This is a genomic window from Limnohabitans sp. Rim28 (assembly GCF_000293865.2).
GTDB lineage: Bacteria > Pseudomonadota > Gammaproteobacteria > Burkholderiales > Burkholderiaceae_C > Limnohabitans_A.
Genome location: NZ_ALKN02000003.1, coordinates 1 through 55,548, shown reverse-complemented (window position 1 = coordinate 55,548; position 55,548 = coordinate 1). Strand labels below are relative to the sequence as shown.

58 protein-coding genes and 1 pseudogene (1 of these 59 only partly in view) are annotated in these 55,548 nt (G+C 58.3%); 11 read left to right on the top strand and 48 right to left on the bottom strand.

Annotated elements, in window-relative coordinates; translation table 11 throughout:
* The 6 genes and pseudogenes from B472_RS04600 to B472_RS04575 form a co-directional block, all read right to left on the bottom strand.
* Positions 1–301 (bottom strand): annotated as a pseudogene (locus B472_RS04600) (tripartite tricarboxylate transporter permease); it reaches 1,211 nt to the left of the window's first position.
* Positions 302–314: 13 nt separating this feature from the next.
* Positions 315–803, bottom strand: coding sequence for a tripartite tricarboxylate transporter TctB family protein (locus tag B472_RS04595; protein WP_019425786.1), 489 nt, complete (start codon positions 801–803; stop codon positions 315–317).
* Between the two features lie 141 nt (positions 804–944).
* On the bottom strand, positions 945–1,715 hold the full coding sequence (locus B472_RS04590) for a hypothetical protein (protein WP_019425785.1): 771 nt from the start codon (positions 1,713–1,715) through the stop codon (positions 945–947).
* An 11-nt stretch (positions 1,716–1,726) separates the two neighbouring features.
* Complete coding sequence (locus tag B472_RS04585) at positions 1,727–2,551, bottom strand: TatD family hydrolase (protein WP_019425784.1); 825 nt, start codon at positions 2,549–2,551, stop codon at positions 1,727–1,729.
* A gap of 15 nt (positions 2,552–2,566) precedes the next feature.
* A complete protein-coding gene (gene lolD / locus B472_RS04580) occupies positions 2,567–3,262 on the bottom strand; it encodes a lipoprotein-releasing ABC transporter ATP-binding protein LolD (RefSeq protein WP_019425783.1) in 696 nt (231 codons plus the stop codon).
* A complete protein-coding gene (locus tag B472_RS04575) occupies positions 3,255–4,523 on the bottom strand; it encodes a lipoprotein-releasing ABC transporter permease subunit (protein WP_019425782.1) in 1,269 nt (422 codons plus the stop codon). The genes lolD and B472_RS04575 overlap by 8 nt, the downstream gene beginning before the upstream one ends.
* Before the next feature lie 49 nt (positions 4,524–4,572).
* Here B472_RS04575 and B472_RS04570 point away from each other — a divergent pair, with 49 nt between their 5' ends.
* Both B472_RS04570 and recJ read left to right on the top strand, forming a co-directional pair.
* Complete coding sequence (locus B472_RS04570) at positions 4,573–5,541, top strand: hypothetical protein (protein ID WP_019425781.1); 969 nt, start codon at positions 4,573–4,575, stop codon at positions 5,539–5,541.
* A 7-nt stretch (positions 5,542–5,548) separates the two neighbouring features.
* Complete coding sequence (gene recJ / locus B472_RS04565) at positions 5,549–7,258, top strand: single-stranded-DNA-specific exonuclease RecJ (RefSeq protein WP_019425780.1); 1,710 nt, start codon at positions 5,549–5,551, stop codon at positions 7,256–7,258.
* A 3-nt stretch (positions 7,259–7,261) separates the two neighbouring features.
* On the opposite strand, the gene coaD is transcribed toward recJ, so the two are convergent.
* The 4 genes from coaD to B472_RS04545 form a co-directional block, all read right to left on the bottom strand.
* Entirely contained in the window at positions 7,262–7,792 is a 531-nt protein-coding gene (gene coaD / locus B472_RS04560; RefSeq protein WP_019425779.1) for a pantetheine-phosphate adenylyltransferase, read from the bottom strand.
* Entirely contained in the window at positions 7,789–8,508 is a 720-nt protein-coding gene (gene rsmD, locus B472_RS04555; protein ID WP_019425778.1) for a 16S rRNA (guanine(966)-N(2))-methyltransferase RsmD, read from the bottom strand. The genes coaD and rsmD overlap by 4 nt, the downstream gene beginning before the upstream one ends.
* Positions 8,509–8,591: 83 nt before the next feature.
* The gene (locus B472_RS04550; RefSeq protein ID WP_019425777.1) at positions 8,592–9,986 is read right to left on the bottom strand and encodes a pitrilysin family protein; all 1,395 of its coding nucleotides are present in this window, start codon (positions 9,984–9,986) and stop codon (positions 8,592–8,594) included.
* 14 nt (positions 9,987–10,000) lie between these two features.
* Complete coding sequence (locus B472_RS04545) at positions 10,001–11,455, bottom strand: pitrilysin family protein (protein ID WP_019425776.1); 1,455 nt, start codon at positions 11,453–11,455, stop codon at positions 10,001–10,003.
* A 28-nt stretch (positions 11,456–11,483) separates the two neighbouring features.
* Between B472_RS04545 and ftsY the strand changes: the two genes are divergently transcribed.
* From ftsY to B472_RS04530, 3 genes are all read left to right on the top strand, one after another.
* A complete protein-coding gene (gene ftsY, locus B472_RS04540) occupies positions 11,484–12,524 on the top strand; it encodes a signal recognition particle-docking protein FtsY (protein ID WP_026039307.1) in 1,041 nt (346 codons plus the stop codon).
* A gap of 164 nt (positions 12,525–12,688) precedes the next feature.
* Positions 12,689–13,621, top strand: coding sequence for an RNA polymerase sigma factor RpoH (rpoH, locus tag B472_RS04535; protein WP_019425774.1), 933 nt, complete (start codon positions 12,689–12,691; stop codon positions 13,619–13,621).
* 109 nt (positions 13,622–13,730) lie between these two features.
* Complete coding sequence (locus B472_RS04530; protein ID WP_019425773.1) at positions 13,731–14,723, top strand: tripartite tricarboxylate transporter substrate binding protein; 993 nt, start codon at positions 13,731–13,733, stop codon at positions 14,721–14,723.
* A gap of 13 nt (positions 14,724–14,736) precedes the next feature.
* On the opposite strand, the gene B472_RS04525 is transcribed toward B472_RS04530, so the two are convergent.
* The 5 genes from B472_RS04525 to B472_RS04505 are packed head-to-tail and all read right to left on the bottom strand — an operon-like array spanning position 14,737 to position 18,789.
* Positions 14,737–15,345: an SCO family protein gene (locus tag B472_RS04525; protein ID WP_026039306.1), complete on the bottom strand. Its 609-nt coding sequence runs from the start codon at positions 15,343–15,345 to the stop codon at positions 14,737–14,739.
* Positions 15,346–15,354: 9 nt separating this feature from the next.
* Complete coding sequence (gene cyoE / locus B472_RS04520; RefSeq protein WP_019425771.1) at positions 15,355–16,251, bottom strand: heme o synthase; 897 nt, start codon at positions 16,249–16,251, stop codon at positions 15,355–15,357.
* Positions 16,248–17,378 (bottom strand): heme A synthase, encoded by a 1,131-nt coding sequence (locus B472_RS04515; protein WP_019425770.1) that lies wholly within the window; start codon positions 17,376–17,378, stop codon positions 16,248–16,250. Before B472_RS04515 ends, cyoE begins: the two co-directional genes overlap by 4 nt.
* Positions 17,379–17,381: 3 nt before the next feature.
* Positions 17,382–18,095: a hypothetical protein gene (locus B472_RS04510; RefSeq protein ID WP_050995414.1), complete on the bottom strand. Its 714-nt coding sequence runs from the start codon at positions 18,093–18,095 to the stop codon at positions 17,382–17,384.
* A complete protein-coding gene (locus B472_RS04505) occupies positions 18,046–18,789 on the bottom strand; it encodes an SURF1 family protein (RefSeq protein ID WP_019425768.1) in 744 nt (247 codons plus the stop codon). Before B472_RS04505 ends, B472_RS04510 begins: the two co-directional genes overlap by 50 nt.
* Positions 18,790–18,803: 14 nt before the next feature.
* Between B472_RS04505 and B472_RS04500 the strand changes: the two genes are divergently transcribed.
* The gene (locus B472_RS04500; protein WP_019425767.1) at positions 18,804–19,037 is read left to right on the top strand and encodes a twin transmembrane helix small protein; all 234 of its coding nucleotides are present in this window, start codon (positions 18,804–18,806) and stop codon (positions 19,035–19,037) included.
* Positions 19,038–19,111: 74 nt separating this feature from the next.
* On the opposite strand, the gene B472_RS04495 is transcribed toward B472_RS04500, so the two are convergent.
* The 8 genes from B472_RS04495 to B472_RS04465 all read right to left on the bottom strand — a co-directional run bounded on the left by B472_RS04495 (position 19,112) and on the right by B472_RS04465 (position 25,401).
* Positions 19,112–19,993, bottom strand: coding sequence for a cytochrome c oxidase subunit 3 (locus B472_RS04495; protein ID WP_026039305.1), 882 nt, complete (start codon positions 19,991–19,993; stop codon positions 19,112–19,114).
* A 42-nt stretch (positions 19,994–20,035) separates the two neighbouring features.
* Positions 20,036–20,263, bottom strand: coding sequence for a DUF2970 domain-containing protein (locus tag B472_RS04490; protein ID WP_019425765.1), 228 nt, complete (start codon positions 20,261–20,263; stop codon positions 20,036–20,038).
* Entirely contained in the window at positions 20,260–20,883 is a 624-nt protein-coding gene (locus B472_RS04485) for a cytochrome c oxidase assembly protein (protein WP_019425764.1), read from the bottom strand. Before B472_RS04485 ends, B472_RS04490 begins: the two co-directional genes overlap by 4 nt.
* Positions 20,884–20,893: 10 nt before the next feature.
* Entirely contained in the window at positions 20,894–21,010 is a 117-nt protein-coding gene (locus B472_RS17310) for a cytochrome oxidase small assembly protein (protein WP_019425763.1), read from the bottom strand.
* A gap of 5 nt (positions 21,011–21,015) precedes the next feature.
* Positions 21,016–22,632 carry a cytochrome c oxidase subunit I gene (gene ctaD / locus B472_RS04480; protein WP_019425762.1) on the bottom strand — a complete coding sequence of 539 codons (1,617 nt, stop codon included), beginning with the start codon at positions 22,630–22,632 and terminating at the stop codon, positions 21,016–21,018.
* Between the two features lie 32 nt (positions 22,633–22,664).
* Positions 22,665–23,837, bottom strand: a complete 1,173-nt coding sequence (gene coxB, locus B472_RS04475) for a cytochrome c oxidase subunit II (protein WP_019425761.1) — start codon at positions 23,835–23,837, stop codon at positions 22,665–22,667.
* A gap of 77 nt (positions 23,838–23,914) precedes the next feature.
* Positions 23,915–24,391: a DUF2244 domain-containing protein gene (locus B472_RS04470; protein ID WP_026039304.1), complete on the bottom strand. Its 477-nt coding sequence runs from the start codon at positions 24,389–24,391 to the stop codon at positions 23,915–23,917.
* 95 nt (positions 24,392–24,486) lie between these two features.
* Entirely contained in the window at positions 24,487–25,401 is a 915-nt protein-coding gene (locus tag B472_RS04465) for a hypothetical protein (RefSeq protein WP_026039303.1), read from the bottom strand.
* 338 nt (positions 25,402–25,739) lie between these two features.
* On the opposite strand from B472_RS04465, the gene B472_RS04460 reads away from it, so the two are divergent.
* Positions 25,740–26,237, top strand: coding sequence for a ComF family protein (locus tag B472_RS04460; RefSeq protein WP_369908178.1), 498 nt, complete (start codon positions 25,740–25,742; stop codon positions 26,235–26,237).
* Positions 26,238–26,295: 58 nt separating this feature from the next.
* On the top strand, positions 26,296–26,793 hold the full coding sequence (gene trmL, locus B472_RS04455; RefSeq protein ID WP_019425756.1) for a tRNA (uridine(34)/cytosine(34)/5-carboxymethylaminomethyluridine(34)-2'-O)-methyltransferase TrmL: 498 nt from the start codon (positions 26,296–26,298) through the stop codon (positions 26,791–26,793).
* On the opposite strand, the gene B472_RS04450 is transcribed toward trmL, so the two are convergent.
* Together B472_RS04450 and B472_RS04445 are read right to left on the bottom strand one after the other, a co-directional pair.
* On the bottom strand, positions 26,784–27,239 hold the full coding sequence (locus B472_RS04450; RefSeq protein ID WP_026039302.1) for a MaoC family dehydratase: 456 nt from the start codon (positions 27,237–27,239) through the stop codon (positions 26,784–26,786). The two genes, trmL and B472_RS04450, sit on opposite strands and share 10 nt — an antisense overlap.
* A gap of 80 nt (positions 27,240–27,319) precedes the next feature.
* Positions 27,320–27,931, bottom strand: a complete 612-nt coding sequence (locus B472_RS04445) for a hypothetical protein (protein ID WP_040505791.1) — start codon at positions 27,929–27,931, stop codon at positions 27,320–27,322.
* 25 nt (positions 27,932–27,956) lie between these two features.
* Between B472_RS04445 and uppS the strand changes: the two genes are divergently transcribed.
* A complete protein-coding gene (gene uppS / locus B472_RS04440) occupies positions 27,957–28,733 on the top strand; it encodes a polyprenyl diphosphate synthase (protein ID WP_019425753.1) in 777 nt (258 codons plus the stop codon).
* Positions 28,734–28,857: 124 nt separating this feature from the next.
* Here uppS and B472_RS04435 read toward each other — a convergent pair whose 3' ends face one another.
* Complete coding sequence (locus B472_RS04435) at positions 28,858–29,157, bottom strand: H-NS family nucleoid-associated regulatory protein (RefSeq protein WP_019425752.1); 300 nt, start codon at positions 29,155–29,157, stop codon at positions 28,858–28,860.
* A 223-nt stretch (positions 29,158–29,380) separates the two neighbouring features.
* On the opposite strand from B472_RS04435, the gene B472_RS04430 reads away from it, so the two are divergent.
* Positions 29,381–30,208: a symmetrical bis(5'-nucleosyl)-tetraphosphatase gene (locus B472_RS04430; RefSeq protein ID WP_026039300.1), complete on the top strand. Its 828-nt coding sequence runs from the start codon at positions 29,381–29,383 to the stop codon at positions 30,206–30,208.
* Between the two features lies 1 nt (position 30,209).
* On the opposite strand, the gene paaK is transcribed toward B472_RS04430, so the two are convergent.
* The 3 genes from paaK to B472_RS04415 are packed head-to-tail and all read right to left on the bottom strand — an operon-like array spanning position 30,210 to position 32,823.
* Positions 30,210–31,511, bottom strand: coding sequence for a phenylacetate--CoA ligase PaaK (paaK, locus tag B472_RS04425; protein ID WP_019425750.1), 1,302 nt, complete (start codon positions 31,509–31,511; stop codon positions 30,210–30,212).
* A 52-nt stretch (positions 31,512–31,563) separates the two neighbouring features.
* Entirely contained in the window at positions 31,564–31,998 is a 435-nt protein-coding gene (gene paaI / locus B472_RS04420) for a hydroxyphenylacetyl-CoA thioesterase PaaI (RefSeq protein WP_019425749.1), read from the bottom strand.
* A gap of 24 nt (positions 31,999–32,022) precedes the next feature.
* Positions 32,023–32,823 (bottom strand): enoyl-CoA hydratase-related protein, encoded by an 801-nt coding sequence (locus B472_RS04415; RefSeq protein ID WP_019425748.1) that lies wholly within the window; start codon positions 32,821–32,823, stop codon positions 32,023–32,025.
* Between the two features lie 200 nt (positions 32,824–33,023).
* Between B472_RS04415 and B472_RS04410 the strand changes: the two genes are divergently transcribed.
* Positions 33,024–33,803 carry an enoyl-CoA hydratase gene (locus B472_RS04410; RefSeq protein WP_026039299.1) on the top strand — a complete coding sequence of 260 codons (780 nt, stop codon included), beginning with the start codon at positions 33,024–33,026 and terminating at the stop codon, positions 33,801–33,803.
* A gap of 36 nt (positions 33,804–33,839) precedes the next feature.
* Here B472_RS04410 and B472_RS04405 read toward each other — a convergent pair whose 3' ends face one another.
* The 19 genes from B472_RS04405 to boxA all read right to left on the bottom strand — a co-directional run bounded on the left by B472_RS04405 (position 33,840) and on the right by boxA (position 55,431).
* Positions 33,840–34,730 carry a formate dehydrogenase accessory sulfurtransferase FdhD gene (locus B472_RS04405; RefSeq protein ID WP_019425746.1) on the bottom strand — a complete coding sequence of 297 codons (891 nt, stop codon included), beginning with the start codon at positions 34,728–34,730 and terminating at the stop codon, positions 33,840–33,842.
* Positions 34,731–34,800: 70 nt separating this feature from the next.
* Entirely contained in the window at positions 34,801–35,148 is a 348-nt protein-coding gene (locus tag B472_RS04400; protein WP_019425745.1) for a hypothetical protein, read from the bottom strand.
* 15 nt (positions 35,149–35,163) lie between these two features.
* Positions 35,164–36,345, bottom strand: a complete 1,182-nt coding sequence (locus tag B472_RS04395; RefSeq protein WP_019425744.1) for a formate dehydrogenase subunit gamma — start codon at positions 36,343–36,345, stop codon at positions 35,164–35,166.
* A gap of 16 nt (positions 36,346–36,361) precedes the next feature.
* Complete coding sequence (locus B472_RS04390; RefSeq protein WP_116798590.1) at positions 36,362–36,586, bottom strand: hypothetical protein; 225 nt, start codon at positions 36,584–36,586, stop codon at positions 36,362–36,364.
* Positions 36,587–36,588: 2 nt separating this feature from the next.
* Positions 36,589–37,188: a formate dehydrogenase FDH3 subunit beta gene (fdh3B, locus tag B472_RS04385; protein ID WP_026039297.1), complete on the bottom strand. Its 600-nt coding sequence runs from the start codon at positions 37,186–37,188 to the stop codon at positions 36,589–36,591.
* Between the two features lie 18 nt (positions 37,189–37,206).
* Positions 37,207–40,167, bottom strand: coding sequence for a formate dehydrogenase subunit alpha (locus B472_RS04380; protein WP_019425741.1), 2,961 nt, complete (start codon positions 40,165–40,167; stop codon positions 37,207–37,209).
* Positions 40,168–40,213: 46 nt separating this feature from the next.
* Entirely contained in the window at positions 40,214–40,420 is a 207-nt protein-coding gene (locus B472_RS04375; protein WP_019425740.1) for a hypothetical protein, read from the bottom strand.
* 216 nt (positions 40,421–40,636) lie between these two features.
* A complete protein-coding gene (locus B472_RS17075) occupies positions 40,637–40,810 on the bottom strand; it encodes a hypothetical protein (protein ID WP_019425739.1) in 174 nt (57 codons plus the stop codon).
* The gene (locus B472_RS04370; RefSeq protein ID WP_019425738.1) at positions 40,807–42,159 is read right to left on the bottom strand and encodes an amidase; all 1,353 of its coding nucleotides are present in this window, start codon (positions 42,157–42,159) and stop codon (positions 40,807–40,809) included. Before B472_RS04370 ends, B472_RS17075 begins: the two co-directional genes overlap by 4 nt.
* Positions 42,159–43,568 carry a TRAP transporter large permease subunit gene (locus B472_RS04365; protein ID WP_081504918.1) on the bottom strand — a complete coding sequence of 470 codons (1,410 nt, stop codon included), beginning with the start codon at positions 43,566–43,568 and terminating at the stop codon, positions 42,159–42,161. The genes B472_RS04370 and B472_RS04365 overlap by 1 nt, the downstream gene beginning before the upstream one ends.
* A complete protein-coding gene (locus B472_RS04360; RefSeq protein WP_019425736.1) occupies positions 43,565–44,071 on the bottom strand; it encodes a TRAP transporter small permease subunit in 507 nt (168 codons plus the stop codon). The genes B472_RS04365 and B472_RS04360 overlap by 4 nt, the downstream gene beginning before the upstream one ends.
* A gap of 143 nt (positions 44,072–44,214) precedes the next feature.
* Positions 44,215–45,378, bottom strand: coding sequence for a TRAP transporter substrate-binding protein (locus tag B472_RS04355; RefSeq protein WP_019425735.1), 1,164 nt, complete (start codon positions 45,376–45,378; stop codon positions 44,215–44,217).
* A gap of 138 nt (positions 45,379–45,516) precedes the next feature.
* Positions 45,517–46,143 carry a molecular chaperone gene (locus B472_RS04350; RefSeq protein ID WP_019425734.1) on the bottom strand — a complete coding sequence of 209 codons (627 nt, stop codon included), beginning with the start codon at positions 46,141–46,143 and terminating at the stop codon, positions 45,517–45,519.
* A 9-nt stretch (positions 46,144–46,152) separates the two neighbouring features.
* Positions 46,153–48,270, bottom strand: coding sequence for a 4Fe-4S binding protein (locus tag B472_RS04345; RefSeq protein ID WP_019425733.1), 2,118 nt, complete (start codon positions 48,268–48,270; stop codon positions 46,153–46,155).
* Entirely contained in the window at positions 48,230–48,937 is a 708-nt protein-coding gene (locus B472_RS04340) for a DUF3306 domain-containing protein (protein WP_019425732.1), read from the bottom strand. Before B472_RS04340 ends, B472_RS04345 begins: the two co-directional genes overlap by 41 nt.
* Positions 48,934–49,491, bottom strand: coding sequence for a DUF3305 domain-containing protein (locus tag B472_RS04335; protein WP_026039295.1), 558 nt, complete (start codon positions 49,489–49,491; stop codon positions 48,934–48,936). Before B472_RS04335 ends, B472_RS04340 begins: the two co-directional genes overlap by 4 nt.
* Positions 49,492–49,578: 87 nt before the next feature.
* Positions 49,579–52,371, bottom strand: a complete 2,793-nt coding sequence (gene fdhF / locus B472_RS04330; RefSeq protein ID WP_019425730.1) for a formate dehydrogenase subunit alpha — start codon at positions 52,369–52,371, stop codon at positions 49,579–49,581.
* Positions 52,368–54,086, bottom strand: a complete 1,719-nt coding sequence (locus tag B472_RS04325; protein WP_019425729.1) for an NADH-ubiquinone oxidoreductase-F iron-sulfur binding region domain-containing protein — start codon at positions 54,084–54,086, stop codon at positions 52,368–52,370. Before B472_RS04325 ends, fdhF begins: the two co-directional genes overlap by 4 nt.
* 22 nt (positions 54,087–54,108) lie before the next feature.
* A complete protein-coding gene (boxA, locus tag B472_RS04320; protein ID WP_026039293.1) occupies positions 54,109–55,431 on the bottom strand; it encodes a benzoyl-CoA 2,3-epoxidase subunit BoxA in 1,323 nt (440 codons plus the stop codon).
* Positions 55,432–55,548: the final 117 nt, after the last annotated feature.

The window sequence follows — 55,548 nt, the reverse complement described above, 5'->3', positions numbered from 1 at the left end:
CCATTTGGTAACCGTCAATCATGGTCACCACAGAGGACGCTTCGCCCGGGAGGTTCACCAAAATGGCGGTGGTGGAGCCGCCGTACTGCGCGCCGTAATAAATACCGGCCAGCATGATCAAGGCCGCAATGGGTGGCAACGCATAAGTGGCAGGCAAGAGCATGGCGATGGTGGCCACGGGGCCCACGCCAGGCAACACACCAATCAAGGTGCCCAACAAGCAACCGATGAAAGCGTAAATCAGGTTTTGGAAGGTGAACGCCACCCCAAAACCGAGCGCGAGATTGTCAAACAAGTCCATGAATTATTTCTCCTCAACCGGTGATGAAGGTGGGCCAAACTGGGAACTGCAGCTTCAAGAGCAACACGAACGCGCAGTAGCAACCGATGGACAAAATGGTGGCCAAGATGGCCACTTCCTTGACCTTGTAGGTGTCACCCGCCAAGCTCACCACAAAGGTGGTGCCAAAGATGGCCACAACCAAACCCATGGCCGGTACACCCCAACTGGGCAAACCGCCGAGCAAAATGCCAAACAGCACGTTGCCCGCAATGATGAAGACCAAGGGCTTCCAGGCCCATGAACCAATCTTGTCGCCATCGGGTGTTTTGACGACCATGGCCTTGAACATGATGTAAAGACCGATGAGGGCCAAAATCACGCCCAACAGCAAGGGGAAGAAGCCGGGGCCCATGCGTGCACTGGTGCCGATTTTGTAACCGGTGGCACCGATGGCAAACGCACCGCCGACGCAGGCGTACAGCAGTCCGGAGAAAAAGTCTTTTTGACTCTTGATGATCACGATAGCGCTCCTCTGATTTGAGTTGGCGCAATTCTGCGGGAATCCACTTGCCAAAGTGATGTGGGTTACACCTATGTCCCGGGGGTGACCGGCCTATGGTTTACCCTGATATTCAGGGCCTTGTAAAGCCCAAAAACCACTTTAACGGGTCAAGGGTTTGAAAACTTGGGGCCATTTCGCGGCTGGCCAGCCCCACTTTTCTTCAATCGCAGAGGCCGCTTGCTGGAGGGCCTCTCGGGATGGGCGGCTGGGCGTGCGTTGTGCCAACACGATGGCATTGCCCTCGCGGGTGGGCTTGAAGGCCCAGATGGCGTCTTCGCCAAACGCTGCAGAAATTTTGGCCAAACTCTCGGCATAGCTCGAAGAGCGGCCGAACAAGTTGACGGTCATGATCCCTTGTGGGGTCAGCAATTCGCGGCAGTGGCGGTAAAAATCCAACGAATCCAAAACAGGTGCAGCGGCCTCATCGTCGTACAGGTCGACCTGAAGCGCATCCACCGTACCCAGCCACTCTGGCTTTTGAATTTCAAGCGACGCATCGGCCAGCACCACACGCAAAGACGCGTCGTCAGGCGGCAAGCGAAACCATCCTCGGCAAGCATGCAGCACGCCCGGGTTCAATTCCACGGCCGTGCAGGTCATCTTGAGTTTTTTGTAACAAAACTTGGTGATGGTGCCTGCGCCCAAGCCCAGCTGCATGGCGTGTGCGCCCTTGACTTCGCTGGGAGGCATGAACAAGAGCCAGCCGAACATGCGCTGCACATATTCCAGTTCAATGTCGTAGGGTCGGTCCAAAAACATCGAGCCCTGAATCCATTCGGTGCCCAGGTGCAGGTAACGGATGGCGCCGTCTTCTGAGAAATTGACTTCGGGCAATTTGATGTTGGCAGCAGAGGATTTTTTTCGGGTCATGGCGCGAGATGTTACAGACCGGCCAACTTGGGCAAGGCACGGCGGGCATTACCGCAGGAGGCCACCGCCAAGTCGGCCAGCGACAGGTCGCGCAAGTCGGCAAGTACTTGCGCGATGCGGGGCAACTCGGCCGGGCTGTTGCGCCCCTGTGTTGCACCCAGCGCCCGCTGCTCGGCGGTTTGGTAAAGCCATTGCGGCGGAATGTCGGGTGCATCGGTCTCCAGCACCAAAGCGCTCAAAGGCAGCTCGCAGGCCAAGCGGCGCAGCTGCAATGAGCGCTCATAGGTGAGCGTGCCGCCAAAGCCCAGCGCAAAGCCCCTGTCCACAAAGGCCTGCGCCTGTTGCGTGCTGCCATTGAACGCATGCGCAATGCCAGAAACCACCGGGCACTGGCGCAAGCCTTTGAGCAACCAATCGGCCGAGCGCCGCACATGCAAGATGACGGGCAAACCGTGTTTTTGCGCGAGCCCGAGTTGCCCCCTGTAAAACAACCACTGGCGTTGGCGCATGGGCGGCGTACAAAGCTCGGGCACAAAAAAGTCCAAACCGATCTCACCCACGGCCACCAAGCGCGGATCGCCGCTGCGCTCGGACAAAGCGTGGTCCAGCGCCAGCAGATCCGATTCTTGCGCTTGTGGCACATACAGGGGGTGGATGCCCAAGGCGTAAGCGTCGCCATGCCGCTGGGCCAATTGCGCCACTTGGGGCCAGTGGGCCGCGTGCACAGAGGGGATCACGCAGCGCGTCACGCCGGCACGTTGGGCCGCTTCGCGGACCGGATCGCGGTCGGCGGCAAACTCGGCCGCGTCCAGGTGGCAGTGCGTGTCGATCCACATGGAGGCTTTGAAGAATCAGACGGGCGCTTGCAAAACACCCTTGACCAGGTGCAACTGCCGGTCGCAGCGAGCGGCCAATGCCGGGTCATGCGTGACCACCACAAAGGCGGTTCCGCGCTCTCGGGCCAGTTGCAGCATCAAGGCAAATACGCCGTCAGCCGTTTCGCGGTCCAAGTTGCCTGTAGGCTCGTCGGCCAAGACGCAGGCCGGGTCGTTGACCAAAGCGCGGGCCAAGGCCACGCGCTGGCGCTCGCCACCCGACAATTCCGATGGGCGGTGGTGCAGGCGCTCACCCAGGCCCACGCGCTGCAGCCAGCCGGTGGCCAAGGCGGCAGCTTCGGCACGGTCCTGCCGGCGAATCCACAGCGGCATGGCCACGTTGTCGAGTGCGCTGAACTCGGGCAGCAAATGGTGAAACTGGTAAACAAAGCCCAAATAGCGGTTGCGCCACTGGCCTTGCTCGGTCGCGCTCAGGGCCGACAACAACTGGCCCTTGAGCTGTACCGAGCCTTGTGTGGGCGCATCCAGCCCGCCCAGCAAATGCAGCAAGGTGCTTTTGCCCGAACCCGAAGCGCCCACGATGGCGAGCGTCTCGCCCGAGTGCACCGTCAAGTCCACGCCTTGCAAAACGGTCACGTCCAAACGGCCTTCGGTGAAGCGCTTGGTCAGACCCTGAGCCTGAAGCACCACCGTGCTTTGGGTGTCATTCATAGCGCAGCGCCTCTGCTGGGTTGACTTGGCTGGCACGCCAACTGGGGTAGAGCGTGGCCACAAAAGCCAGCACCAAGGAGATGATGGCGACCGGCCAGATGTCACTGGCCAGGGGCTCGCTCGGCATGCGGCTGATGAGGTAGATGTCACGCGGCAAAAAGCTGGCGTTAAAGAGTGTCTCCAGCGCGGGCACGATCACGTCGATGTTGAAGGCCACCAAAAGGCCCAGCAACAAACCGCTCATCGTGCCAATCACACCCACGGTGGCACCTTGCACAACAAAAATGCCCATGATGCTGCGCGGACTGGCCCCCAGCGTTCGCAAGATCGCGATGTCGGCCCGTTTGTCCGTCACCGTCATCACCAAGGTACTGACCAAATTGAAAGCGGCCACGGCCACGATGAGGGTGAGGATGATGAACATCATGCGTTTTTCGACCTGAACAGCCGCAAACCAAGTTTTGTTTTGCTGCGTCCAGTCGCGCACAAAAAAGCCTGGTCCCAAATCCAGTTGAAGGTCACGCGCCACCTCACGCGCTTGGTGCAAATCGCGCAGCTTCAGACGAACGCCGCTGGGGCCTTCCAACCGGAACATCCGAACAGCGTCCTCGACGTGCATCAAGGCCAAGGCAGAATCGTATTCGTAGTGTCCCGAAGAAAAAGTACCCACAACGCCCATTTGCTTCATGCGCGGCACCACGCCCGCAGGCGTGACCTGGCCGGACGGCGAGACGAGTGTCACCGGATCGCCACTTTGCAAGCCCATGTTGTTGGCCAAATCGCGGCCCAGCACCAGGCTGAATTCGCCGGGCAGCAGGCGCTGGAGCACCCCCACCTGTGTGTCGATCGACAAATCACTGACCTCGGGCTCCAGCGCAGGGTCTATGCCGCGCACCAGCACACCTTTCATGTCCTCGCCGCGCGCCAGCAAGGCCTGCGCGGTCACAAAAGGTGCGGCGCCCAGCACTTGGGGGTGCGCTTTCAGGCGCTTCAGCAATGCAGGCATATCGGCAACCGCAGCGGCATCCACCGCGTAAACCTCGATGTGCGACACCACACCGAGCATGCGGTCGCGCACTTCTTTTTGGAAGCCGTTCATCACGCTCAGCACAATGATGAGCGCCGCCACACCCAGGCCAATGCCCATCATGGACACCCCCGAAATGAAGGAAATGAAGCCATTGCGCCGAGTGGCGCGGCCTGCACGCGTGTAGCGCCAGCCGAGCGCCAGCTCGTAGGGAATGTTTTTGATCCAAGACATAGCCCCATATTGTGCAGTGCGGACTGAGCAACTGCGACAATCCACGCCCATGCACCTGATCCTTCCTTATGCGGCCAGCCACGCCCTCACCGGCCCTGAGGTCTTCGCCGGTTTAGAGCTGCCCCAATTGCAAGCCCTGCTCGGTCGGCTACAGCACCAACAAACCTTGCTGGACGCCGATACCCACATGGCCCTGCACATGCCGCATGAGCGGCTGCGGGCTCAAACCCTGGGTTGGGCGCACGATGCCCTCTCCTTGCCTTGGGCAGCTTGGCAAAACAAGCCATCTTCCCAAGACAGCCTCCCCGGTCAAGTCGACCCCGTACCCCAAGCTTGGATGACGCCCTGCCACTGGCAAATCGGCATGGACCAAGTGGTCATGGCCGACCCAGAGCATTTGCACCTGTCGGACGAAGAATCCCAGCAATTGCTGCAGGCCATGCAAGCGTTTTTATTGGAAGACGGCTTGCAAGTGACTTGGCAAAGCGCTTTGCAATGGCACGTTCAGGGCGCGCTGTTGACCGATCTGCCCACCGTTTCGTTGGACCGCGTGATCGGCCAAAATGTCAAAAATTGGATGCCAGACCATCCGGCCACAAGGCCGTTTCAGCGCCTGCAAAGCGAAATGCAGATGCTGCTTTACAACCACCCGGTGAACGACGCACGCGAGGCCCGCAGACAGCACACCGTGAACGCGTTCTGGTTGCATGGCGCTGGCGTCTTGCGTGGCCAATTCAACTCGGCGACCCCAGCCGTGAAGATGCCAGACACCCTGCGCAGCAGTGCCTTGAGGGGGGATGTGCAGGCTTGGCGCCAAGCTTGGCAACACCTGGATGCCACGGCCGTGGCCGATGCCTTACAACACCTGCAGACCACCGGTCAAATCACCCTCAGTTTGTGCAGCGAACACGCGGCCCACACCTACACTGCTGCCCCTGCCGCTTGGCACCAAAAAATCACCCGGCTGTTCAACAAACCTTCCCCTGCTGCGGCACTTCAAGCCCTCATCACCAACTGACCGCCCCATGAATTTGCTCACCCGAGATGTGCCCCCCCGCAGCGCCTGGGCGCTGGAACAAGCGGGCATCCACCCCTTGCTGGCCCGCTTGTATGCCGCCCGTGGCGTGCAATCCAAAGACGAACTCGACGACGCGCTGAACCTGCTGCTGCCTCCGGCCGGCATGATGGGCACCCTGGAGGCGGCCAAGCTCTTGGCCGATGCCATCGCGCAAAACAAGCGCTTGTGCATCGTGGCCGATTACGACTGCGATGGCGCGACCGCCTGCGCCGTCGGCGTGCGCGGTCTGCGCATGCTGGGCGCCCAGAACGTGCGCTATCTGGTGCCCGACCGGGTAGTGGACGGTTACGGCCTGACACCGCCGATTGCCGAGCGGGTGCACGCACAAGGGGCTGATGTGTTGATCACGGTGGACAACGGCATCGCCAGCGTGGCGGGCGTGCAAGCCGCACAAGCCCTGGGCCTGCAGGTGCTGGTCACCGACCACCATTTGCCGGGCAGCGAACTGCCCACGGCCGACGTCATCGTCAACCCCAACCAGCCCGGATGCAGTTTCACCAGCAAATCCATCGCCGGTGTGGGCGTGATGTTTTACGTGTTGCTGGCCCTGCGTGCCGAGCTGCGCCAGCGCGGTATTTTTGATGCCAGCAACCAACCGCGGCTAGACGCCCTGCTGCCGCTGGTGGCTTTGGGCACCGTGGCCGACGTGGTCAAGCTCGATGCCAACAACCGCCGCCTGGTGGCGCAAGGTCTGCGCCGCGTGCGTGCGGGTGCCCTGCCCCCGGGCATGTCGGCGCTGATGCGGGCCGCCAGCCGCGAAACCGCCAAAGCCACCACCTTTGACTTCGGCTTTGCTTTGGGGCCACGCATCAACGCCGCGGGCCGTCTGGCCGACATGACGCTGGGCATCGAGTGCCTGCTGACCGACGATGCGGGCCGCGCCGACGAGCTGGCCAAGCAGCTGGACGCGATCAACCGCGAACGCCGCGTGATCGAGGGCGACATGCGCGAGATGGCGATGGAGATGGCCGAGTCGCTGTTTGACGAGGGCGACGAGCCGCCGCCCGCCATTTGCGTGTTCGACCCGGACTTCCACGAAGGCGTGGTGGGCATCGTGGCCTCGCGCATCAAGGACAAGCTGCACCGCCCCACTTTTGTGTTCGCGGCCAGCAGCGCGCCGGGCAAGGAGCACGAACTCAAGGGTTCAGGCCGCTCGATCGCAGGTTTTCATTTGCGCGACGCGCTCGATCTGGTGGCCAAGCGCGCCCCAGGCGTTTTGCTGCGCTTTGGCGGGCATGCCATGGCAGCGGGCTGCACCATTGCCGAAGAGCATCTGGATGTGTTCGAGGAGACGCTGAACCAAGTGGCCCTGGAATGGCTGGATGCGGCCACGCTGCAGCGCAGACTGGAAACCGATGGGCCACTGCCCGCAGAATACCGCCGGGTGGACCTGGTGGACATGCTGCACCACGAAGTCTGGGGCCAAGGCTTTGCGCCACCGGTGTTTTGCGAAGAGATCGAGATCGTGTCGCAACGCTTGGTGGGCGAAAAACACCTGTCCCTCAAGATGAAACACCAAGGCCAGCCGGTGGACGGCATCTGGTTTGGCCGCACCGAGCCGCTGCCTGCAAGGGTGAAACTGGCTTACCGCTTGGACGCCGATGAGTGGCAAGGGCAAAAGCGGGTGCGCTTTTTGGTGGAAGGCGCCGAGGTTTAAAGCTCAATGCTTGGTCGCGACTTTGCCCTGCAAGGCATTCAGCACGGGGGCGGACACCAGACCGGATACATCGCCGCCGAGTTTGGCGATTTCGCGTACCAAGGTGCTGCTGATGTGCTGCACATGCGCGCTGGTGTGCAAGAACACTGTGTCCACCTCTGGGGCCAGATGGCGGTTCATGCCGGACATTTGCGTTTCGTAGTCGTAATCGGTCACCGAGCGCAGGCCACGCACAATGACCTGGGCGTTTTGTGCGCGCACAAATTCCACGATCAGGCCATCAAAAGGCAGGGCCGTGACATTGGGACAATCGGCCAATGCGGCTTGCGCCAAGGCCACACGCTCGTCCAGGGTGAACACCGTTTTTTTGTGGTGCGCCACGGCCACCGCGATGATGACTTGGTCAAACATCTTGGCGGCGCGGCGGATCGCGTCTTCATGGCCCAGGGTCAAGGGGTCAAAGGTGCCGGAATAAACAGCAATCACGGCAGCATGGTCTTCATGGTGCGTGCCAGAGGGGGCAGATCGGCTCATGGCGTTTCTCCTTCAGGTGTGTGCGTGGCGGGCATGGCGCTTGTGACGGGCACGGTTGGCAAAGGCTCCAGGCTGGTGCGTTGCAGCAAATGCGCATGGACTGCACCCGCTTTGAGGTGGCGCTCACACTGCAAACCCAAAACCCCCAGGGCCTCGGCAGGCCAAGCCACCGGGGCTTCCAGGTAAATCCAGCCGCCCACGGGCACAGCACGGGCTGCAGCTTTCAGGGCGGGCTCAAAGCAGGGGCCATCAAAAGGCGGGTCGATGAAAACCAGGTCCACACTTGCGGTGGGCAAGCGCAGCAAGGCGGCGACACCATCGCCGCGCTGCACGCTGACCCTACTGGCTTGGAGGCGGGTGGCGTTGTTTTGCAAATCGCGCGCCAACACAGCGTCTTGCTCAACCAGCAGCACATGGGCCGCTCCGCGCGATGCGGCCTCTAGGCCCAGCACGCCCGTACCGGCAAACGCATCGACACAACGCCAGTCCGTCAGGTCTTGGCCCAGCCAGTTGAACAGGGTTTCACGCACGCGATCGGGTGTGGGGCGCAAGCCCGGTTTATCGATCACTTTCAGTCGGGTGCGCCGCCACTGCCCGCCGATGATGCGGATCTCGTGCGAGGACGGGCCTTTGGGCACCGGGTTTTGGGGCTTTTTGGCGGCAGCGTGGCGGGCCGCACCGCTGAGGGCTGGACGCTTGGAAGGGGCTGATGGCATAGCTTGTGAGTGTAAAGGCCCCGGTCAGGAGCCCCAAAAACACAGAATCGACTGGCGTGGCTTCAGGTCAGTCTAAAACCCGATCAAAGCTGGCCACCCACCACCACCGTGACCATGCGCTCAGGCTGCAGCACACGTGCCATGGCGCGTTGCACATCGGCAGCACTGACGCGCTCAATTTGGCGCGTCCAGTTGCTCAAATAGTCCAGCGGCAAACGGTTCCAAGCGATGTTGGCCACGTTGTCCAGCAACTTGCGGTTGCTGTCGATGCGCAGCGCAAAGCCGCCCACCAAGTTGGATTTGGCCGCTTGCAACTCGGCTTCAGTCGGACCTTCGCGCACAAAGCCTTGCACCACCTCTTTGGCCACCGCCACGGCCTGTGCGGCTTGGTCAGGACGCGTCTGCAAGCCCACGGTGAAAGCGCCTGCGTGCAGGCCCGGCGCAAAAGCGCTGTAAACGCTGTAACTCAGGCCACGTTTTTCACGCACTTGCTCGGTCAAGCGGGACACAAAGCCACCGCCGCCCAAGATGTGGTTGCCCACCAGCAGGGGAAAAAAGTCGGGGTCAGAGCGCTTGTAGCCCGGCTGGCCCATCAGCACATGGGCCTGGGCCGAATCAAATGCGAGGTTCAGGTTTTGCGCTGCCGTCAATGGGGCCACTTCGGGCACGGGCGGCAAGCTCTGGCAGCCTGAATCGCGTGGCCATTGTGCCAACAGCCTTTGTACCAAGGCATCGGTTTGGACGCGGGTCAAAGCCCCGACCACGCTCACGGCTGCCCGGCAAGCGCGCAAACTCTTCGCATGCAGTTGCTGCATTTCTTGGACGCCGATGCGAGACAACGTCTCGGGGGTGGTGCGCTGCCCGTAAGGGTGAGTCCCGAAAACGGCTTGGGCAAAACGGTGCTGCACCACGGTGCCCGGCTTGGTGAGCGACTCACGGATGGCCGCGCTGAAACGCTCCCGATCGCGCAACCACATGGCCTCAGGAAAGGCAGGGTGGGCCATTTGACGGGCCGCCAAAGCCACGGCTTTGTCCAGCAGGTCTGGGTAACTCAAACTGCGCAGGCCAAAGCTCAAACGGTCGCCGCTGGCGCTGATGCCTAAACTGGCGCCCAAGTCGGCCCAAGCTTCACCGATTTGGTTTTCATCCATGGCCTTCGGGTAAGGGCCTTGCCCTTGGGGCTCGGGACGGATGCCGTTCGCCATCTGGCCCGCCATGACCGAAGCCAAGCCGGACTGCGCGGCCGGGTCACGGCGGCTGCCCGCGTCGATGTCAATCTGCACATCGACCATGGGGATGGCGTGGCTTTCAACCAGGTAAACACGGGCACCATTGGCTTGGGTCCAATGCTGGACAGGCAAAGCAGCTTGCGCACCCGTGTTCACGGCCCAGCAAGCCAGCAGACAGCTGGACAGGCAAAGCGTTTTTCGGGTCTTGGACAACAAAGAGATCAATGGCATGGGGGTGTGGTTTTGCATGGCATTCACCGGGTTCAGTGCCGAGCACCCGTGGGTGTGCGGCGCGGACGAGGCTGGCCCGACATGGGCTGCGGCCGCAAGATGGCCACCGTGAGGCTGTCGTCGCCAAAGTACTTTTGCGCCACGGCTTGCACCTGGGCCGGCGTGACTTGCCGCAAGCGGGCGATCAACTGCGTCCCATAGTCTGGCGGCAGGCCCAAGGTCCAGGCCACGCCCAGCTCGCGGGCTTGGTTGAAAACAGAGTCCAGTTTGTAGATTTCGCCCGCCACCCACTGGGTCTTGACGCGCTGCAGTTCGGCTTCGGTCACGCCTTCAGTGGCCACGCGTTGCACTTGGGCACGCAAGGCCGCCTCCAGGGCTTCTGGCGTTTGGCCTTTGGCGGGCACACCCTCCAAATAAAAGAACTGCGGGCCTCTGCCCATGAGGCCGTTGTAGGCCCCTGCACTGTCGGCCAACCGGTTTTCACCCTGGGTCAGGGCACGGTCCAGCCGGGCGCCGCTGTAGCCATCCAGCACCGCAGCCAGCACGGTCAAAGCCAGCGCCTCGTCGTGCTCGGGCGCTGGGGCCAAGCTGGCCAGTCTTGGCACTTTGAAGGCCAACGCCACATAAGACTGTTCGGCAGGTGCCTTGAACTCGAAACGGCGCAAGCCTTGCTGCGCAGGTTCATCACGCGGCTTGCGATCGGGTACGGCACGTGCAGGGATCACGCCATAGTATTGGTCGGCCAAGGCCTTGACGCGCAGCGGATCGACATCGCCGGCCACCACCACAACGGCGTTGGCCGGCGAGTACCACTTGCGGTAGAAGTCGCGGGCATCTTGCGCCGTCATGGCCTCAAGGTCACTCATCCAACCCACAATGGGACGACGGTAAGGCGATGCGACCAAAGCGGTGGCCGACAACATTTCGTGCAACTGGGCGCGGGGGTTGTCATCGGTGCGCAGGCGGCGCTCTTCTTTGACCACCTCCAGCTCTTTGATGAATTCGCTGTCTGGCCACTGGTTGTTGGCAAAACGGTCAGACTCCAAGCGCATCACGGCTTCCAGCTGCGCGGAGGGGATCTGCTGAAAATAGCCGGTGTAGTCCTTGGCAGTGAACGCGTTTTCGCGCCCGCCCAGAGCCGCCACTCGGCGCGAAAACTCACCAGCGGCCAAGCTGGGCGTGCCCTTGAACAGCATGTGCTCCAGCACATGGGCCACGCCACTGGTGCCGTCCACCTCGTCCATGGAGCCCACACGCAGCCACACCATGTGCACCGCCGTCGGGGCACGGCGGTCAGGCTTGACCCACAAGGCCATGCCGTTGGCCAATGTGAAGGTGTGCACTTGCGCCGCAGCAGCCGGATGGGCTGCAGGGGTGGCCGCACTGGCCGTGTTTTGTGGCCCCTGCGGTGCCTGAGCGACAGCGCGCGCAGCAGTGCCCAACAAGGCCGTTGCCACAAAAAGTCCAAAGAGAAAGTTCGGTTTCATAGAATGCATGATCCTTGAATTCCAAGCCATGTTCAGTTTCTTCAAAAAAAAATCCCCAATTGCCGAGGTCCCATCGACCCCTGCTGCTGACGCACCGGCGGTTGCAACGGCTGCCAGCACCCCCTTGGCACCCACAAGCCTGCCCTCTGAACCGCCCGCCGCGCCCGCTGACCGCCAGGGCTGGCTTAACCGCCTGAAAGCGGGCCTGCGCAAGACCGGCTCCAGCATCACCACCGTCTTCACGGGCACGCGCATCGATGACGAACTGTATGAAGAGCTGGAAACAGCACTTCTGGTGGCCGACACCGGTGTCAAAGCCACCGAGCATTTGCTGCAAGACCTCAAACGCCGCGTGAAAGACAGCAAGGCCACCGAACCTTCTCAGGTCAAAACCCTGTTGGCCGATGCGATCACTGACTTGTTGCTGCCGCTGCAAAAGCCTCTGACCATCGGCAACCACCAGCCCACCGTGATCATGGTGGCGGGCGTCAACGGCGCGGGCAAAACCACCTCGATTGGCAAACTGACCAAGCACCTGGCCGACGAGGGCCTGAGCGTGCTGCTGGCCGCAGCCGACACCTTCAGGGCCGCGGCCAAGGAGCAATTGGCGGTCTGGGCTGACCGCAACACGGTAGAGATCGTCAGCCAGCAAGGCGGCGACCCTGCAGCCGTGAGTTTTGACGCGGTGAGCGCTGGCCGCGCCCGGGGCCGCGATGTGGTGCTGGTGGACACGGCCGGTCGTCTGCCCACTCAAAGCCACTTGATGGAAGAGCTGAAAAAAATCAAGCGCGTGGTGCAAAAGGCCGACGGTTCAGCCCCGCACGAGGTGCTGCTGGTGATCGACGGCAACACCGGACAAAACGCCTTGGCCCAGGTCAAGGCTTTTGACGACACGCTGGGTCTGACGGGCCTGATCGTGACCAAACTGGACGGCACCGCCAAGGGCGGGGTGCTCTGCGCCATTGCCCGCGAAAAGCCGATCCCGGTGTATTTCATTGGGGTGGGTGAGAAGCTGGAAGACTTGGAAACCTTCAATGCCCGTGAGTTTGCCCAAGCCCTGCTGAGCTGAAACCGCCGCATTGGGCGCGTCTTCCAGCACACAGACTGGCGGACACACACTGTCCAAAATGGTGAGGTTCGGCCACCTGCTGCCCTGCGCCGACTCGGCGAATGACTTTTGGCACTCCTCACCAGAGAGTGCTAATATTGGGGCATTCTGAAAGGAGTTCTGGTATGAACATTCAAACTGGTTCCCCCGCCACAGCCATCACGCTGAGCAACCCTTGGGCGGTGGTGCCCTCGCTCGGCCACCTCGACGCCTACATTTCTGCGGTCAACCGCATGCCCATGCTCACCCTTGAGGAAGAGCAGGAGGCCGCCCGCCAACTCAAAGCCAACGACGACCTCGAAGCCGCCCGCAAGCTGGTGCTCTCGCACCTGCGCTTGGTGGTGTCGGTGTCGCGCCAATATTTGGGTTACGGCCTGCCGCACGGCGACCTGATCCAAGAAGGCAATGTGGGCCTGATGAAGGCGGTCAAACGCTTTGACCCCGAGCAAGGTGTGCGCTTGGTCAGCTACGCATTGCATTGGATCAAGGCTGAGATCCACGAGTACATCCTGAAAAACTGGCGCATGGTCAAGGTGGCCACCACCAAGGCCCAACGCAAGTTGTTTTTCAACCTGCGCTCCATGAAGCAGGGTTACAAGTCCGACGCCGACGCCGGCACGCACCGCGACACCCTGACCCCCGACCAAGTGGAATCCATGGCCCACAGCCTGAACGTCAAGGGCGAGGAAGTGCGTGAGATGGAAATGCGCATGTCAGGTGGCGATGTGCTGCTCGACCCTGCCCCATCCGACGACGGTGAGCAATCTTTTGGCCCCATCGCCTACCTGGCCGATGTGAACCACGAGCCCACCGCCATGATCGAAGCGCACCAGCGCGACGTGATGGCCAGCGACGGCTTGGCCAGCGCCTTGAATGTGCTGGACGAGCGCAGCCGCCGCATCGTTGAAGAGCGCTGGCTCAAGGTCAACGACAACGGCTCCGGGGGTATGACACTGCACGACCTGGCCGACGAGTACGGGGTGAGCGCTGAGCGCATCCGCCAAATCGAAGTGGCGGCCATGAAAAAGATGAAAAAAGCGCTGGTCGAGTTCGCTTGACGGTTTTTTCTTTTCCCAGCCTCTGACACTCAAGTACCCGGCTATGCCCGGGTATTTTTTCGCCCACTTTGCGCTAAAGTATTCGCTGTTTCACTGAAGGTTTTTTGCCATGAACCCCATCAACGCCGCCCGTTTTTCCCGCCGCCTTTTGACGCAAGCCATGGGGGCCGTCTTGTTTCTCGGCGCAGCACCCACATGGGCGACCCCATGGCCAACCCAAACTGTGCGCATGGTGGTGGGGTTTCCTGCCGGCTCCAGCCCCGACCTGACCGCACGCGCACTGGCCGAGCCCTTGGCCAAGGCGCTGGGTCAAAACGTGATCGTCGAGAACAAAGTGGGCGCAGGCGGCAACATTGCCGCCGACTTTGTGGCCAAGTCCACGGACGGCCACACCTTGGGCCTGATGATCAACGGCAACATGACGATCGCCCGCATCCTGAACCCCAAGGTGCCCTATGACCCGCTCAAAGATCTCGCCCCCATCAGCCTGATTGGCAAAGCGCCCTTGGTCCTGACCGTGCCCGCGAACGCGCCCGGTCAGACCGCCAAAGAGTGGTTGAGCTGGGCCCAAAAGTCAGGCAACCAACTCAGCTACGCATCCCCCGGCGTCGGGACCGTGGCGCACTTGGGGATGGAACTGCTCAAAACCAAGGCCAACATTGCACCCGTGCATGTGCCCTACCCCGGCAACCCACAAATCATCACGGCTTTGCTGGGAGGCCAAGTGCAGTTGGCCTTGTTGCCACCGGCCATGTCGGCTGCGCAAGTCAGTGCGGGCAAACTGCGCGCCATTGGAGCGTCCAGCAGCGGCCGCAGCTCAGTGGCCGCAGAGGTGCCTAGCCTGGCAGAAATCGGCGTCAAAGATTACCAGTTGGAAATTTGGAATGCCGTGGCGGCACCGGCTTCCATGCCTGCTGCGGTTGCCAGCCGGTTGTCGGCCGTTGTGAGCGAGATCGTGCGTTCGCCCGAGATGCGGGCACGGTTGTTTCAGCAAGGCTGGCAGGTGGTGGGTTCCTCGCCCGAAGGCTTGAAAAATCGGATTGAGTCCGATACCCAAGCCTTGGGCGCGATCATCCGCAGTCAGAAGATCGAGTTGAACTGAAGTCCGATTTGCCTCACTTGCCGCTGAGCAAGATTTTCACGTCAGCCGCCAAGGTCTCGGCCCCGCTGGCGTGGCGGTTGTACAGCCGAATACGGCCTTGCGGGTCAAATGCAAAACTGCCCGCCGAATGGTCCAGGGTGTAGCTGGTGGGGGTTTTGCCATCGACCTTTTTGTAATAGATCTTGAAGTCTTTGGTCACTTTGGGCAGCTGCTCTGGGCTGGGGCGCAGGGCCACGAAATCAGCGCCAAAGTTGGCCACATAGGCCTTGAGCAACTCGGGCGTGTCACGCTCAGGGTCGACGGTGATGAAAATGCCCTGCAGCTTGGCACCATCGGCACCCAACAGCTGTTTGGCTTGGGCGATTTCCTGCAAGGCCGTGGGACACACATCCGGGCATTGGGTGAAGCCAAAAAACACCACCACAGCTTTTCCTGCAAAGTCCTTCAGGGTGCGCACTTGGCCGTCTTGGTCACTCAGCGTAAAACCCTGCGCGTAATCAGCGCCCGTGATGTCCACGCCCTTGAAAGCCGGTTTGTCTTGGCCGCAACCGGACAAAACCGCCCAGGCACTGAGCAAGCTCAAAGCCAAAACGGTTCTCGAAACAACTCTACGTTGCAGCATGGATGGGCCTTAAAAAAGATAGTGGTCCAACAGCAAAGCGGCAAACAAGGCGCTCAGGTGGACCAATGAAAAGCGAAAGGTTTTGCGCGCCAGTTCGTCCGAATACTCTCGGTACAAAGCCACTGCGTAGCCTATGAAACCGATGCTGAGCACCACCGCAGCGGCCAAATAAAGCCAAGAACTCATGCCATAGACAAAGGGCATCAAGCAAGAGGCCATCAAGACCACGGTGTACAGCAGAATTTGCAGCCGCGTGAATTCGTTGCCGTGGGTCACCGGCAACATGGGCAAACCGGACTTGCGGTAGTCCTCCACACGGTAGAGCGCCAAGGCCCAAAAGTGCGGCGGCGTCCACAAGAAGATGATCAAAAACAAGATCAAGGCTTCGGGCCCGACCTGCCCGGTCATGGCGGCCCAGCCCAGCACGGGCGGCATGGCCCCACTGGCCCCGCCGATCACAATGTTCTGCGGCGTCAGAGGTTTCAGGATCACGGTGTAGATGACGGCGTAACCCACAAAGGTGGCAAAGGTGAGCCACATGGTGAGCGGGTTGACCAGCACATACAGCACGGCCGAGCCCACAGCGCACAGAACCCCTGAAAACAACAGCGCCTGACGGTCGCTCAGCTCGCCTTTGGCGGTGGGTCGCCAAGCGGTGCGTTTCATCTTGGCGTCGATGGTTTTTTCAACCAGACAATTGAACGCTGCAGCCGCGCCCGCCACCAACCAGATGCCCACGCAAGCCCAAAGACCCAGCTTCAATTCGGCCCAACTGGGCACACCCGGCACAGCCAGCACCATGCCGATCAGTGCACAAAACACTATCAACTGAACCACGCGCGGCTTGGTCAGGGCGTAATACTGCTGCCAAGCAGACATCGGCAAAGGGGCAATCGCGGCGGTCATGGGGCGGGCCTTGGGGAAAACGTCATACGCTGTGGATTATCGTTCCGGCTGGCATGGAGCGCCCAGGTCAAAGTCACGACCATGGCCGCAGCACCACCGGTGTGCAAAACGGCAGCCAACAAAGGCCAGCCCAAGACCACATTGCTCAGCCCGGTGATGAGTTGCAAAGCCGACAAACCCAGCAGCCAGCGCCCAGCCAAAATCAGGCCTTGGTGCTGACGCAAATGCCACCCCAGCCACACCATGACGCCCAAAACCAGCCAGGCGGCAGAACGGTGAACAAAGTGGATCGTCGACAACGCCAAAAAGGGCAAAAGCTCACCGCTTGGGGTGTAGCCCAGTTCGCGCCAAACACTGAAGCCTTCCCAATTCATGTCGGGGACCCATTGGCCATTGCAGGTTGGAAAGTCTGGACACGCCAACACGGCATAGTTGGTGCTGACCCAGCCACCCAATGCAATTTGGGCCCAGATCAGCGCAAAACCGACCCATAAACCTCGGCGCAAAAAACTGGGCAAGGGCCGCAGACCCGGACCGTCGTAGCGCACGGCTTGGGCCATGAGCAGTGCCAACAAACCAATGCCCCCCATCAGGTGCAAGGTGACGATGGCCGGAAACAGCTTCATGGTCACCGTGAGTGCACCAAAAGCCCCTTGCATGCAAACCCAAACCAAGGTGAAGGTCGGCAACCAGGGGCTGACTTCTCGACTGTGACGGCGCAACCACCAAGTCATGGCGGCCAGTGTCAAGATCAGGACGCCGACGCCCGTGGCCAGATAACGGTGAACCATTTCGATCCAGGCTTTGCTTTTGGTGACCGGCCCCGTGGGCATGGCGGTTTCAGCGGCCTTGATTTCAGCTTTGGCACCCATGGGCGTGACGCTGCCGTAGCAGCCTGGCCAATCGGGACAGCCCAAGCCTGAGTCGGTCAATCGCGTGAAAGCGCCAAACAACACCAAGTCAAAGGTCAAAAACAAGGTGATCAGCGTCAAGGCTTTCAGTCGACGGGTCGGGGCAGCGCGGCGCTGCTGCCAAAACCACCAGGCCAGTGGCAAAGCAGCCACCGCCAAACCTACCGCCATCAGCTCCACCAAGGGCTCGAGGTTGTACAACTCAACTTCATTCATGGTTCATCGTCCCGCTTGGTCCCAAGATGATGACGCCTTGAGCAAGCGGTTCAGGTCTCTTTTGGCTTTGGAGGCGCCCGCAACATCCATGTTCGCCGGAAAACGCATCATGAAGTTGCCCATGGGGTCCACCACGTACAAATGGTCTTGCGCCTGTTGCCCGGCTCCGGGGGTGATCCAGCGGGCCACCGTTTCAGAGTCCATTCTCAACACATGCGCACCACTGAGCGCGGCGCTCAATTCTGTGGCAACTGGCGCGGCATCGGTGACCAGCCAAACACGGTCCAGTCGATCCTTATCACGTCCGAGAATCTCTCTCAACTGCCTTTGAAAGTAAAGATTTTGCTGGCAACGCTCATCGCACGCCCCTGAAGCCACGGTCACCAACAACCACTGGCCTTTGAGCGACTGGACAGCCACATCTTGCGCTTGGTCATTTTTGACCGTGATGCTGGGCATGTCCTTTTGCGGCTGAATCAGTTCGCCGTAGACACTGCGACCCTCAGGGCGAAGCACGTAATAGGTGAAATAAGAAGCCAAAACGGGCGATGCGCAGACCAACATCATGGCGATCATTTTCCAGCGACCCATGCGCGTACGCTGGGTATCCGCCTGCACCACATCGACCGGACTTGGCAAACCATGAATGGTCATGGCCAGGGGGCTTTCAGCGGATTTTTGGGGATCGACGGGGTTGGACAATTTGGAACCAGACATAAAGTAAAGCGATCAAGGCGCTGAGGCCGAACCATTGAAAAGCGTAACCATGGTGTTTTGCGACACCACTGGCCACCACAGGCCATTCACGAAGCAGTCCTTCAGACGCTGCACCTGACTGAAGCAGTGTGTACCGGGGCAAGTCCAAACCGGTTTCTTGCCTGAATTCCTGCCAATCCAGATTTTGCCGTATCGGGCCTTTTTCTTTGCCACCAAAATCGTAGAGCCTTGACGGCCATGGGGCCAAATTTCCCGCCACTTCCACGCGCTCCGAAGACCGACCCACTGGCGGCAAGGCTGTTCGGTCCGTGAACGAACGCTGAACCCAACCGCGCTGAACCAACACCGTGGTCCCCACGCCCTCAAGCTTGAGCGGCGTCAATACAAAGAACCCAGGCTTGGCATTCATTTGACGGTTTTCCAAGTAAACGGTGTGCTGGTGTTGCCAATGTCCTGTCAACACCATGCGACGGTGCAACAAGTCTTCACGGGCATCCGACGGGTCAGCGCCCACTTTCAGGTTTTGGCCATTCAGCACCGGCTTTTCGGCCTGTTGGGTTCTTGCCTGCTGCAACGATGTTTTTTCAGCCGCGCGGCCCAGTTGCCACAAACCCAGCGAAAAGGTCAGGCTCCCACTCAGCACAGCCAGTGCCAGCAAGAGCCATCTTTGTCGCCCCGGGGTTTTTTCAGTCATCGGATAATGTCGCCATGAAAATATTGGTTGTCGTTGCTTTTATGGCCATCTTGGCCAGTTTGGTCTGGGCGTTGCTTCACATGATGAGGGGCAGTGTGCCCCCAGAAGAGGGTTCAGCACCACCCAAAAACAAAATGGCCACGGCGCTCGCCCTGCGGGTGGGTTTGTCGATCGTTTTGTTTCTTTGCGTTTTGATTGCTTGGAAGATGGGCTGGATTCAACCCACAGGCATTCCACCTGGGCTTTGATGCCATCACTTTGTCTTGCATCCATCTCAATAAAAAAGCGCCCAAGGGCGCTTTTTTGATGAACAGCACAGGTCTTACATCCAGTAAACCAGGATGTACAAACCCAACCAAACCACGTCAACGAAGTGCCAATACCAAGCAGCGCCTTCGAAACCAAAATGACGGTCTTTGGTGAAATGGCCTTTTTGCAAGCGCAAGGTGATGAACAACAACATCAACATGCCCACAAACACGTGGAAACCGTGGAAACCCGTCAGCATGTAAAAGGTTGAACCATAGATACCGGACGAGAGCTTCAGGTTCAAGTCGCCCCATGCATGGGCGTATTCGTAACCTTGAACAAACAAGAAGACAACGCCCAAGAGAACCGTCATCCACATGAATTTGATGGTTTTCAGGCGCTCACCGACTTGCAAAGCATGGTGAGCGATGGTCAAAGTGACACCGGACGTCAAAAGCAATGCCGTGTTGATCGTGGGCAACCAGAACGGCCCCATGGTCTTGAAGGGCTCCACAATGCCAGCAGGCGAAGTGGTGGCGCCCGCTACAACGCTGGGCCAAGCCGCCTTAAAGTCAGGCCAGAGGAGTGCATTTTCCAAGCTGCCCAGGGCTGGGATTGAATGGGAACGGGCCCACCACAAGGCGGTGAAAAAGGCACCAAAGAACATGACTTCTGAAAAGATGAACCACGTCATGCTCCAACGGAAAGACAAATCAACCTTTCGGCCATACATGCCGGTTTCGCTTTCGTGCACCGCTTCTGAGAACCACTGGTACAAAACGATCAGCCACCAAGCCAAGCCAAAGAACAAGCAATACATGCCCCATTCAGCGCCGTTGATCCATTGACCTGCGCCCAAAATGACGAAGAACAAACCTATGGCCGACATCACGGGATGACGTGACTCGTGTGGGACGTAGTAGTAAGGCGTGCTGCCGTGTGCTGCTGAACTCATGAATACTCCTGCTCTCTCTTCAATCGAAATCTGATGGTTGGGTTAAAGCACAAAGGGCTGTGCCACCACCCAATTGACCAGGGCGATGAGCCCCAATACAAACAACAATGCTGCACCAATACCCACACCAATGATGTGAAAAGGGTTCAGCTTCTCAAGGTCTTGTTGATACTCGGAACCTTTACGCAAACCCACAAAAGACCAAAGTACCGCTTGAACTGTCCTCAAAAAGGAGGACGGCTTCACAGAGGGGGTTTCTGTCGTGCTCATGAGCCCGAACCCGTCAAACTCGTCACTTGCTTCACCGCCAAAGGCGCACTGGGTGCCACTGGGGTTTTGCCGCCCACCTCAAAAAAGGTGTAGGACAAAGTGATGGTGGTCACGTCTTTGGACAGCTTGGGATCGATCACAAAGGCCACTGGCCAAGCTTTCTTTTCTCCTGGCTCCAGGGTGTACTCGTTGAAGCAAAAACACTCCAGCTTGTTGAAATGGCTGGCAGCTTGCTTCGGCGCGTAACTGGGAATGGCTTGTGCGGCCATGCGGCGGTTTTGCACGTTTTGGAACTCATACATCACCGTGCTCAACTCACCGGGGTGAACCTGCATCGAACGCATTTCAGGCTTGAACTGCCAAGGACCGCGCACATTCGCATCAAACTCAACCGTGATGGTGCGGCTGGTGTCCACTTGGCTGTTGCGCAGGACCTGCGCCGCTTGCGCGGCTTTGGCGTTACCAGGCACCTGCGTTTCAGAGATCGACAAAACATTGATCCCGGTGATTTCACAAATGGCCTTGTAAATCGGCACCAATGCATACCCGAAGCAAAACATGCCCGCAGTGACCACTGCCAGCTTGCCGACCATCTTCAGGTTTGCACCACGCAAGTTCATCCCATGTCTTTCAGGTGTTGAGCAACAAGATTTTGGCCACGAACCCGGCCAAAACAACGCAGGCCACCGACAACAAAATCAAGCCCAGACGAACGTTGCTTTTTCTCTGCTCGGGTGTCATGGCCATGTTGCTCAACCGATCACGCGGGTCGCGGTCGCGTCCAGCTTGGGTGGGTTCTCAAAGGTGTGGAAAGGTGCGGGCGATGGGACTTCCCACTCCAGGCCTTCAGCGGCTTCCCAAGGCTTCTGGGGTGCTTTTTCGCCCTTTCCAAGCATACAAGGCAAGACCACGAACAGGAAGAAATACACCTGGGCGAAACCAAAGAAGAAGGCACCCACCGAGGCGATCATGTTGAAGTCGGTGAACTGCATGGGGTAGTCAGCGTAGCGACGTGGCATACCGGCCAGACCCAAAAAGTGCATCGGGAAGAAGGTGATGTTGAAAGAGATCAAGGACCACCAGAAGTGGATCTTGCCGCGCGTTTCGTTGTACATCACACCGGTCCACTTGGAAATCCAGTAATAAACGCCAGCAAACAGGGCAAACAAGGAGCCCGCCACCAACACATAGTGGAAGTGGGCCACCACGTAATAAGTGTCTTGCAACTGGATATCGATGGGGGCCATGGCCAAGATCAAGCCTGTGAACCCCCCCATGGTGAACACGAAAATGAAGCCCACCGCAAACAACATGGGGGTTTCAAAGGTCATGGAGCCGCGCCACATGGTGGCGATCCAGTTGAAAATCTTCACGGCCGTAGGCACAGCGATCAGCATCGTGGCGTACATGAAAAACAACTGACCCGTGACCGGCATGCCGGTCGTGAACATGTGGTGGGCCCACACGATGAACGACAAAATCGCGATAGACGATGTGGCGTACACCATGGAGGCATAACCAAACAATTTCTTGCGTGCAAAAGCGGGCACGATCTGGCTGATGATGCCAAAGGCCGGCAAGATCATGATGTACACCTCAGGGTGACCAAAGAACCAGAAAATGTGCTGGTACATGACCGGGTCACCACCACCCGCTGGGTTGAAGAAGCTGGTGCCAAAGTGGCGGTCCGTCAATGTCATGGTGATCGCGCCGGCCAAAACAGGCATCACGGCGATCAGCAGGTAAGCAGTGATCAACCAAGTCCAAGCGAACATGGGCATCTTCATCAAGGTCATGCCAGGCGCGCGCATGTTCAAGATGGTGACGATGATGTTGATCGAGCCCATGATGGACGAAGCGCCCAAAATGTGCATCGCGAAGATCGCCGCATCCATCGATGGACCCATTTGCAGGGTCAAGGGTGCATACAAGGTCCAACCAGCGGCAGGCGCACCACCGGGCATGAAGAACGAACCCACCAGCATCAAAGACGCGGGGATCATCAGCCAGAAGCTGAAGTTGTTCATGCGGGCAAAGGCCATGTCGGATGCGCCAATTTGCAAAGGGATCATCCAGTTCGCAAAACCCACAAAAGCGGGCATGATCGCACCGAACACCATGATGATGCCGTGCATGGTGGTGAACTGGTTGAACAACTCAGGGTTCACAATTTGCAAACCAGGCTGGAACAACTCCGCACGGATACCCAATGCAAGCACACCGCCCACCATCAACATGGCGAAGCTGAACAGCAGGTACAAAGTTCCGATGTCTTTGTGGTTGGTGGCATAAACCCAACGACGCCAGCCAGCTGGCGCGTGACCGTGATCGTCATGGGCGTGATCGTGATGGTCTAGAACGGCACTCATCTTGATTTCCTTTGATTTGAATACGGTTGGGTTTATTTGCGAGCGGCCAAAACGTCGGCAGGCTGCACAATTTGCCCGGTCTTGTTCGACCAGTTGTTCTTGGTGTAGGTGACCACTGCAGCAATGTCGGTGTCAGACAACTGTTTCCAGGCCGGCATGGCACCGTTGCCAGCACCGTTGAGCAGGATGGCAATTTGCTTGGACTTGTCGGCATCCAGAACAATGGATGAACCATCGAGCGCCTTGATCGGGCCAGCCACTTTGCCAGCAGCTTGGTGGCAAGCAATGCAGTTAGAGGCATAGACTTTCTCACCACGCTTGGTCAAGTCGTCCAGAGCCCAAACCTTGCTTGGATCATCGGCTTTGGCCAGTTGTTTTTTCTTCTCGGTGGCCACCCAAGCTGTGTAATCTTCGGCAGACAAGACCTTCACATGGATCGGCATGTAGGCGTGCTCTTTGCCACACAGCTCTTGGCATTGGCCGTAAAAATCACCCGTTTTTTCAGCACGGAACCACGTGTCGCGCACAAAACCCGGAATGGCATCTTGTTTGATGCCAAAGGCAGGCACCGCAAAAGCGTGGATCACATCGTTGGCCGTGGTGATCACGCGAACCTTTTGGCCCACAGGCACCACCAATGGGTTGTCCACTTTGAGGAGGTAATTGTCACCTGCAGGCTTGCCGGCATCGGACATGGCGCGGTGCGATGAATCGAGCGTAGAGATGTAGCTCAGACCTTCGCCTTGTCCGTTGATGTAGTCGTAACCCCATTTCCACTGATAACCCGTGACCTTGACGGTCAAATCAGCATTGGTGGTGTCTTTTTGCGCCACTAAGACCTTGGTGGCCGGCAAAGCCATCAAAATCACGATGATGAATGGCACAGCGGTCCAAACCACCTCGACCGTGATGGATTCGGTAAAAGTGGCTGGTTTGTGACCCACCGATTTGCGGTGCTTCCAAATGGAATAAAACATGACCGCAAAAACGGCAATGAAGATGACCGTGCAAAGGATCAGCATGAACCAATGCAACCACTGCTGCTCTTCGGCAATTTTGGTGACCGCGGGATGCAAATTGAGTTGATTGACTGCAGGGCCACCTGGCAAGTCGTTGACTGCGTGGGCTGCTGTTGCAACCCATGCACCTGCAAAAATGCCCGCGCGCGATAGCAGCGTGGCCAATTGGTTGGAGATATTCTTCATGGTTCTCACTAACTTCCAAGACACTGTTGAATTCACACTCTAGACAAACTGAAACAGATCCAAATTGCCACCAAGCATCACGCAGAACGTAACGCCTTTCTAATTTCTCGCGCCAGCACTTGCCGGAGCTCCGGGCGAACAAAACGCCCCACCTCAATCGATCGCCCCTGACCTGATAACTCGATCAGACTGAGGTCACCGGATTTGGGTTCAACCCTGACCCATTGACGCTCAAATTCAGTCCTCTCCAATCTGCCGGCCGTTTCAAGCTCCACCACCAAATTGGCGCCCTGCAAGGAAATCATTTCCCCATCGGCTGCATGGCGGGCATAGACCAAAAAAGCCAAACCCACAACGGCCACCTCCAGCCCGGCAAAAGCCAAAACCAGCGTGGCACCTTGCAGCCAAAAAAAGACGCCTATTCCCAATGAAACAGTGCACAAAAAAATGTACATCCAGCCCAACTGAACAGGTGTGAAAGAGCAATTGCGCTTTAACCGCCAATGAATGGAAGGCCCAGAGACTTGTGCAAACTGATAAGCCTGATTTGACATCCGTCAACTTTCATTAAACTAACACGCCGTCAAGCAATCGCTGTGTTCAATTCCGGCCGGATTTTACCTGAGATCACCCCCTGTTTTGACAAAACTCAAAGTTTGTCCGGCATACCCCCAGATGAACGCAGCATATGGCGCATCTGTTCCAGTCCGATTTCCGTTTTCGATGCCAATTTGGCCCTGGGTTGAGGCTTGAGCGCATGTCCGTAAACAATCTCAAAGCTCAAGGCGAGCCGGCCGTCATTTTCTGGGCGTGCCAAAGCCTTCAAGGCCTGCAGCAACGAACGCTGCCAAGCGCGCCCCCTCAGGCCGGCAAATCGATGGACATGCAAATTGCGGCCCAATTCGCGCAATTCGGCCAACAATGCCTCTGGCGAGGCATAGGTCAAGGTGATCCGCTCCATGTCCATCACAGGCTCAGCAAAACCCGCCTGCACCAACATGTCGCCCCAATCGTGCATGTCGGTGAACTCGTGCGCCGGTTGCGGCCAACCAGCAAGCTCATAAATTGGGCGCAACTCACGCAGCGAATCGGGCCCTAAACACGAGAACATCAAAAACCCGTTCACAGACAAAGCCTGATGCCAAGACTGGAGCAAAGCCTGGGGCTCTGGGTGTCCATGCAATTGCATATTGGCCCACAGCATGTCGGCCGTGTGTTCAGTCGGCAAGCCCATCTGCTGCTTTTGGCCCTTAAAAGCCAGCACTTGCCACCAGTCACGGGCGATGAGCGCTTGAGCAGCCTTGACATTTTCAGCGTGTCCGCAGACCAGCCATGCCCGGGCATTGGGGTAACGCTGGACCAGGGACTTGTGCGCTGCCACGCCCCCGCTCAGCGGCTCCCAATGGACCCATTGCTGGGGTTGCAGAGTGATGAAGTCCAATCGCTCTTGCATGCGCGAGGCCACCTCTTCGTGCAACCAAGGCGATTTCTCCGCAGACAAGGTCCTGTTCAGCCACCTGGTGGCAGCGACGGGGTCCAATGACGGGGGTCTAGATGAGGGCATGGGTCATTCATATGAAGACAAGCAAAGAGCAACCTTGAAGCGGGTCACACAGACGAGGGTTGCGGCGACTTGCTCATGGGCAATCGTCTGAGTATATTGACACGATGTGGCCCATCTCATTCAAGGCAAAGCCTTTAGCGTCGAATGCCCGAGCCCCTCAGGGTCTTTGGCAGTGGTTGCCCAGTCGATGCGCCATCTGCCAAGACTGGCCCCATCCACCGGTCTGCGAGGTGTGCATCACCCATTTCGCCCAACCCCAAAACCGTTGCCTTCTATGCGCCTTGCCATGGGCACATGCTGGGCGGCCCTGTCCCGTCTGCCAAAACCAAGCGCCGCCTTTGGACCGATGCCTTGCCGCTGTGACCTACGCCTGGCCATGGGTGGACCTGATTGCAAGATTCAAATTCCAACAACAAGCGGGTTGGTCCCATGCACTGGCCACTTTGATGATGAGCACACCTTGGGCCGAAGACCTATTGGACCAAGCGGATCTGGTTCTACCCATGCCGCTTTCTGCCCAGCGGCTGGCCCTTCGAGGCTACAACCAATCCTGGGAGCTGGCCAAACAATTGAGTCCCCACAAAGCCGACGTGCAAATGCTGCTGCGAACACGCGATACACCCTCCCAAAGGCAGTTGCCCCGCCATGAGCGACTCGCCAATTTGGCAGGCGCGTTCGCCGTGGAGCCTCTTCGGGCAGCGCAGCTGAGAGGGAAACGCGTGGTGCTGGTAGACGATGTCATGACCACTGGCGCCTCTTTGCATTCGGCAGCACAGGTGCTGCGCCAAGCTGGCGCGGCCCACATCAGCGCCTTGGTGTTGGCCAGAACCGAATAAGGCCTGATTACAAGTGCACTCTTAAGCGCTTTGAGACCGCCAAGGCACAATAGATCCTATGTTTCATATTGTCTTGGTTGAACCCGAAATCCCGCCGAACACCGGCAACGTCATCCGCTTGGCTGCCAACACCGGTTGCACCTTGCATCTGGTGGAACCTCTGGGGTTTTCAATGGATGACAAACACATGAGACGCGCTGGACTCGATTACCACGAGTACGCCGACTTGCGTCGCCACGCCAACTGGGATGCATTTTTGAAAAGTGCGCAACCTGCAGCCGACCGCATGTTTGCATTGACCACCAAGGGAAGCCGATCTGCTTTCGGTGTCCACTTTGAACCCGGCGACTGGCTGGTCTTTGGGTCGGAAACACGCGGTCTGTCGCCCGAACTGCGCGAGCAATTTTCGCCAACCCAGCGCATCAAGTTGCCCATGCGTGAAGGACAACGCAGCCTGAACCTCTCGAACGCGGTGGCAGTCACCGTCTTTGAGGCATGGCGGCAAAACGAATGGGGTGGCGCGTCCGCCAAAGACGGATTGCCCGCTCAGGCGTAAATTCGCACCAAGGACTCGGCTGCACAAACGGGCTTGTCGCTGCCCTCACGCTCCACGGTCACGTTCCATTGCAGCTGAAGGCCATTGCCCTCAATGGGCGTGGCCGAATGCAGGTGCAAATGCGCACGCAATCGGCTGCCCACAGGCACCGGCGCCATGAAGCGCACCTTGTTCAAGCCGTAATTGACGCCCATCCGCTTGCTGCGGACATCAATGGTCTTGTCAAAAAACTGCGACAACAAAGACAAGGTCAGAAAACCATGTGCAATGGGCACCCCAAAAGGGCCCTGCTTGGCCCGCTCCACATCAATGTGAATCCACTGAGGGTCTCCCGTGGCCTCGGCAAATTGGTTGATCTGTTGTTGGGTGATCTGCACCCATTCAGTCGCAGCCACATCTTGGCCGACACAGGCGGCCAATTCAGCCAAATTTTCAAAAGTTCTCATGACCATGACTTTATGAGGGTTCGGGCCACAGGTGTGTCGGTGACGTGACAGACCCCATTGACTGTTTTGACTAAACCTCTTCAATCTTTGTGCTTCTCTCCTTGCTGTTGACGGGCTTTCAACTCGGCCCTCAGGCGTGACAACTCCGAACGGTAGTGTTCCGCATCGCCATAATCGGCAAATCCATGGTAATGAGGATGGGCCTGTAGGATGCGCTGCGCGTGCTTGATGGGACACCAATACTGTTCGGTCAAACCAAACACTTCACGGCAATAAGCGATCAAGCCATTGCCGTAGGCGCAGTAAGCACAGTTGATTTTTTCCAGCCAATTCAAATAAGCCAGGTGCGATCGGTCAAACACCCAAAACTCTGAGCGTCGAACCCTCGGAATATTGAGCAGGGGAAAACACACCCACTGGTAAAAAGAAACAAAGAAATCCAGCAACAGCATCGGCACCAGCACGGGATAAATAAAAGGCACACACAAGACATGGCGCCACTCGGCGGTCAACACATACATCAGCAAGCCTTGCTTGAAGCGCTTTTGCTGGGCCAACACCTCTTTTTCAAAACGCACTTTATGCGCCTCAAAGTCGGCTTGCCAATGCTGGCGTCGCGCCTTGGCCTCTTGCTCAATGGCCAACTCGATCCATTGAATCCGGTCCAGAAATTCTTGGATTTGGGGAGACATGAGGACTTTCTTAAAACGCTGACCCATGGAGCCCCTTTGGCAGCCCCCTAAAATGGACGTCAACCCGTCCATCACCTTGAAATTGACTGCTTCCAAATCCCTTGCTTTGCCTCAGCACATTGCCATCATCATGGATGGCAACCGGCGTTGGGCCAAGAACCGCTTCATGCCGGCGGGGCTGGGCCATGCCGCAGGCGCGCAAAGGGTTCGTGAAATCGTCAAAGCATGTGCCGAATTTGGAATTCCACATTTGAGCCTTTTTGCCTTCAGCACCGAAAATTGGAAACGACCACCCGACGAGGTCAGTGCACTCATGGGATTGTTCATGACCTATCTCAAAAAAGAGATTCGAGACATGAACGTCAACGGCGTCCGACTGAAAGTTTTGGGCGACAAACACAGATTTTCGGAGGCTTTGCAGGAACTGATTGCAGATGCAGAGCAGCAAACCGCTGGCAACACCGGCATTACCCTTCATGTCTGTGCCAACTATGGTGGCCGCTGGGACATGTTGCAAGCGGTCAAAGCTTGGCAGGACCAACATCCTTCTTCAGGGCTTGAGTCTTTGACTGAAGCCTCCTTGACGCCCTATCTGAGCACGGCCGATGCACCTGAAGTCGATTTACTCATTCGAACCGGCGGCGAATCTCGCGTCAGTAATTTTTTGTTATGGCAAGCCGCATACGCAGAATTATTTTTTTGCGAAGAATTATGGCCTGACTTCAACCGTGAAACATTGAACACGGCCTTGGTCTGGTTTGCTGGGAGGGACCGCCGTTTTGGTTCATCTGCACCCATTTGATGCTCACATCTCGGTCATTCAGTTGATCCACATCAATTGGGCCGTATAAAAAAGAAAACCCCGTGTTGACGGGGTTTTTGAGAGAAACTGCTTGTACCAGTTCTAAAGCAAAGCTGGATGGATTTCAGGCAATCATAAAAGGTGTGCGGTCACGGCCCTCAATCCATTTTGGCGCTTTGCCACGACCCGTCCAGGTTTGGCCTGTGGCCGGGTCACGGTACTTGGCAGCCACTTTGCTGATGGCTTTTGCGGCGCCACCTTTGCTGGCGCGACCGGGGAAGACGTCTTGAACAGTGAGTCCAAATTCGGCCACCAATTCACGCACTTTGGCGACTGCGGCAGAAATTTCATTTTGGCGAGCTTGTGAAATGGCCAGCTCAAGTGCTTCGCGTTGTTGCAAAAGTTCTTTGTAAGACTGTGTCATGTTAATTCCCCTGAACAAATAAAAACCATAATATAACGCAAAATCAATATGCTTTCCTCTTCCCATCCATGAATATTATTTGCGTGTTATTTTAAAAATGATTATGGTTCAATGCTTTCGAATCTTCACAGCGCCATGACCGAGGGGCTGGATCAGGTCAGTAATTGGTCTTGGTAGTTTAAACCTCCAAAAGCAATTAAATCTCATGGATTAAAAGACGCATATGGCATGTTATTGGATGGGTGATATTCAAGGCTGTCACCAGCCTTTCGAAAATTTGCTCGAAAAAATTGATTTCTCGCCGAGCCGCGACCAACTGGTGGTGCTGGGTGATCTGATCAACCGAGGACCGGCTTCAGTGGCCGTGATCAGACGCCTGATGGCTTTAAAAGGCAGCGTGCACTGCCTCTTGGGCAACCACGACTTGCACGGCTTGGCCGTGGCCAGCGGTCTTAGAAAGGCCGGACGCACGGACACCTTGAATGGTTTGCTGCAAGCACCCGACCAGCACGAATTGCTGGAATGGCTGAGGCACCAACCTCTGGCCAGGTGGTCTCAGGGTGTGCTGTCGGTCCACGCTGGGGTCTTGCCCTCGTGGACCGTCCATCAAACACTGGCATTGGCGGGTGAAGTCGAGGCCGTTTTGCGTGGACCCGATTGGCTGACTTTTTTAGACCAGATGTACGGCAACAGCCCGTCCGTCTGGCATGACGACCTGAAAGGCTTTGACCGTTTGCGTGTGGTGGTCAACGCCTTGACCCGCCTGCGCTTTTGCACGCCAGCCGGTGAGATGGAATTCAACACCAAAGAGGCCGCTGGCTCAGCCCCAACAGGCTACGTGCCATGGTTTGACGTTGTTGGCCGCCGCACCGAAGGCACCACAGTGGCTTTCGGTCATTGGTCGACCCTGAAGCAACCCCCACGCACCGATGTTTGGGCTTTGGACACAGGATGCGTATGGGGTGGCGGCCTGAGTGCCATGCGGCTGAACCAAGACGGCAGCCATGAAAGGATACAGGTGCCCTGCCCGCAAGCTCAGACACCCGGCTGATTCACTGGCCTCGCAAATCCAACACGCGCTTGGCTTTGCCCTGACTGCGCTCTACCCCACCTTCGGCCTTGAGCTCAATGGACACGCTGGTGCCAATGAAGACCTTGATGTCATGTTGCAGCTGCCGGGCTGCAGCGCGAGCTTCTGAGCTGTCGGTTGACACGCCAGGTTTGGTCTCCACCCGCACGCTCAAATCGTCCATCGGACCCGAACGGGTCAACACGCACTGGTAATGCGGTGCCAACTCGCTGCGTTTCAAAATCAATTCTTCGATTTGGCTGGGAAACACGTTCACGCCGCGAATGATCATCATGTCATCGCTGCGGCCCGTGATCTTTTCCATGCGGCGCATGCTGCGAGCTGTGCCTGGCAGCAGACGCGTCAAATCGCGCGTGCGATAACGGATGATGGGCAAGGCTTCTTTGGTGAGGCTGGTGAAAACCAGCTCACCCATTTCGCCGTCGGCCACAGGCTCACCCGTTTCGGGGTGGATGATTTCGGGATAAAAATGGTCTTCCCAAATCGTGGGACCGTCTTTGGTTTCAATGCACTCGCTGGCCACACCCGGGCCCATGACTTCTGACAAACCGTAGATGTCTACCGCGTCAATGTGCATGCGCTTTTCGATGGCGGCGCGCATGTCATTGGTCCAAGGCTCGGCGCCGAAGATGCCGATCCGCAGTGAAGAGGTTTTCGGGTCAATGCCTTGGCGCTCAAACTCATCGGCAATGGCCAGCATGTAGCTGGGCGTGACCATGATGATGCTGGGTTTGAAGTCTTGGATCAGCTGCACCTGGCGCTCGGTCTGACCGCCACCAAAGGGCACCACCGTGAGACCCAGTTTTTCAGCCCCGTAATGGGCACCCATACCACCCGTAAACAGACCGTAGCCATAGCTCACATGCACCATGTCACCGGGCTTAGCACCGCCTGCGCGGATACTGCGGGCCACCACGGTAGACCAGGTGTCGATGTCTTTGAGGGTGTAGCCCACCACCGTGGGTTTACCCGTAGTGCCACTCGACGCATGAATGCGTGCGCAGTTTTCACGCGGCACAGCAAACATGCCAAACGGGTAGCTGTCACGCAAATCGGCTTTGGTGGTGAAAGGAAACTTGGCGATGTCCGCCAAGCTCTTGCAGTCGTCCGGATGCACGCCAGCCGCGTCGAACTTGGCCCGATAAACAGGGGAGTTGGCGTAGGCGTGTTGCAGCGTTTGCTGCAAACGCTTGAGCTGCAAACTGCGCAACTCGTCGATGCTGGCCTTTTCGATGGGCTCTAGAGGGAAGGCTTTTTGGCTCATTCAAAACTCCACTGGATCAACTGAGGACAGGGCCACGCCTGTCCTGCGTTATTTATTCAGGCACCACAGTGCCCTGTATTTGCGCGCTCTTGCCACGGAACATGGCAATCACCTCGCCATTTTGATTGGTGACTTTCATGTCGTAGATGCCATGACGCCCGCTCAGCGCTTGCTCCAGGCCCTCACACGTGAGCACATCGCCCAACTTGGCGGGCTTTAAGAACTCGATGCTGCAACCTGCAGCCACCGCGTTTTTGTTGTAACTGTTGCACGCAAATGCAAAAGTCGAATCGGCCAGCGTGAAGATAAAGCCACCGTGGCAAATTTGGTGACCATTCAGGTGCAAGCCTTGCACAGTCATGCGCATCAAGGCACGACCGGGTTCGCAAGCCAACAAGGCCATGCCCATGGTGTCTTTGGACGCCACGTCGACAGCGAACATGGTTTCGCCCACCAATTGGGCCAATGCTTTGGGATCGTTCATCATTCGTCTGGTGTCGTGCTTAGTGGTTCATTCGCCCGTGAATTGCGGGGCACGCTTTTGCAAAAAGGCGTTAACACCTTCCATGTAATCGTGCGTTTTGCCCAGCCTCGATTGCGTGTCGCGCTCCACATTCAGGTGGGCATCGAGCGAACGCGTCCCCGCATCGCGCAACAAATGGCGCGTCGCCACCAAGGCCTGGGTCGGCATCACGGCCAGCTTGTCTGCCAACGCCAAGGCTGCCGTCACACAGTCGTCGGCCACATCCCAAATCAGACCCCACTCTTTGGCTTTATCGGCCATGAGCTTTTCGCCCGTCATGGCCAGCGCCATGGCCCGCGGCAAACCCAGGCGCTCCACCAGCAACCAGCTGCCCCCCGCATCGGGTATCAAACCAATTTTGCTGAAGGCTTGGACAAAACTGGCGGATGGTGCGGCAATCACCATGTCACACGCCATGGCCACCGATGCACCGGCGCCCGCAGCGACGCCATTCACGGCGCAAATGACCGGCATGCGCAGCGTCTGCAAGCGGCGGGTGGTGGGATTGAAAGCATCGTTGATGACGGGACCTGGGTCGGCCCGCTCCAGCAAACCAGGCCCTGGCGTGAAATCGAGTTCTGACAAATCGAGTCCGGCACAAAAACCTCGGCCTGCACCGGTCAAGACCAAAGCCCGGATGGCAGGGTTGGCCTCGGCCTGATCGAATGCCGCCCACAAGGACTGGTGCATTTCCCGGGTAAAACTGTTGAGGGCTTGCGGACGGTTCAAAGTCACCAGGGCCACAGCGCCCCGCACTTCGTACAACACCGATGCGGTGATTTCGGTCATATTGTGTCTCCAGAAGTGCTGAATGTACCATTAACCGACCGCTCGGTTGGTTAATATTTTCCCTATGAATTGACCGCTTGAATGCCCCTCAATGGGCTGCATCCGATGCCTCACTCAGCCCAGCAAAAATGGCGACAGTCAAGGCAAAGCGGGCATGGTTATAGTCCTTGATTCACAGTCACCCCTCGTTGGAGAATCACTTGAGTTACGAAAACATCGAAGTCCGCATCGAAGGCGGTCAAGTCGGCATCATCACACTCAACCGACCCAAGGCCTTGAATGCGCTCAACGGCGCATTGATGGACGAGTTAGGCATGGCGCTCAAAGCCTTTGACGCCGATGAGGCCATTGGTTGCATGGTGATTACCGGCAGCGAAAAAGCTTTTGCAGCCGGCGCGGACATCTCGGCCATGGCCAAGTTCAATTTCCACGAGGTCTACAAGAACGACTTCATCACACGCAATTGGGAAACCATACGCAGCATTCGCAAACCTGTGATTGCAGCGGTCAGCGGCTTTGCATTGGGCGGTGGCTGCGAATTGGCCATGATGTGCGACTTCATCATTGCCGCAGACAACGCCAAGTTTGGGCAACCCGAAATCAAAATCGGCATCATTCCCGGCGCAGGCGGCACGCAGCGCCTGCCCCGTGCGATGGGCAAGTCGAAAGCCATGGACTTGGTGTTGACGGGCCGCATGATGGACGCAGCCGAAGCCGAGCGTGGCGGTTTGGTGAGCCGTGTGGTGCCCCTTGACAAGCTGATGGACGAAACACTGGGCGCAGCCCTGATGATCTGTGGCTACGGCCAACTGGCCACCATGGCGGCCAAAGAGAGCGTCAACCGCGCGTTTGAAAGCGGCCTCACCGATGGCGTGATGTTCGAGCGCAGGCTTTTCCACGGCTTGTTTGCCACCGCCGATCAAAAGGAAGGCATGGACGCCTTTTTGAACAAGCGCGCGCCCAAGTTCATCAACGGTTGATCGGCCGCATGCGACCCGGCCAGCCGCTGCTTGCGGTCAACCGGGTGGTGTCAACAACTCGGGTTGCCAGACCAGGCGCTCTGGTGCACTGAAACACAAAAAGCGTTTGTTGGTGGCGCGACCGATCGCGCACAGGCCCAGGCGGTTGGCCACATCCAGCCCCATTTGTGTGATGCCGCTTCGCGACACCACCACGGGCACGCCCATCTGGGCTGACTTGATGACCATCTCGCTGGTCAAGCGCCCGGTGGTGTAGAACACCTTGTCTTGGGCGTAGACGTCGTGCATCCACATCCAGCCGGCAATGGTGTCCACCGCATTGTGACGCCCCACGTCTTCCACAAACATGAGCATCTTTTCACCTTCAAACAGCGCACAACCGTGCACCGATCCCGAGGACTTGTAGGTGGTTTCTTGCAGGCGGATGGCGTTGACCAAACCATAAAGTTGAGTTTGCGTGATTTGCGCGGGTGGCAGTTCAATCTCGTCGATGTGGTCCATCAAGTCGCCGAACACACTGCCTTGACCGCAACCGGTGGTCACGACACGCTCGGCGCTGCGCTCGATGACGACCTCGGCATGGGCGCGGGTTTTGACAGCGGCCACGCCGGGCTCGCCCACTTCGCCTTCACCAATCGTCCAATCCACGGTGATGGATTCGATCTGTTCCACCGAGTCGATCAGTCGCTGGTTGCGCAAAAAGCCCAGGACAAGCCACTCGGGCTCGGCTCCCAAGGTCATCAAAGTCACCAGCTCTTTTTTATCCAAATAAATCGTCAGCGCTCGCTCTGCGGGGATTTGGGTCTCTGAGACTTCTCCGAATTCATTGGTCACGGGCACGCTGCGGGTCAGGGGTGCACGCGCTCGGGTGATATGGGGCTTGAGCGGGGCCGATGCGGCCACAGGGGCGTTCAGAACAACAGACATGGCTTGAGCCTAACGTAAAAATCCCCCGCCGTTGCCGACGGGGGATTTTGCAGTGGGGTGCAAAAAAGGATCAGCCTTTTTTGGCGGGTGCAGCCGCGGGCTTGGCGGCTGCTGGGGCAGCAGCAGCGGGGGCAGCAGGTGCAGCCGCCGTGGTTTCTGCAGGCTTATAGGCACCGGGGTCCACACAAGCGGGGGTGGCCGTCGGTGCAGCCTTGCCTTTGCCATTGGTTTTGTAATAGTGGGCCGCCACTTTTTCGCGAGACTTGCACAACTGAAAGTCGGCCACTTTGTTGCCGTGCGCTGTTTTGGCCGCCGCTTCGGCGGCTTTGGCCTTGGCTTCTTCGCTGAGGGCAGGCAATTTGGCAGCAGCACCAAAGCTGATGGCCAGTGCAGACATGACAAGCAGGTATTTTTTCATGAGAGTTCTCCAGACTCAAGCCGAAGCTGTTGAAGTGTTCGAGGTGGCGGAGGTGTTCGATGTTTCAGATCGTTGGGCAGGAATCTTGCCAGCCTTGACATCGTCGTACCACAGCTCATGGTGCTCTTTGGCCCATGTTTCATCCACATAGCCTGTGCGCATGGCTTTGTAGGCACCGCGCATGCCCAATGTGCCCATGTAAATGTGCCCAATGAACATGGCCATCATGAACAAGCTGGCAACGCCGTGGACCATGTTGGCAATCTGCATGGTCGCCCGTTCATAGATCAGGCCGGGGATGAGCATGTTCAGCACCAAGCCAGAGGCCACGACGATGGCACCCAAGAACAAAACACCGGCCCAGAACAAGACTTTTTCACCCGCATTGAATCGGTGCGAAGGCACTTCGGTACCGGAAAACAAGCCGCCGCCTTTGAGGATCCAGACCAGGTCGTCCTTGCTGGGCAAGTTGTCTTTGACGAAGGTGATGAACACAATCACCAAAGACACTGCAAACAAGGGTCCGGCAAAGTTGTGGATGTTCTTCAAGGCAAAGGAGAGCCAACCGAACAGGGTGTCACCCAAAATCGGCAGCAAGAAATACTTGCCGTAGGCAATCACGATGCCCGAAATGGCCAAGGCGCAAAAAGCGATGGCGTTGGCCCAATGCGCAGAACGTTCAAAAGGGGTGAAGCGCTCAATCTTGCGGCCCGTTTCTTGGCCGTGCAACTCGATCGTTCCCTTGCTGAAATAAAACAAAGCCATCGCACCCACCGCGATCAGCAACAAGGCAGCCCCATAAGGGATGATGATGTTGTTGCGCACTTGGCGCCAAGACTCGCCTGCCGACGACAAGCGCGAGCCAGGGTACTGCACGAAAGGCTGAATCAGGTTGCCGGCCTCAGGCGCTTGGCTTTTGGGCAAGCTGGTGAAACCCGTCACGCCCTGACCCACTGCACGCCACACAGGCGCGTTGTTGCCGGGCTGAACCTCCGCCCTTTGGGCGTTGGTTTGGTCTTTGTACTTGGGATCGGCATCCGCACCGGGTGCGATCTGGAAGATGTTGGCACTCTTGACGCCCAAGCTGTTTTCAGCCGGAGCGGCAGGTTTTGCAGGCGCAGGCGCAGGTGCCTGCGTTTGGGCAGAAACACCCAACGCAGCCAGTGCCAGCCCGACAGTCAATAAGAAGCGACGCATGAACTTCTCCTTGTACTCACTTGGAGGTACGGGAATGGTCGTTTTGGCCGTAATGTGCACGGGCTTTGAGGTGATTGGACCAACCAGCCTGGTCACCGGCTTTCCAGCCTGGATCGGTGTACACGGCAACGCCAGTACCCGCAACGGCTGGCTTGTCAGAACCAACCCCAGCTTTGTCTTGGCGAGTTTCGCCACAAGCCGCCAGCAAAAACAGGCTGCTCAAAATGATGGCTGCTTTCATGTTCATGCTCCCTTGGCTTGGTTGCCGTAAGCCGTTCCCCAGCCCCAGACTTCTGCGCCTTTGCCGCGCTGAACCACACGGCCACGCAGAATGTCGGCCACCACGTCGCCGTCTCCGGCCAGCAGTGCCTTGGTGGAACACATTTCGGCGCAGGCGGGCAATTTGCCTTCGGCCAAACGGTTGCGACCGTATTTGTCGAACTCGGCTTGGCTGCCATGTTCTTCAGGACCGCCAGCACAGAACGTGCACTTGTCCATCTTGCCGCGCAGACCGAAGGCGCCGCTGGATGGGAACTGGGGCGCGCCAAACGGACAGGCATAAGAGCAGTAGCCGCAGCCAATGCAAATGTCCTTGTCATGCAACACAACACCTTCGTCGGTTTTGTAGAAACAGTTGACCGGGCAAACCGCCATGCAGGGTGCATCTGAGCAGTGCATGCACGCCACCGAGATGGATTTTTCGCCGGGTACACCGTCATTCAGGGTGACCACACGTCGGCGGTTCACACCCCATGGGACTTCATGCTCGTTTTTGCAAGCGGTCACGCAACCGTTGCACTCAATACAACGCTCTGCGTCGCAGATAAATTTCATTCGTGCCATCGTGTTCTCCTGGAGCGCTTAGGCTTTTTCGATGTTGCAGATGGTGGTCTTGGACTCTTGCATCATGGTGACGCTGTCGTAACCATAGGTGGTGGCCGTGTTGACCGCCTCGCCCCGCACAATGGGCGCTGCACCCTTAGGGTAGTGCGGCAGCATGTCAACACCTTGCCAACGGCCAGAGAAGTGGAAGGGCAAAAACACGGTATCGGGCGCCACACGCTCGGTCACCATGGCCTGCACATTGATGCGCGCACCCGTGGGTGAAGTCACCCATGCACGCTCGCCATTGCGGATGCCACGGTCTGCAGCCGACTTGGGATGGATCTCCACAAACATCTCTTGCTGCAATTCAGCCAGCCAAGGATTGGAACGGGTTTCTTCGCCGCCACCTTCGTACTCGACCAAACGACCCGAGGTCATGATGAGCGGGAACTTCTCATGCAACTTGTCGGCGATGTTTTTGTCTTGCACGGTTTTGTACAAGGTGGGCAAACGCCAGAAGGCTTTGCGGTCGTCGTGCGTGGGGTACTTGGCCATCAGGTCCGGGCGCGTGCCATACAAAGGCTCGCGGTGCTGAGGGATCGGGTCGGGGAAGTTCCAGACCACCGCACGCGCTTTCGCATTGCCAAAAGGATGGCAACCGTGGCCTTTCATGAACACGCGGATCATGCCGCCCGAAGAATCGGTCTTCCAGTTCTTGCCTTCGGCCTTGGCTTTTTCAGCCTCGGTCAACTCGTCCCACCAACCCAACTTCTTGAGCAAGATGTGGTCGAGTTCTGGGTAACCGGTGGTGATGTCGGCACCCAAGGAATGGGATCCGTCTTCGGCCAAGAGGCTCTTGCCATCGCGCTCCACACCAAAGTTGGCGCGGAAGTTGCCGCCGCCGTCCATGACGTGCTTGGAGGTGTCGTACAAATTGGGCGAGCCTGGGTGCTTGAGTTCAGGCGTGCCATAGCAAGGCCATGGCAAGCCGAAATAGTCACCGGTAAAGTCGTAACCGGTTTCTTTGTCTTTGCCGCCTTTGGCCTTCAGGGTCTTCACATCGAACACATGCATGTTCTTCATGTGGGCCTTCAAACGCTCCGGACTTTGACCGGTGTAGCCAATGGTCCAAACGCACTTGTTGATTTCGCGCAGGATGTCCTCGGGCATGGGTTCGTCCATACCGCCGACTTTTTGCATTTTGTAGTTCTTGACCAGCTCAGCACCAAAGCCCAGTTTTTGCGCCAATTGGTACATGATCATGTGGTCAGAACGGCTCTCCCACAAAGGCTCAATGACCTTCTCACGCCACTGAATAGAGCGGTTGGAGGCCGTGCAAGAACCCGAGGTCTCAAACTGCGTGCAGGCAGGCAGCAAATAAACAGCGCGGTTGGGGTTCAGGTCTTCTGGCTTGCCAGGCATGGCCGCCATCGACGCAGTGGCCGACGGATAAGGATCGACCACCACCAACAAGTCGAGCTTGTCCATGGCACGCTTCATGTCCAAGCCGCGGGTTTGAGAGTTGGGCGCATGACCCCAATAAAACACACCGCGCAGGTTGCTGTCTTGGTCGATCAGCTCGTTGTTTTCGAGCACGCCGTCGATCCAACGGGAGACGGTGATGCCGTTTTTGCCCATCATGGCAGGTGAGGCGAACTGCTTTTTGATCCACTCGAAGTCCACGCCCCAAGCGTTGGCAAAGTGCTTCCAAGAGCCTTCGGCCAAACCGTAGTAACCGGGCAAAGAATCGGGGTTAGGGCCGACATCGGTGGCGCCTTGCACGTTGTCGTGGCCGCGGAAGATGTTGGTGCCACCACCGGTCTTGCCCACGTTGCCCAAGGCCAGTTGCAAGAGGCAAGAGGCGCGAACGATGGCGTTGCCAATCGTGTGCTGGGTCTGGCCCATGCACCAGACGATGGTGCCGGGGTTGTTCTCGTGCAGCATTTTGGCGATCTTGAAGACTTGGTCTTCTTTGACACCGCAGGCTTCTTCGACTTTGTCAGGCGTCCATTTGGCCATGACTTCGGTCTTGATCGCATCCATGCCAAAAACACGGTCGTTGATGTACTTTTTATCTTCCCAACCGTTCTTGAAGATGTGGTACATCAAACCGAACAAGAAAGGAATGTCTGTGCCCGAGCGGATGCGCACGTATTCATCGGCCTTGGCGGCTGTGCGGGTGAAACGGGGGTCAACCACGATCATCTTGCAGCCGTTTTCCTTGGCGTGCAGCATGTGCAACATGGACACCGGGTGGGCCTCGGCGGCGTTGGAGCCAATGTACATGGCGACCTTGCTGTTTTGCATGTCGTTGTACGAGTTGGTCATCGCCCCGTAGCCCCAAGTGTTGGCCACACCGGCCACCGTGGTCGAATGGCAAATACGCGCTTGGTGGTCACAGTTGTTGGTGCCCCAGAAGCTCACGAATTTGCGCAGCAAATAGGCTTGCTCGTTGTTGCTCTTGGACGAACCCACCACATAAATGCTGTCTGGGCCACTGGCTTTGCGCAGCTCCAGCATCTTGGCGCTGATCTCGGTCAGGGCCGTGTCCCAGCTGATGCGCTCGTATTTGCCCTTGACCAATTTCATGGGGTAGCGCAGGCGGTACTCACCATGGCCGTGCTCGCGCAAAGCGGCGCCTTTGGCGCAATGGGCGCCCAGATTGATGGGGGAGTCAAAAACGGGCTCTTGGCGAACCCAAACGCCGTTTTCGACCACCGCATCGACAGCGCAGCCGACGGAGCAGTGGGTGCAAATGGTGCGTTTGACTTCAACTTTGCCGGCACCCACGATGGAAGTGCCTTTGCCGGCATGGGCTTTTTGCACCAGCGTGAGCTGCGAAGCAGCCAAACCGACACCGACCCCCAAACCTGAACGGCGCAAGAAACTGCGGCGGTCCAAGGTGGGCAAAGCCTGCGACAAACCACGGCGCAGGCTGTGGATGAACGGAGAAGAAACAGCACCCGAGGTGCCAGATTGTTTTTTGGTCAGCAACATGGAGGGCTCCAGTTGGGAGTGAACAGAGATGAACGCGAAAAAAGAATCAGACCCGTGTGGTCTTGTAGTACTGCTGAACGTGTTCGCTCAGCGAGTAACCACCACCGCGGGTGGGCTTTGGGGTGGCCGGTGCAGCAGGCGCCACTTGGCTGACCACACCGGGCAAAACGGCAGTGGCAGCAGCCACAGCGCCCACGGTGGCTGCGCCCGAGAACAGGGAACGACGTGAAAGGTTTGAAGTTTTGGAAGACATCGAGCACTCCGAAAAATGAAAAGTCAGGGCAAGCTCAAAAAAGCAAAATCATGCAAAGATTTGCATAGCTGAGGATGGTATGTCCCCCATCACCAACTCATCAAGGTGAAAACCCTTGGGTGCTTGAAAGACATGTCAACTTGGTGACGCGAATCTCAAGGAAAACCCAAGTTGCTGTGTGGTGGCATACACAGGACCCTCAGGCCTGTGGCGCGATCACTCGGTTTTATCGTCTTTGCCCGAAGACAAATAATCAAACACAGCCAAACCCAACCCCCCCAACAAGATGAGGGTGATGTCCAACTGGGGCAACTTGTAAATATAGGGCAGCAGGAATGCTGCAACCAAAGCCAGACCTAAGAGGCCAGTGAAGCGTTCAAGCGATTTCATGCCATATTCCTTTGGATAAATTCAGAGACCAGCCAGCGCGAAGAGCGCAGCAAGCGGGCATCGTTTTGGTAAGCACCGACCGACTGAACCCCCAAGGGCAAACCATTGGACAAGGTCAGCAGCGGCAAGTTGACACTGGGCAAGCCCGCAAAGCTCCACACCGTTTGCATGATCGGATTGCCCGTCGAGGCCAGGCCTTGCGGCGCTGTGCCCAAAGCGGCTGGGCACAAAATGGCATCGTAAGTCGCAAAGAACTCATCAAACGCGTTCATGACGTGGAACATGCGGTCTTTGGCGATCAGGTAATCGGTGCCGGACAGGGTCATCGATTTCTCGACGCGCGCACGCAAAGGCTCGCTCAGCAGATCGCGGTGGTTCAGCCACTCTTTTTGCAAGCACACGCCCAATTCGATTTCGTTGATGGTGACCAACCAAGGGGCCACTTTTTTCACGATGTCGGGCAGCTGAACCATTTCAACATGATCGCCCATGTGGGCCACAAAAGCCTCGTAGGCCTCGCGCGCCTCAGGTTCGACATCGTCCCACCAAGGGGTTTTGACAAAACAAAACTTAGGGTTCAAGGGCGGCTCGGACACCGCCACATCGTAGAGCCGACGGGGACTTTGACGCGCACTGGCACTGTCGTGACCATCGTCACCCGACATGATTTCAGTGACCTTGGCAATGTCTTCCAGGTTGCGCGCAAAGACGCCAATTTCATCCAGCGAGGGCGACTGGTCGAGCACACCGGTACGCGGCAACAGACCACGCGACGGCTTGAACGCGTAAACACCACAAAACGACGCAGGTCGAATAACCGACCCATTGGTCTGCGTGCCCAACGCCACCGGCACCATGCCCGCTGCGACGGCCGCAGCCGAGCCACTGGACGAGCCGCCCGGTGTGTGGGCCAAATTGTGCGGGTTACACGTGGGGCCTGGCTGCGTGGTGGCAAATTCGGTGGTCACGGTCTTGCCGAAAATCACCGCGCCTGCTGCGCGCAAGCGAGACACCACAGTGGCGTCGCCCACCGAATAGCGCCCCGCATGGATGACGCTGCCGTACTCGGTCGGAAAATCCATGGTGTCGATGATGTCCTTGACCCCCACCGGCACACCAAACAGGGCGCCCGGCAAATGGCCTGCAGCCCGGTCGCGCTGCAAATTGTCCGCCTGCAGGTCCACCACACGGTCATCTCGGTGCGCAAAGGCGTGGATGGCCTGGTCTGCACCGTCCACAAAGCGCCCGAGCTTGGCGATGAACTCCTGCACCGTTTCCTGGCCGCTGAGCAGGTGCTCGCGCACCTCCAAAGCGGTCAAATCGGACACATTTTTTGTCGAATCGACCATCAGTTCGTCTTGAAGAAGTCGGGGTTGACCACGGACTCGTCGTTAGGATCGCGCTCCATCTCCACCGACTGGTCGAAGAACACCTCTGGCAAATAGGTCACCATGGCTGGGAACACATAGGTCATCGCCAGTGTGAACAAGATGATGTACACAAAAGGCATGCACCCACTGAAGATGGTGTTCAATTGCAGACTCTTGGGTGCAACCCCTTTCAGGTAATAGGCCGACATCGCCATTGGCGGGGTCAAGAAAGCGGTCTGCAAGTTCACGGCGATCAAGATGCCGAACAAGATCGGGTCGATGCCATACAGGGGCAGCAAAGGCAAGAAGATGGGCACGAAGATGATGATGATCTCGCTCCACTCCAAAGGCCAACCCAAGATGAAAATCAAGAACTGTGACAACAACAAGAACTGCAAAGGCGACAGGTTCAAGGCCAACATGAAGTCCTTGACCAAATTCTCACCGCCCAAGTAACCAAACACTGAGGCGAAAGTGGCCGAACCCACAAACAGGAAACACACCATGGCCGAGGTGCGGGCCGTGAGGTAAACCGACTCGCGCAAACGCTGCCAAGTGAAGGCGCGGTAGACGATCGCCAAGATGATGCCGCCCAACACGCCCATGGCGGCCGCTTCGCTGGGTGTCGCCAAACCAAACAAAATGGAACCCAACACCGACATGATCAAGACCGCCAAAGGCACAAAGGCCTTCACCACCATGACAACGCTTTCCCAGACGGAGTAATCGTAAACATCTTTGGGCTTGGGACACAAAGAGGGGTTGAGCGTGGCACGCACAATGATGTAGATTAGGTACAAAAATGCCAAGGTGAAGCCAGGGATGATGGCCGCTGCGTACATCTTGACCACCGACACGCTGGCTGTGGCCGCATACACAATGAGCAAGATGGAGGGTGGAATCAAGATGCCCAAAGTGCCACCGGCCGTGATGACACCACTGGCCAGTTTTTCGTCATAACCGGCTTTGAGCATCGCCGGCAAGGCGATCAGACCCATCAGGGCCACCACCGCGCCCACAATGCCGGTGGCTGTCGCAAACAGCGTACAAGTGACCAATGCAGCCACGGCCATGGAGCCAGGCAGTGCACGCAAGCCGACCTGCAAACTCAAGAACAACTTGTCCAGGATGTTGGCGCGCTCGATGATGTAACCCATGAACAAAAACAAGGGGATCGATATGAGCACATCGTTGTTCATCACGCTGAAAGTGTTCTGCGTGAACAGGTACAAGATGCGGTTGTCCCAAATCAACTGGTCGGGCGTGAAATAGGCGTAAAAACCAAAGCCCATGCCCATGGCCATCATGGTGAAGGCGATCGGGAAACCAAAAAAGATAAAGACAATGAAAAGCCCCAGCATTAGGAGGGCGACAAACGGATCACTCATGATGAGGCTTTCTCAGCGTGTTGTTGGATCAACACTTGTTCAAGTTCTTCGACATCGCTGCCGCGCGACAACCACTCGCCCGTGCGGATGCACACCAGGCAACGCATGACCTCGGCGGCACCCGCAATCAGCAAGGTCACACCGGCTACAAAAATGATCGACTTCAGGGGCCAAACAGGCACGCCTGCTGGGCTGTTCACGCTGGACTCCAGAATGCGCGTGCTTTCGTAGGCGTACTGGCCACCGGTGAACACCATGGCAAAGATGCCCGGAAAGAAGAACACAAAATACAAAGCCAAATCCACTTTGGCTTGTGTGCGGTTGGACCAGTTGCGATAAAAGAAGTCGCCGCGCACATGCGAGTTGCGCGAGAGGGCATAAGCACCTGACATCATGAACATGGCACCGTAGAGCATGTAGCTCATGTCAAACGCCCACACCGTGGGGCTGTTCAGCACATAACGCATGAACACCTCAAAACAGGTGGATGCGGTCAGGATCAATACACACCAAGAAAATGCGTGACCTATTGACTTGTTGAGGATGTCAATCCTTCGAATCCATATTTCCATGCGACTTACCTCTAGACAAACAAAAACAAAGGCTGCCGGAAAGGATTCCGACAGCCTTCAGGGGGACTCTACGATCAGACTGGCAGTTTGGTCTTCTGCACGTGCTCGTAAGCCATGCGGTAGTTGGCTTCGTTGGTGAAGTGGTAGAAGCCCACGCGGCGTGACCAGGCCTTGAACGAATCGTTCACTTCCTTGAACATGTCGACTTCTTTCTCCAACTTGGCCGTGACCACGTCCCAAGCAGCCAACTGGCCCTTGTAGACATCGGCGCTGGTGCGAGAAACCTGCACCTTGTGCTTGACGATCAGCTCTTGCAGATCCTTCGAGTAGTTCTCGTGGGCCAGAGCCGTGGAGGCTGTTGAGGCAGCTTCGGCAGCGTACTTCAACACAGCCTTCAGGTCAGCAGGCAAGGCGTTGTACTTGTCTTTGTTGAAGATGATTTCAAAGAATTCCTGCGCCTGGTGGAAGGAACCCATGGAGTAGAACTTGGCCACGTCTTGCGCACCAAAACGCATGTCGGCGGTGGGGTTGTTGAACTCAAAGGCATCGATCACACCGCGCTGCATGGCGGGCACAATCTCACCACCTGGCAACTGCGCCACAGCCATGCCCATTTCCTGCAACATGTCGGCCGCCAAGCCGATGGTGCGGTACTTGAAGCCTTTCAGGTCAGAAGCCTTCTTGGGTGGAGACTTCTTGAACCAACCCAGAGGCTGGGAAGGCATGGGGAAGGAGAAGAAACCGACCACGTTCAAGTTCATCTTGGCAACCAGCTTGTCCCACAGTTGCTGACCACCACCTGCTTGAATCCAGCTCAAGCCGATTTCGGGTGTGGCGCCGCTCACGGGGCCAGTGCCGAACAAAGAAGCCGATTTGTTTTTGCCGTACCAGTAACCGGAAACATGGTGACCACCGTCGAGCACGCCTTTGCTCACGGCGTCGATGATTTCAAAAGGCTTGACCACAGCACCTGCGGGCAAATAATCGATTCTCAGGCGGCCGCCAGACATTTCATTGACGCGGGTGACGTACTGCTGCGCCATCTCGCTGAAAATTTCGTTGGTGCCCCAAGAACCTTGCATCTTGAACACAATGGGGGCTTGGGCCACGGCAATCATGGGCGCACCCATCAAAGGGGCTGCAACCGCTGCAGTTGCGGCTTTGCCGAAGAAACGGCGACGGCTGGCATCAGGGGTTTGGCTGGCCGAGGATTGAACTTCTTGTTGAACTTGGGTCATGGTGTCTCCTGTTGAACTTTCAAGCGCGAAAAATTACCGCTTGGTTTTCGATTATGCATCGCCCTCAACACCCACCCCCTAGTGAAAACCCTTAATCGATTTGTCGGTATTTTCAATTTGAAGCGTCAAAAATTTCAATCAAGCCACCAAATCGAAGCCTTGCAGCTCCACGCTCAGAAAGGCTTCGGTGAATGCGGCCAGCCGGGCATAAAAAGTGGCAGAGGGATGGGACAGCAGCACTTGGCACATGTGCGGCACCCAAGGCTGCACATGCTGGCTGAAAAACCCCAACTGCTGCGTCAGGTTGGCCACCGCCACATCGTCCCCGGCAATCAGGTAGCGCATGACTTCAAACACATAGGCCACATGGTCTTCGGTGTCCGACATGCCTTCGCCTTTACCCAGGCCCAAGGTCGCCAAGTCGTCGCGCAGTTTCACCAGCGGTTTTTCGTTCAAAAAACCACTCAGGTAGTGGGAGCCATACAGATAAACCTCGGGCTTGCCCACGCCGCCAAACAGGCGGTTGTACTCAGCCACCACTTGGTCGTGGCTGAGGCTACGCGCACAGGCCACCAATTCACGCCAAGGCTCCTCCAGAAAAGCACCTGCATCAGGGGCCTCAGTGACGGCCACTTGCAGCTGGCCCAACAGCTCAGCCGCAGGCGCCGCATAAAAAAGCTGGGACAGCAGGCCGTAAATCTCTGCGCGTGCGGTCTCTTCGTCCAGCGCATGGCTGTGGGCGGACAGGTTCAGGTCTTGGCTCATGGCAACAACTTATCGGGTTTTGGGGGGCAACTGGCCATCGGTGATGCGCACCTGGTTCTCGTCATTGAACATGTCAATCACTCGGCAGTCACCGCACATTTTCAGGCGCTCCAGGGCTGGCCCTTGGAACATGCTGTGGCCTGTGAGGCGGCCCAGCATGGTCTCAATCGCCTTGAGGGTGCCAAAGGGCTTGGCGCAGCGGATACAGGCATAAGGCGGGCTGCTGTGCACCACCCGTGGTTGGGCGCGCTCGGGCACCAAAGACAAGCGTGGCTGCAGGCTGATGGCGTTTTCGGGACAAGTTTTGGCACACAAGCCGCATTGCACACAGTTTTTCTCAACAAACTTCAGTTCAGGCTGCAAAGGGTTGTCTTGCAAGGCAGACGAAGGGCAAGCCCCCACACAACTCATGCACAGCGTGCATTGGCTGCCGTCCACCGTGATGCTGCCCAAAGGCGATCCGGCAGCGGGCAAATCAAGCGCCTTGGGGCGAGTGGCCTCGTCCATGGCCATGACCGGGGACTGGGCCATCAGGTGGTCAATCACCAGCTCCAGATTGCTGCGTTTTTCGGCCTGCACGGCATGGCGGGCCGCCACGGCGGGCCCTGTGGGCAAAGTCGAGGCCTTGAGGGTGCGGGCAGCCAAGCGCTGCAAATCAGCGTCCAAAGCCGTGGCCGTTTTAGCCTCGATCAATTGGAAGTGAACCCCGGTGTAGCCCAAGCCATGAAGCAGGCTTTGGGCCACGGCCATTTGTTCCATGAGTGCAGCCCGGTATTGCGGCGCTTCTTCCGCGGTGATCAGCACCATGACCTGGCGTGCCCCATAGGCCACTGCCGACAACCAAAGCTCCATGCCCACGCTGGCGGTGTGCCACAAGGCCACCGGCATGACGCGGGCCGGCACGCCTTGCATGACCCCCAGCTGCGCACCCCGGCCCAACTCATCGATCAGGCTCTGGCCTTTTTCTTGGCTGTGCAAAAGCAAAGCGGCATCACGCCCGCCCGCTGCTTGATAGGCCGTGAGCAAACTGCGGATCTTGGCGCCCTGCTCTGCCGGACGCGGGTAAGCGTAGGTGAGCGCGCCTGTGGGACAAGCCGTGGTGCAAGCGCCACAGCCCACGCACAGGTTGGGATTGACCACGATTTGCTGGCGGCTTTTGTCCGAGCGCACGGCTTCGGCCGAGCAGATGTCGATGCAGGCGCTGCAGCCGACTTGTTCGTTGCGGCTGTGGGCGCAGAGCTTTTGCTTGTAGGCAAAAAAACGTGGCTTTTCAAACTCGCCCACCAGTTCACGCACCTTGAGCAGGGTTTGCAGGTCTTGCCCATCCCAGCGGAAGTAACCTTGGGGCAAGGCGTGCGATGTGAAAGTGGGAGAGGCTTTGTCGCCGCGCAAGTCCAGCACCACATCAAAGCGCTCGCTTTGCGGACGGGCATCGCGCGAAAAGTCGATGGCACCTGCGGCTTCGCACACCTTGACGCATTCGCGGTGCGCGGTGCAGCGCGACAAGTCCACTTGGTAATCGAGACCAATGGCCTGCTCGGGGCAGGCTGTCACGCAGGCGTTGCAGCGGGTGCACAGGTCCAAGTCAATCGGGTTGCTGGCGTCCCAAGACACGTCAAAAGCACCCAACCACCCTTTAAGGCTTTGCAAGCGACCCGCCACCACCGGGAAGCGCCGCTCTTGGCGACCGCCGGCGCTGCCTGGGCCTTGAGCAAAAATCGTGACCTGCATGGCATCGGCCAAAAAACTGGCAGCACGTTCGGCGGCATCGATCGCGCCGATGATGAGCACACGGCCCTCCGTTTTGTAGGTGACCGTGGCCACCGGCTCGGGTTCAGGCAAACGGGCTGCGGCCAGCAGTGCGGCCATTTTGGGCGTGGCGTGCTCGGCCTCGCGGCCCCAACCACCGGTCTCTCGAATGTTGACGAAACGGATGGGCGAAACAGCGCCTTCGGTTTGTTCGGCCAATTCAGAAAAAAGGCGTTTTTCTTGGGTACAAGCCACCACCACGGTCTCGCCGGTTTTCACGGCTTTTTGAAATTGGCCCGCCTCACGGCGGCACAAGGTGGTGTGCAGCGTTAAATCTTCACCCAGTGCTTTGCCCAGGGCTTGGGCTTGCAGGGGCATGGTTTGGTTGCAGTTGCAAATCAGGGTGGTCATGTTCTGGGGCCAATTGTGGTGTTTGCACGGCGGCGTGCTGCAGGTCAGGCGTGTCTAAAGCTTGCGGCGACTGTGCCACATTGGCCGAGCCTTCTGGCAAGGCGGGACTTTCATCAGGGTAATCACCGATGGGGACAGCATCGCCCAAGGCGGCATCGGCCATGGCAGGTTCTGCTGCAGCGTCACTGCTGGGTGGAAAGAGGTTCAAAAATTGCGCACCAACCATCTTTTGCAACATGCCTGGGGGCAAGGGATCGGGGGTGTTGTAGTCACCGATGTAAATGTCCAATCCGTCCATCACGTTGAAATGGGGGTCGGTGAAGAGTTTTTTAGCCGCTGTGTTGCGCACATCGGCGGCCACACCTTGCTGCATGAAGGGCTGAAAATCGGATGACGGTGTCAAAGCCCTCGCATCGTCCAAGGTGGGCAAGGGCGGGCGCTGCGCCGCTGGATCGGGCGCAGGTGTGGTGCTCGCGGCGCCTGCAGCCAGGGGAGCAGAAGATGGGGCGGGCACATGATCGGGCTTGGCGCCAACCGCAGCAGCTGTGCTGTTGTCCGTCTTGGGCGACACAGGTTCGGTCGTCTCAAGGCCTTGCTTGCGGCGCGACCATCGGCTGAAGAAATGATCGCTCATGACTTGCCCCCCGAGCCTTTACGTTTGCTGTCCGTGCTGACCGATGCCGGCTGGCCAAACCGATCGGTCAATCGCATGAAACTTTGGGGGCGCTGTCGTTTTTTTTCTTCAGGCACAAAGTGTTGGGTCGAAAAGTCTTTCAACCATCCCACTGATTCAGTGGGCAATGGCACCGTTTCCACCGTCTCTTGCGCATCCAACCATCGGCCGGCGTCGTGGTAACTCAGGCTCAGGGCTTGCGGCACAGCCACAGGCTCGCCCCCATCCTCAGGTTCCACCATGCGCCACATGACGAAAAAGCACGGCGTTGGCGAAGTCGCGTTGAGCCAATAACCCTCGGCATCGTCCGAGAACAGTTCCAGGGGCCAGCCCGGATAAAGCCAAAGAGACTCATCCTCGGTCTGGCGCAAACGGCGTGGCTCCCGGCCAAAGTTTTCTTCCTGGGGCACCACATCGGCCAACAACCAACGGTGCGATTGCCAGCGCGCCATCGCACCTTGCACGGCTTCGCGCCGCATCAGCACTGCCATTTCAGACAAAACGTGAACTGACATTTGTAACCTTCTCACCCTGTATGAGCTCAGACCGTGGACGCTGTTGGTGACATCGCTGCACCAACCAGACCGACCCAAAGGGGCTGATTATGCGTGTGTCCCCGTCAAAGTTTCGATGCGCACTGCACAAAACTTGAACTCAGGGATCTTGCCAAAAGGGTCCAGGGCCGCATGGGTCAATTCGTTGGCAGCCGCTTCGACATAAGCAAAGGGGATGAAAACCGCGCCAACGGGCGTGCCGTCGTCTTGGCGCAGTGGCATCTCCACCGCCCCACGGCGAGAGGCCACGCGGATGCGCTGTCCGGGTTTCAAGCCCATGCGGGCCAAGTCAGCCCCGCACATCGAGGCCGTGGCCGCAGGCTCCAAGGCATCCAGTACCGTGGCCCGGCGCGTCATGCTGCCCGTGTGCCAGTGTTCCAGCTGTCGACCGGTGATGAGCACCCAGGGGAAATCGGCATCGGGCAGCTCTGCTGCGGAGATCAAATCGACCGGCACCAACTTCACCCGACCGTCTTGGGTCGGGAAGTGGTCTTCAAAAACGATGGGCTGGCCCGGGTCCTCGGCGCTCACACAAGGGTAGGTGACCGAGCCTGCGTTCAGGCGCGCCCAGTCAATACCGCCAATCGCTGGGGTCATGGCTTGGCGCATTTCTTCGTAGACCGCGGCAACGCCTTCTTGTTCGCCCGGGTAATCCCAGCTCAGTCCTAAACGCCGTGCGATTTGTTGGAGGATCCACAGGTCCGGTTTGGCATCCCCCGGTGGCAACACGGCTTGGCGACCCATTTGCACCGTGCGGTCTGTGTTGCTGACGGTACCGGTTTTCTCGGGCCAGGCGCTGGCAGGCAGCACCACATCGGCCAACCAAGCGGTTTCTGTCAAAAAAATGTCTTGCACCACCAAGTGCTGCAAGCTGGCCAAGGCGTGGCGTGCGTGGTTCAAGTCCGGATCGCTCATGGCCGGGTTCTCACCCATGATGAACATGCCGCGCACCTTGTGTGGGTCGCTGTCTGGGGCCAGCGCTTTTTGCATGATCTCCACCACGGTGTAACCAGGCTGGTCGTCGAGTTTTGTGTTCCAGAATTTCTCGAACCAATCGTGCGCCGACTTGTCGCTCACGCGTTGGTAGTTGGGGTACATCATCGGGATCAGGCCCGCGTCGCTCGCGCCTTGCACGTTGTTTTGTCCGCGCAGCGGGTGCAGACCCGTGCCGGGGCGACCGATCTGGCCGGTGATGCTCGCCAGCGCAATCAGGCAGCGCACATTGTCGGTGCCGTGCACGTGCTGGCTCACGCCCATGCCCCACAAAATCATGGCGGCCTTGGCGCTGGCATAGGCCCGCGCCACTTCGCGAATGGTCTCGGCCGGGATGCCGCAAACCGCGCTCATGGCTTCGGGCGTGAAGGCCTGCACATGGGCCTTGAGTTTGGCCACGTTGTCAGCGCGCTCGCGCAAGAAGGTCTCGTCGCACAGGTTCTCGGTGACGATGACGTGCAGCATGGCATTGAGCAAGGCCACGTCGGTATCGGCCTTGAAGGGCAAGGTGCGCCAAGCATGGCGCCCGATGTCGGTGATGCGCGGGTCGGCCAGAACAATCCGCGTGCCACGTTGGGCAGCGTTCTTCATCCAGGTGGCGGCAACGGGGTGATTGTTGGTGGGGTTGGAGCCGATCACGAGGATGAGATCGGAATGTTCGACATCGCGCACCGGATTGCTGACTGCACCCGACCCCACGCCCTCTAACAGCGCTGCAACACTGGACGCATGGCACAGGCGGGTGCAGTGGTCCACGTTGTTGCTGCCAAAACCTGTGCGCACCAGCTTTTGGAACAAATACGCCTCTTCGTTGCTGCCCTTGGCCGAGCCAAAACCCGCCAGCGACTTGGGGCCGTGTTGGTCGCGCAGCGCATTCAGGGGCTGCGTCGCCAAATCCAGCGCTTCTTCCCAAGTGGCTTCACGGAAGACTTCGCGCCAGTCGGTATGACCATCGACCAAGCCCAGTTCTTTGGCCACGCCCGGTTTGCGGATCAGCGGTTGGGTGATGCGGTCTGGGCTGTGGATGTAGTCCATGCCAAAGCGGCCCTTGACGCACAAGCGCCCTTCGTTGGCCGGGCCTTCGCGGCCTTTGACGCTGATGATTTTTTCGTCTTTGACTTGGTAAGTGACCAAGCATCCCACGCCGCAGAACGGACAAACCGAATCAACTTCGCGGTCCACTTTTTGCGGGCCCATGTGGCTCTTGGGCATGAGCGCGCCGGTGGGGCAAGCCTGCACGCATTCGCCGCAGCCCACGCAGCTGCTGCCGCCCATCGGGTCGGCCAGGTCGAACACCACTTGCGTGTGTGCGCCCCGAAAGGCCAGGCCAATCACGTCGTTGACTTGCACATCACGGCACGCGCGTTCGCAGCGGTTGCACTGGATGCAGGCGTCCAGGTTCACGGCCATGGCCGGGTGAGACAGGTCGGCGGGCACAGCCTCACGGCGCAGCGCCGCCAGTTGCGGGCGCACCTGCACGCCATGGTGCTCAACCCATTGGCTCAGTTCACCATGCGGGGCTTCGGCGCGGTCATCGAGCCACTTGTGCCCCTGCTCGGGCAGGTCGGCCAACAGCATCTCGAGCACCATCTTCTGGCTTTTGACCGCGCGTTCGCTGTCGGTACGCACATTCATGCCGGGCGTGGCGCTGCGGCAGCAGCTCGGGGCCAGGGTGCGCTCGCCTTGCACCTCCACCACGCAGGCGCGGCAGTTGCCGTCGGGTGCCAAGCCTTCCTTGTGGCACAGGTGCGGAATGGCAATGCCCAATTCTTTGGCGATGTTGAAAATGCTATGGCCAGCGGGCGCTTCGACGCTTTGACCGTTGAGCGTGAATTGGACGGTGCTCACGCTTTCACCTCTGCGCCCACTTCGTGTGGGAAGTAGTCCAGCACACAACGGATCGGGTTGGGCGCAGCCTGCCCCAGACCGCAAATCGAGGCATCGCCCATGACTTGCGCCAAGTCTTGCAAGGTGTCGGCGTCCCACACAGAACTGTCCATCAACAGCGCAGCCTTCTCGGTGCCCACACGGCAGGGCGTGCACTGGCCGCAGCTCTCGTGCGCAAAAAAGCGCATCACATTCAGAGCCGCTTCGCGGGCACTGTCGTGTTGGCCGAGCACCATCACGGCGGCAGAGCCAATGAAGCAGCCGTGGGGCTGCAGGGTGTCGAAGTCCAGCGGCACATCGGCCAAACGGGTAGGCAAGATGCCGCCGCTGGCACCACCCGGCAAATAGGCGTACAGCGTGTGCCCTTCCGCCATGCCGCCGCAGTATTCATGCACCAGTTCGCGCAAGGTGATGCCTGCAGGCGCGAGCTTGACGCCAGGGTGCTTGACGCGCCCGCTCACACTGAAGCGGCGCAGCCCCTGGCGGCCGTGACGGCCTTGGGATGCAAAACTTTCTGCACCTTGTTCAATGAGTTCGCGCACCCAGTAAAGCGTCTCGAAGTTGTGCTCGAGCGTGGGGCGGCCAAACAGCCCGACCTCGGCGATGTAGGGCGGGCGCATGCGCGGTTCGCCCCTTTTGCCTTCGATGCTTTCGATCATGGCGGACTCTTCACCGCAGATGTAAGCACCCGCGCCCCGGCGCAATTCGATGCGCGGCAGTGCGCATGGCGGATTCAGTTTCAGCGCAGCCAATTCTTCCGTCAGCAAAACACGCGCTTCGTGGTACTCGTCACGCAAATAGATGTAAACCGCCTCGCAGCCCACCACGCTGGCGGCAATCAGCACGCCCTCCAGAAAACGGTGCGGATCGGCTTCCAGGCAGGTGCGGTCCTTGAAGGTGCCAGGCTCGCCCTCGTCGATGTTCACCGCCATCAAGCTTGGCCCAGGTTGGCTGCGCACAATGCGCCATTTGCGTCCAGCCGGAAAACCTGCGCCGCCCAATCCGCGCAGGCCCGAAGATTCCAGGCACTGGATAACGGATTCATGATCTTTCAACCCGGCCGCCACTTGCAAGGCCAGCTGATAACCACCGGCCTGCATATAGGCCTGCAAGCGAAGCGCATTCGGCAAGGCGTTGGGCGCGGTCTGGTTGTGGATCACACGCAGTGTCACAGCTTCAACCGTGGCGTGCGCCACAGCTTGTTGACCGACCTGCACAGCGGGTGCCTGCTCACAACGCCCCAAACAGGGCACAGGCACCACCTTCACATCCAGCAGATCGTTTTGCAATTGGCGCAGCAAGCTGTTGCTGCCCGCGAGGCTGCAGCTCAAGCTATCGCACACACGCACCGTGAGGCGCGGGGCGGTTTGCTTGTCTTGCAAGATCTCAAAGTGGTGATAAAAGCTGGCGACCTCGAACACCTCGACCACAGGCAGGCGCATTTCAGCCGCAAGCGCCACAATGTGCCGCTCAAACAGGCCATGAAAATGATCGTTCAATTGGTGCAGGTGCTCGATCAGCAGATCGCGGCGGTGGCCCTCAACCGGCGGGATGCCGATCAGGGCTTGCACTTCGGCTCGGGCCTCCGGCACAACCTGCCGGCCCTTGAGCTGGATGCGGGGTTGGCGCAACTGAGCGCGAACTTCGGTCAAGTCAATGTGCGTGGCGTTGGCCATGAATGCTCAGTAGCCCAATGGCTCAATAGGTTTCGAGGTGCAGACGGCCTTCTTTTTTAAGCGCCGCGCCGATGCTGTCCCAGTCGAGCCCCGCGTTTTGTGCGATATCGCGCAAGGCCATGACCACACCCTCTTCCATGCTTTTGAGGCCACACACATAAAAACAGGTGTTCGGGTCTTTGAGTTGCAAAGCGATGTCGGCGGCACGGTCGCGCAAAGCGTCTTGGACATAGCGCTTGGGCTTGCCCACTTCGCGCGAAAACGCGAACTCGGTGTCGATGAAGTCTTTGGGCAAGTTGTTGAGCGGACCAAAGTAAGGCAACTCAGCGGGTGTTCGGGCACCGAAGAACAACATGAGTTTGCCGCCCTCGAATTTGCCACTGGCCCGCAAGCGGCGACGCCATTCGGTCATGGCACGCATGGGAGCGCTGCCCGTGCCGGTGCAGATCATGACGATGTTGCTCTTGGGATGGTTGGGCATGAGAAAGCTGGCACCAAAGGGCCCGATCACCTGCACTTTTTCACCCACCTTGAGATCACACATGAAGTTAGAGGCCACGCCGCGCACCGGCTTGCCGTCATGGTCTTCCAGCACGCGCTTGATGGTGAGCGACAGGTTGTTGTGGCCCGGCCGCTCGCCGTTGCGCGGGCTGGCAATGGAGTATTGGCGGGCGTGGTGCGGTTTGCCGTTGGCGTCCACACCGGGTGGAATGATGCCGATCGACTGGCCTTCGAGCACCGGAAAGGGCAGGCTGCCGAAGTCCAGCACGATGTGGTGTGTGTCGTAGTCTTGTTGGCCTTCTTGCAAGCCCACTTCGGTCACCCGCAGGTTGCCTGTCACGCTGGCGGTGATGGTTTTATCTTGCGCCTTGGGCCCATAGAGGTTGGTGTAGGCGTGGGCAGCCGACCAAGGCGGGATGGTGGCGCCAAACTGGGCCGAGTTGAAACCCGAGGTGGAGGCTGTGCTGACGGCAGATGACGAAGAAGAGGCGGCTTGCACGGCGGCTTGCGCAACACTTTGCGCCATGGCTTCATCAGAATGGGCGTGGCCACCAGCGGCAGCGAGCTCTTCGGCGCTCAATTCTGCGGGCAAGTCGAACCACTTGAGTTGTTCTTCGATGCTGTAGGCCTTGGCTTTGGGCACCATGCGCCAGTTGTCAATCGAGCCCGTGGGGCATGGCGAGATGCAGTCCATGCAACCGTTGCAGATGTCGGCCTTGACCACGTAGTTGAGCGAGTCGTGCGTGATCGCGCCCACCGGGCAGATCGCTTCGCAGGTGTTGCAGCGGATGCAGATTTCCGGGTCAATCAGGTGTTGTTTGATCAGCGTCGCTTCGGTGCTCATGTCTTGGCTCTCTTGTGTTTTGGCATTTTTGTCTGTCGGCTTTTGGGTCCGCAACGGTATGGCTTGGGGCCGGACACCTCATACGGAGTAACGGAAAGTCGGTGTCCGGCCCCAAGC

What these genes read in the sequence shown, in the direction of transcription:
- B472_RS04590 (WP_019425785.1), bottom strand. Translation starts at nt 1,715, where the DNA reads ATGACCCGAAAAAAATCCTCTGCTGCCAACATCAAATTGCCCGAAGTC.
- B472_RS04585 (WP_019425784.1), bottom strand. Translation starts at nt 2,551, where the DNA reads ATGTGGATCGACACGCACTGCCACCTGGACGCGGCCGAGTTTGCCGCC.
- lolD (WP_019425783.1), bottom strand. Translation starts at nt 3,262, where the DNA reads ATGAATGACACCCAAAGCACGGTGGTGCTTCAGGCTCAGGGTCTGACC.
- B472_RS04575 (WP_019425782.1), bottom strand. Translation starts at nt 4,523, where the DNA reads ATGTCTTGGATCAAAAACATTCCCTACGAGCTGGCGCTCGGCTGGCGC.
- B472_RS04570 (WP_019425781.1), top strand. Translation starts at nt 4,573, where the DNA reads ATGCACCTGATCCTTCCTTATGCGGCCAGCCACGCCCTCACCGGCCCT.
- recJ (WP_019425780.1), top strand. Translation starts at nt 5,549, where the DNA reads ATGAATTTGCTCACCCGAGATGTGCCCCCCCGCAGCGCCTGGGCGCTG.
- coaD (WP_019425779.1), bottom strand. Translation starts at nt 7,792, where the DNA reads ATGAGCCGATCTGCCCCCTCTGGCACGCACCATGAAGACCATGCTGCC.
- rsmD (WP_019425778.1), bottom strand. Translation starts at nt 8,508, where the DNA reads ATGCCATCAGCCCCTTCCAAGCGTCCAGCCCTCAGCGGTGCGGCCCGC.
- B472_RS04550 (WP_019425777.1), bottom strand. Translation starts at nt 9,986, where the DNA reads ATGCAAAACCACACCCCCATGCCATTGATCTCTTTGTTGTCCAAGACC.
- B472_RS04545 (WP_019425776.1), bottom strand. Translation starts at nt 11,455, where the DNA reads ATGAAACCGAACTTTCTCTTTGGACTTTTTGTGGCAACGGCCTTGTTG.
- ftsY (WP_026039307.1), top strand. Translation starts at nt 11,484, where the DNA reads ATGTTCAGTTTCTTCAAAAAAAAATCCCCAATTGCCGAGGTCCCATCG.
- rpoH (WP_019425774.1), top strand. Translation starts at nt 12,689, where the DNA reads ATGAACATTCAAACTGGTTCCCCCGCCACAGCCATCACGCTGAGCAAC.
- B472_RS04530 (WP_019425773.1), top strand. Translation starts at nt 13,731, where the DNA reads ATGAACCCCATCAACGCCGCCCGTTTTTCCCGCCGCCTTTTGACGCAA.
- B472_RS04525 (WP_026039306.1), bottom strand. Translation starts at nt 15,345, where the DNA reads ATGCTGCAACGTAGAGTTGTTTCGAGAACCGTTTTGGCTTTGAGCTTG.
- cyoE (WP_019425771.1), bottom strand. Translation starts at nt 16,251, where the DNA reads ATGACCGCCGCGATTGCCCCTTTGCCGATGTCTGCTTGGCAGCAGTAT.
- B472_RS04515 (WP_019425770.1), bottom strand. Translation starts at nt 17,378, where the DNA reads ATGAATGAAGTTGAGTTGTACAACCTCGAGCCCTTGGTGGAGCTGATG.
- B472_RS04510 (WP_050995414.1), bottom strand. Translation starts at nt 18,095, where the DNA reads ATGTCTGGTTCCAAATTGTCCAACCCCGTCGATCCCCAAAAATCCGCT.
- B472_RS04505 (WP_019425768.1), bottom strand. Translation starts at nt 18,789, where the DNA reads ATGACTGAAAAAACCCCGGGGCGACAAAGATGGCTCTTGCTGGCACTG.
- B472_RS04500 (WP_019425767.1), top strand. Translation starts at nt 18,804, where the DNA reads ATGAAAATATTGGTTGTCGTTGCTTTTATGGCCATCTTGGCCAGTTTG.
- B472_RS04495 (WP_026039305.1), bottom strand. Translation starts at nt 19,993, where the DNA reads ATGAGTTCAGCAGCACACGGCAGCACGCCTTACTACTACGTCCCACAC.
- B472_RS04490 (WP_019425765.1), bottom strand. Translation starts at nt 20,263, where the DNA reads ATGAGCACGACAGAAACCCCCTCTGTGAAGCCGTCCTCCTTTTTGAGG.
- B472_RS04485 (WP_019425764.1), bottom strand. Translation starts at nt 20,883, where the DNA reads ATGAACTTGCGTGGTGCAAACCTGAAGATGGTCGGCAAGCTGGCAGTG.
- B472_RS17310 (WP_019425763.1), bottom strand. Translation starts at nt 21,010, where the DNA reads ATGGCCATGACACCCGAGCAGAGAAAAAGCAACGTTCGTCTGGGCTTG.
- ctaD (WP_019425762.1), bottom strand. Translation starts at nt 22,632, where the DNA reads ATGAGTGCCGTTCTAGACCATCACGATCACGCCCATGACGATCACGGT.
- coxB (WP_019425761.1), bottom strand. Translation starts at nt 23,837, where the DNA reads ATGAAGAATATCTCCAACCAATTGGCCACGCTGCTATCGCGCGCGGGC.
- B472_RS04470 (WP_026039304.1), bottom strand. Translation starts at nt 24,391, where the DNA reads ATGTCAAATCAGGCTTATCAGTTTGCACAAGTCTCTGGGCCTTCCATT.
- B472_RS04465 (WP_026039303.1), bottom strand. Translation starts at nt 25,401, where the DNA reads ATGCCCTCATCTAGACCCCCGTCATTGGACCCCGTCGCTGCCACCAGG.
- trmL (WP_019425756.1), top strand. Translation starts at nt 26,296, where the DNA reads ATGTTTCATATTGTCTTGGTTGAACCCGAAATCCCGCCGAACACCGGC.
- B472_RS04450 (WP_026039302.1), bottom strand. Translation starts at nt 27,239, where the DNA reads ATGAGAACTTTTGAAAATTTGGCTGAATTGGCCGCCTGTGTCGGCCAA.
- B472_RS04445 (WP_040505791.1), bottom strand. Translation starts at nt 27,931, where the DNA reads ATGTCTCCCCAAATCCAAGAATTTCTGGACCGGATTCAATGGATCGAG.
- uppS (WP_019425753.1), top strand. Translation starts at nt 27,957, where the DNA reads ATGGAGCCCCTTTGGCAGCCCCCTAAAATGGACGTCAACCCGTCCATC.
- B472_RS04435 (WP_019425752.1), bottom strand. Translation starts at nt 29,157, where the DNA reads ATGACACAGTCTTACAAAGAACTTTTGCAACAACGCGAAGCACTTGAG.
- B472_RS04430 (WP_026039300.1), top strand. Translation starts at nt 29,381, where the DNA reads ATGGCATGTTATTGGATGGGTGATATTCAAGGCTGTCACCAGCCTTTC.
- paaK (WP_019425750.1), bottom strand. Translation starts at nt 31,511, where the DNA reads ATGAGCCAAAAAGCCTTCCCTCTAGAGCCCATCGAAAAGGCCAGCATC.
- paaI (WP_019425749.1), bottom strand. Translation starts at nt 31,998, where the DNA reads ATGATGAACGATCCCAAAGCATTGGCCCAATTGGTGGGCGAAACCATG.
- B472_RS04415 (WP_019425748.1), bottom strand. Translation starts at nt 32,823, where the DNA reads ATGACCGAAATCACCGCATCGGTGTTGTACGAAGTGCGGGGCGCTGTG.
- B472_RS04405 (WP_019425746.1), bottom strand. Translation starts at nt 34,730, where the DNA reads ATGTCTGTTGTTCTGAACGCCCCTGTGGCCGCATCGGCCCCGCTCAAG.
- B472_RS04400 (WP_019425745.1), bottom strand. Translation starts at nt 35,148, where the DNA reads ATGAAAAAATACCTGCTTGTCATGTCTGCACTGGCCATCAGCTTTGGT.
- B472_RS04395 (WP_019425744.1), bottom strand. Translation starts at nt 36,345, where the DNA reads ATGCGTCGCTTCTTATTGACTGTCGGGCTGGCACTGGCTGCGTTGGGT.
- B472_RS04390 (WP_116798590.1), bottom strand. Translation starts at nt 36,586, where the DNA reads ATGAAAGCAGCCATCATTTTGAGCAGCCTGTTTTTGCTGGCGGCTTGT.
- fdh3B (WP_026039297.1), bottom strand. Translation starts at nt 37,188, where the DNA reads ATGGCACGAATGAAATTTATCTGCGACGCAGAGCGTTGTATTGAGTGC.
- B472_RS04380 (WP_019425741.1), bottom strand. Translation starts at nt 40,167, where the DNA reads ATGTTGCTGACCAAAAAACAATCTGGCACCTCGGGTGCTGTTTCTTCT.
- B472_RS04375 (WP_019425740.1), bottom strand. Translation starts at nt 40,420, where the DNA reads ATGTCTTCCAAAACTTCAAACCTTTCACGTCGTTCCCTGTTCTCGGGC.
- B472_RS17075 (WP_019425739.1), bottom strand. Translation starts at nt 40,810, where the DNA reads ATGAAATCGCTTGAACGCTTCACTGGCCTCTTAGGTCTGGCTTTGGTT.
- B472_RS04370 (WP_019425738.1), bottom strand. Translation starts at nt 42,159, where the DNA reads ATGGTCGATTCGACAAAAAATGTGTCCGATTTGACCGCTTTGGAGGTG.
- B472_RS04365 (WP_081504918.1), bottom strand. Translation starts at nt 43,568, where the DNA reads ATGAGTGATCCGTTTGTCGCCCTCCTAATGCTGGGGCTTTTCATTGTC.
- B472_RS04355 (WP_019425735.1), bottom strand. Translation starts at nt 45,378, where the DNA reads ATGACCCAAGTTCAACAAGAAGTTCAATCCTCGGCCAGCCAAACCCCT.
- B472_RS04350 (WP_019425734.1), bottom strand. Translation starts at nt 46,143, where the DNA reads ATGAGCCAAGACCTGAACCTGTCCGCCCACAGCCATGCGCTGGACGAA.
- B472_RS04345 (WP_019425733.1), bottom strand. Translation starts at nt 48,270, where the DNA reads ATGCCCCTGCAAGCCCAAGCCCTGGGCAAAGCACTGGGTGAAGATTTA.
- B472_RS04340 (WP_019425732.1), bottom strand. Translation starts at nt 48,937, where the DNA reads ATGAGCGATCATTTCTTCAGCCGATGGTCGCGCCGCAAGCAAGGCCTT.
- B472_RS04335 (WP_026039295.1), bottom strand. Translation starts at nt 49,491, where the DNA reads ATGTCAGTTCACGTTTTGTCTGAAATGGCAGTGCTGATGCGGCGCGAA.
- B472_RS04325 (WP_019425729.1), bottom strand. Translation starts at nt 54,086, where the DNA reads ATGGCCAACGCCACGCACATTGACTTGACCGAAGTTCGCGCTCAGTTG.
- boxA (WP_026039293.1), bottom strand. Translation starts at nt 55,431, where the DNA reads ATGAGCACCGAAGCGACGCTGATCAAACAACACCTGATTGACCCGGAA.